At 57.0% G+C, this 57671-nt stretch carries 47 protein-coding genes and 2 pseudogenes (1 of these 49 running past the window's edge); 19 read left to right on the forward strand and 30 right to left on the reverse strand.

The window, feature by feature from the left end; genetic code table 11:
• Nucleotides 1-1973, reverse strand: partial view of an ATP-dependent helicase gene (locus DDIC_RS00725; RefSeq protein WP_136398673.1) — the 5' portion only. 328 nt of this gene lie to the left of the window's left edge; 1973 of the gene's 2301 nt are visible here — the first part of the coding sequence; it begins with the start codon at nt 1971-1973; its stop codon lies beyond the left edge, outside the window.
• A gap of 117 nt (nt 1974-2090) precedes the next feature.
• Between DDIC_RS00725 and DDIC_RS00730 the strand changes: the two genes are divergently transcribed.
• The 5 genes from DDIC_RS00730 to panB all read left to right on the forward strand — a co-directional run bounded on the left by DDIC_RS00730 (nt 2091) and on the right by panB (nt 6779).
• Nucleotides 2091-3356, forward strand: coding sequence for a multidrug effflux MFS transporter (locus DDIC_RS00730; protein WP_168732429.1), 1266 nt, complete (start codon nt 2091-2093; stop codon nt 3354-3356).
• Between the two features lie 121 nt (nt 3357-3477).
• On the forward strand, nt 3478-4245 hold the full coding sequence (locus DDIC_RS00735) for a class I SAM-dependent methyltransferase (RefSeq protein ID WP_136398675.1): 768 nt from the start codon (nt 3478-3480) through the stop codon (nt 4243-4245).
• Nucleotides 4246-4253: 8 nt separating this feature from the next.
• Nucleotides 4254-4790 carry a hypothetical protein gene (locus DDIC_RS00740; RefSeq protein ID WP_136398676.1) on the forward strand — a complete coding sequence of 179 codons (537 nt, stop codon included), beginning with the start codon at nt 4254-4256 and terminating at the stop codon, nt 4788-4790.
• Nucleotides 4791-5061: 271 nt separating this feature from the next.
• Nucleotides 5062-5949: an agmatinase gene (gene speB / locus DDIC_RS00745; protein WP_136398677.1), complete on the forward strand. Its 888-nt coding sequence runs from the start codon at nt 5062-5064 to the stop codon at nt 5947-5949.
• Entirely contained in the window at nt 5946-6779 is an 834-nt protein-coding gene (gene panB / locus DDIC_RS00750) for a 3-methyl-2-oxobutanoate hydroxymethyltransferase (protein WP_136398678.1), read from the forward strand. Before speB ends, panB begins: the two co-directional genes overlap by 4 nt.
• Before the next feature lie 87 nt (nt 6780-6866).
• Here panB and DDIC_RS00755 read toward each other — a convergent pair whose 3' ends face one another.
• Entirely contained in the window at nt 6867-10094 is a 3228-nt protein-coding gene (locus DDIC_RS00755; protein ID WP_136398679.1) for a DEAD/DEAH box helicase, read from the reverse strand.
• A gap of 8 nt (nt 10095-10102) precedes the next feature.
• Entirely contained in the window at nt 10103-10795 is a 693-nt protein-coding gene (locus DDIC_RS00760) for an acyltransferase (RefSeq protein ID WP_136398680.1), read from the reverse strand.
• A 339-nt stretch (nt 10796-11134) separates the two neighbouring features.
• Between DDIC_RS00760 and DDIC_RS00765 the strand changes: the two genes are divergently transcribed.
• Together DDIC_RS00765 and DDIC_RS00770 are read left to right on the forward strand one after the other, a co-directional pair.
• On the forward strand, nt 11135-11374 hold the full coding sequence (locus DDIC_RS00765; RefSeq protein WP_136398681.1) for a FeoA family protein: 240 nt from the start codon (nt 11135-11137) through the stop codon (nt 11372-11374).
• Nucleotides 11375-11581: 207 nt separating this feature from the next.
• The gene (locus DDIC_RS00770) at nt 11582-12385 is read left to right on the forward strand and encodes a hypothetical protein (protein WP_136398682.1); all 804 of its coding nucleotides are present in this window, start codon (nt 11582-11584) and stop codon (nt 12383-12385) included.
• A 477-nt stretch (nt 12386-12862) separates the two neighbouring features.
• On the opposite strand, the gene DDIC_RS00775 is transcribed toward DDIC_RS00770, so the two are convergent.
• Nucleotides 12863-14053: a GGDEF domain-containing protein gene (locus tag DDIC_RS00775; RefSeq protein WP_136398683.1), complete on the reverse strand. Its 1191-nt coding sequence runs from the start codon at nt 14051-14053 to the stop codon at nt 12863-12865.
• Nucleotides 14054-16366 (reverse strand): ferrous iron transport protein B, encoded by a 2313-nt coding sequence (gene feoB / locus DDIC_RS00780; RefSeq protein ID WP_136398684.1) that lies wholly within the window; start codon nt 16364-16366, stop codon nt 14054-14056.
• A 186-nt stretch (nt 16367-16552) separates the two neighbouring features.
• Here feoB and DDIC_RS00785 point away from each other — a divergent pair, with 186 nt between their 5' ends.
• Together DDIC_RS00785 and fabF are read left to right on the forward strand one after the other, a co-directional pair.
• On the forward strand, nt 16553-16981 hold the full coding sequence (locus DDIC_RS00785; protein WP_168732430.1) for a MarR family winged helix-turn-helix transcriptional regulator: 429 nt from the start codon (nt 16553-16555) through the stop codon (nt 16979-16981).
• Nucleotides 16982-17065: 84 nt separating this feature from the next.
• The gene (gene fabF, locus DDIC_RS00790) at nt 17066-18298 is read left to right on the forward strand and encodes a beta-ketoacyl-ACP synthase II (protein WP_136398686.1); all 1233 of its coding nucleotides are present in this window, start codon (nt 17066-17068) and stop codon (nt 18296-18298) included.
• A gap of 61 nt (nt 18299-18359) precedes the next feature.
• Here fabF and DDIC_RS00795 read toward each other — a convergent pair whose 3' ends face one another.
• From DDIC_RS00795 to DDIC_RS00820, 6 genes are all read right to left on the reverse strand, one after another.
• Nucleotides 18360-19268: an ATP-binding protein gene (locus DDIC_RS00795; protein WP_136398687.1), complete on the reverse strand. Its 909-nt coding sequence runs from the start codon at nt 19266-19268 to the stop codon at nt 18360-18362.
• Nucleotides 19269-19349: 81 nt separating this feature from the next.
• Nucleotides 19350-20600 (reverse strand): glycosyltransferase, encoded by a 1251-nt coding sequence (locus DDIC_RS00800; protein ID WP_136398688.1) that lies wholly within the window; start codon nt 20598-20600, stop codon nt 19350-19352.
• Entirely contained in the window at nt 20600-21550 is a 951-nt protein-coding gene (locus DDIC_RS00805) for an aminotransferase class IV (protein ID WP_136398689.1), read from the reverse strand. The genes DDIC_RS00800 and DDIC_RS00805 overlap by 1 nt, the downstream gene beginning before the upstream one ends.
• A 61-nt stretch (nt 21551-21611) precedes the next feature.
• Nucleotides 21612-22658 (reverse strand): aspartate-semialdehyde dehydrogenase, encoded by a 1047-nt coding sequence (locus DDIC_RS00810; RefSeq protein WP_136398690.1) that lies wholly within the window; start codon nt 22656-22658, stop codon nt 21612-21614.
• Nucleotides 22659-23152: 494 nt separating this feature from the next.
• Nucleotides 23153-24517, reverse strand: a complete 1365-nt coding sequence (gene asnS, locus DDIC_RS00815; protein ID WP_136398691.1) for an asparagine--tRNA ligase — start codon at nt 24515-24517, stop codon at nt 23153-23155.
• A 108-nt stretch (nt 24518-24625) separates the two neighbouring features.
• Entirely contained in the window at nt 24626-25069 is a 444-nt protein-coding gene (locus DDIC_RS00820) for a DMT family transporter (protein ID WP_136398692.1), read from the reverse strand.
• A 266-nt stretch (nt 25070-25335) separates the two neighbouring features.
• Here DDIC_RS00820 and DDIC_RS00825 point away from each other — a divergent pair, with 266 nt between their 5' ends.
• A complete protein-coding gene (locus tag DDIC_RS00825; protein ID WP_136398693.1) occupies nt 25336-25812 on the forward strand; it encodes a hypothetical protein in 477 nt (158 codons plus the stop codon).
• A 363-nt stretch (nt 25813-26175) separates the two neighbouring features.
• Here the strand turns inward: DDIC_RS00825 and DDIC_RS00830 are convergent, their stop codons facing one another.
• The 4 genes from DDIC_RS00830 to DDIC_RS00845 form a co-directional block, all read right to left on the reverse strand.
• Nucleotides 26176-29127, reverse strand: coding sequence for a diguanylate cyclase domain-containing protein (locus DDIC_RS00830; protein ID WP_136398694.1), 2952 nt, complete (start codon nt 29125-29127; stop codon nt 26176-26178).
• 32 nt (nt 29128-29159) lie between these two features.
• Nucleotides 29160-30059, reverse strand: coding sequence for a DNA polymerase III subunit delta' (locus DDIC_RS00835; RefSeq protein ID WP_136398695.1), 900 nt, complete (start codon nt 30057-30059; stop codon nt 29160-29162).
• An 18-nt stretch (nt 30060-30077) separates the two neighbouring features.
• Nucleotides 30078-31355 (reverse strand): adenylosuccinate synthase, encoded by a 1278-nt coding sequence (locus DDIC_RS00840; protein ID WP_136398696.1) that lies wholly within the window; start codon nt 31353-31355, stop codon nt 30078-30080.
• Nucleotides 31356-31556: 201 nt separating this feature from the next.
• Entirely contained in the window at nt 31557-31925 is a 369-nt protein-coding gene (locus DDIC_RS00845) for a hypothetical protein (RefSeq protein WP_136398697.1), read from the reverse strand.
• 427 nt (nt 31926-32352) lie between these two features.
• On the opposite strand from DDIC_RS00845, the gene DDIC_RS00850 reads away from it, so the two are divergent.
• The 5 genes and pseudogenes from DDIC_RS00850 to DDIC_RS13900 form a co-directional block, all read left to right on the forward strand.
• Nucleotides 32353-33630, forward strand: a complete 1278-nt coding sequence (locus DDIC_RS00850; RefSeq protein ID WP_136398698.1) for an IMP cyclohydrolase — start codon at nt 32353-32355, stop codon at nt 33628-33630.
• A 130-nt stretch (nt 33631-33760) separates the two neighbouring features.
• On the forward strand, nt 33761-35455 hold the full coding sequence (locus tag DDIC_RS00855) for a cobyrinate a,c-diamide synthase (RefSeq protein WP_136398699.1): 1695 nt from the start codon (nt 33761-33763) through the stop codon (nt 35453-35455).
• Nucleotides 35455-36678, forward strand: coding sequence for a glycosyltransferase family 2 protein (locus DDIC_RS00860; protein WP_136398700.1), 1224 nt, complete (start codon nt 35455-35457; stop codon nt 36676-36678). Before DDIC_RS00855 ends, DDIC_RS00860 begins: the two co-directional genes overlap by 1 nt.
• A gap of 274 nt (nt 36679-36952) precedes the next feature.
• Complete coding sequence (locus DDIC_RS00865) at nt 36953-38143, forward strand: IS256 family transposase (RefSeq protein ID WP_136398701.1); 1191 nt, start codon at nt 36953-36955, stop codon at nt 38141-38143.
• Between the two features lie 113 nt (nt 38144-38256).
• Nucleotides 38257-38352: pseudogene (locus DDIC_RS13900) on the forward strand (IS3 family transposase); the annotation flags it as partial.
• Nucleotides 38353-38535: 183 nt separating this feature from the next.
• On the opposite strand, the gene DDIC_RS00875 reads toward DDIC_RS13900, so the two are convergent.
• The 3 genes from DDIC_RS00875 to DDIC_RS00885 all read right to left on the reverse strand — a co-directional run bounded on the left by DDIC_RS00875 (nt 38536) and on the right by DDIC_RS00885 (nt 40812).
• On the reverse strand, nt 38536-39144 hold the full coding sequence (locus DDIC_RS00875; RefSeq protein WP_136398703.1) for a hypothetical protein: 609 nt from the start codon (nt 39142-39144) through the stop codon (nt 38536-38538).
• 65 nt (nt 39145-39209) lie between these two features.
• Entirely contained in the window at nt 39210-39575 is a 366-nt protein-coding gene (locus tag DDIC_RS00880) for a hypothetical protein (protein ID WP_136398704.1), read from the reverse strand.
• 727 nt (nt 39576-40302) lie between these two features.
• Nucleotides 40303-40812 (reverse strand): hypothetical protein, encoded by a 510-nt coding sequence (locus DDIC_RS00885; protein WP_136398705.1) that lies wholly within the window; start codon nt 40810-40812, stop codon nt 40303-40305.
• Nucleotides 40813-41073: 261 nt separating this feature from the next.
• Here DDIC_RS00885 and DDIC_RS00890 point away from each other — a divergent pair, with 261 nt between their 5' ends.
• Nucleotides 41074-41697 carry a hypothetical protein gene (locus DDIC_RS00890; RefSeq protein WP_136398706.1) on the forward strand — a complete coding sequence of 208 codons (624 nt, stop codon included), beginning with the start codon at nt 41074-41076 and terminating at the stop codon, nt 41695-41697.
• 18 nt (nt 41698-41715) lie between these two features.
• Here the strand turns inward: DDIC_RS00890 and DDIC_RS00895 are convergent.
• Nucleotides 41716-42847 (reverse strand): annotated as a pseudogene (locus tag DDIC_RS00895) (IS3 family transposase).
• A gap of 226 nt (nt 42848-43073) precedes the next feature.
• On the opposite strand from DDIC_RS00895, the gene DDIC_RS00900 reads away from it, so the two are divergent.
• Nucleotides 43074-43460, forward strand: coding sequence for an integrase core domain-containing protein (locus DDIC_RS00900; protein ID WP_168732431.1), 387 nt, complete (start codon nt 43074-43076; stop codon nt 43458-43460).
• 104 nt (nt 43461-43564) lie between these two features.
• Here the strand turns inward: DDIC_RS00900 and DDIC_RS00905 are convergent, their stop codons facing one another.
• The 8 genes from DDIC_RS00905 to DDIC_RS00940 all read right to left on the reverse strand — a co-directional run bounded on the left by DDIC_RS00905 (nt 43565) and on the right by DDIC_RS00940 (nt 52432).
• Complete coding sequence (locus DDIC_RS00905; protein WP_136398708.1) at nt 43565-45079, reverse strand: glycosyltransferase family 39 protein; 1515 nt, start codon at nt 45077-45079, stop codon at nt 43565-43567.
• Between the two features lie 323 nt (nt 45080-45402).
• On the reverse strand, nt 45403-46122 hold the full coding sequence (locus DDIC_RS00910; protein ID WP_136398709.1) for an HAD family hydrolase: 720 nt from the start codon (nt 46120-46122) through the stop codon (nt 45403-45405).
• Nucleotide 46123: 1 nt separating this feature from the next.
• Nucleotides 46124-47830, reverse strand: coding sequence for a phosphoribulokinase/uridine kinase (locus DDIC_RS00915; protein WP_168732432.1), 1707 nt, complete (start codon nt 47828-47830; stop codon nt 46124-46126).
• Between the two features lie 332 nt (nt 47831-48162).
• Nucleotides 48163-48753: a hypothetical protein gene (locus DDIC_RS00920; protein ID WP_136398711.1), complete on the reverse strand. Its 591-nt coding sequence runs from the start codon at nt 48751-48753 to the stop codon at nt 48163-48165.
• Nucleotides 48754-48755: 2 nt separating this feature from the next.
• Entirely contained in the window at nt 48756-49460 is a 705-nt protein-coding gene (locus tag DDIC_RS00925) for a glycosyltransferase family 2 protein (RefSeq protein WP_136398712.1), read from the reverse strand.
• Entirely contained in the window at nt 49457-49849 is a 393-nt protein-coding gene (locus tag DDIC_RS00930; RefSeq protein ID WP_136398713.1) for a GtrA family protein, read from the reverse strand. Before DDIC_RS00930 ends, DDIC_RS00925 begins: the two co-directional genes overlap by 4 nt.
• Complete coding sequence (locus DDIC_RS00935; RefSeq protein WP_136398714.1) at nt 49842-51407, reverse strand: sugar phosphate nucleotidyltransferase; 1566 nt, start codon at nt 51405-51407, stop codon at nt 49842-49844. The genes DDIC_RS00930 and DDIC_RS00935 overlap by 8 nt, the downstream gene beginning before the upstream one ends.
• Complete coding sequence (locus DDIC_RS00940) at nt 51392-52432, reverse strand: class II aldolase/adducin family protein (protein WP_136398715.1); 1041 nt, start codon at nt 52430-52432, stop codon at nt 51392-51394. The genes DDIC_RS00935 and DDIC_RS00940 overlap by 16 nt, the downstream gene beginning before the upstream one ends.
• A gap of 950 nt (nt 52433-53382) precedes the next feature.
• Between DDIC_RS00940 and DDIC_RS14105 the strand changes: the two genes are divergently transcribed.
• Nucleotides 53383-53652: an IS3 family transposase gene (locus DDIC_RS14105; RefSeq protein WP_432612322.1), complete on the forward strand. Its 270-nt coding sequence runs from the start codon at nt 53383-53385 to the stop codon at nt 53650-53652.
• A 102-nt stretch (nt 53653-53754) separates the two neighbouring features.
• The gene (locus DDIC_RS00950) at nt 53755-54945 is read left to right on the forward strand and encodes an IS256 family transposase (protein ID WP_136398717.1); all 1191 of its coding nucleotides are present in this window, start codon (nt 53755-53757) and stop codon (nt 54943-54945) included.
• Between the two features lie 128 nt (nt 54946-55073).
• On the opposite strand, the gene DDIC_RS00955 is transcribed toward DDIC_RS00950, so the two are convergent.
• The 3 genes from DDIC_RS00955 to DDIC_RS00965 are packed head-to-tail and all read right to left on the reverse strand — an operon-like array spanning nt 55074 to nt 57154.
• Nucleotides 55074-55652, reverse strand: a complete 579-nt coding sequence (locus tag DDIC_RS00955; RefSeq protein ID WP_136398718.1) for a nitroreductase family protein — start codon at nt 55650-55652, stop codon at nt 55074-55076.
• A gap of 58 nt (nt 55653-55710) precedes the next feature.
• Complete coding sequence (locus DDIC_RS00960; RefSeq protein WP_247647586.1) at nt 55711-56508, reverse strand: adenosylcobinamide-GDP ribazoletransferase; 798 nt, start codon at nt 56506-56508, stop codon at nt 55711-55713.
• A 4-nt stretch (nt 56509-56512) separates the two neighbouring features.
• Nucleotides 56513-57154 (reverse strand): redox-sensing transcriptional repressor Rex, encoded by a 642-nt coding sequence (locus tag DDIC_RS00965; protein ID WP_136398719.1) that lies wholly within the window; start codon nt 57152-57154, stop codon nt 56513-56515.
• Nucleotides 57155-57671: the final 517 nt, after the last annotated feature.

The raw sequence follows: 57671 nt of genomic DNA on the forward strand, positions 1-57671 counted from the left end.
TCTGCTCCGGGCAGGGAGGTTTTGCGGCCAAAGCCCACGCCGCCCGCGCTGCGGCGCGAGAGCGCGCCGCCAAATCCTTCAACCCACTCCTCAACCATGCCCGGCGCAAGCTCGCGCACAAAGGGGCTCTGGTTCACATGCTGGCTGCCGCGTTCGGCCCTGTTGTACAGCGAGGCCGGGGCGTAGAGGTCCAGGTTCTGGCGCGCGCGGGTGCAGGCCACGTACATGAGGCGGCGTTCTTCTTCAAAATCTTCGGGCCGCGCCAGCGCGTGGCGCGAAGGAAAGCGGTCTTCCACCAGGTCGATGACCAGAACGGCGTTCCACTCCAGCCCCTTGGCCGAGTGAACGGTGGAGAGCGTTATCTTGCCTTCGTTGCTGTCCGCGTCGTCCTCTTCGGGCGCTTCAAGGGCAAGGTCGGCCACAAAAAGATCAAGCTCGCTGTAGCCCGAAGCCATCTGGATGATTTCTTCCAGTCCCTGCTGACGGCGCGGCCAGTCCTCGGGGTAGAGGGCCTCAAGGCGCGGGCGGTAGTGCTCAAGCACGGACGACAGCGTGGCTGCGGGCGGCATGGGCCGGGCGCGCAAATCGTCCACAAAGCGCATGTCTTCCAGAAAACCCGGATGCTTGGCAAAGGCTTTTTCTGTGGACTTGGGGTCGCCGCTGCGGGCCACGGCGTAGAGTTTGTCCACCGTCTTGGGGCCGATGCCGCTGTGCTGGGCCGCCACGCGGGCAAAGGCCGGCAGGTCGAGCGGGTTGAGCAGCAGGCGGGCGTAGGCAATGACGTCCTTGACGTGGGCGGCCTCGGTGTAGCGCAGCCCGCCGTACTTGCGAAAGGCAATGCCCGCCTGGTTGAGCGCCATTTCAAGGTTGTACGAATGGAATCCGGCGCGGAACAGCACCGCGATTTCGTGCGGCAGGTGGGTTGCCAGCAGCTCTTCCACCCGGCGCACTACCAGCTTTGCCTGGCTCATGTCGCTGAGGGGCGTGACCAGACGTACCGGGTCGCCGCCCACCTTGCGGGTAAACAGGTTTTTGCGGAACGACTCCGCCGCGTGGGCCAGCAGGTTGTTGGCCACATCGAGCACGGGTTTGGTGGAGCGGTAATTTTCTTCAAGCCGCACCACGCGCGCACCGGGAAAAAGCGTGGGAAAATCCAGAATGTTGCGCACGTTGGCCCCGCGAAAGGCGTAGATGGACTGCGCCTCGTCGCCCACGGCCATGACGTTGCCGGGCGGGCCGTCCTCCGGCCCTGCCAGCAGGCGCACAATGCGGGCCTGCACCAGGTTTGTATCCTGATACTCGTCCACCAGAATATGGCTGAAGCGCTGCCGCAGCGAGGCGGCGGCCAGCTCGTTGCGCCGCAGCAGGGTTTCGAGCTCAAACAGCAGGTCGTCGTAGTCCAGCAGGCCTTTTTCCTGCCGGTATGTGGCATAGGCGTCGCCCAGGCGCGCCAGCCCCTCGGCGTGGGGCAGCAGATGAAAGGCCTCGCGCCGCAGCACTTCGTCCAGCGGCAGCTCCTTGTTGCGGGCCTTGCTCAGCAGCCCCACAATGCTCTGGGTTTTGGGAAACGACCTGTCGCCCTTGCCCAGCTTGAGCTGCTCCTTGCAGCGCTTGACCGCATCGGTGATGTCGGCCGCGTCCATAACGGTAAAAGGGCGGTCGCCGAGCCAGGCGGGCTTCCAGCGCCTGAGCGCCCCAAAGGCAAAGGCGTGAAACGTGCCGCCCTGCACGCCCGCGAGCCCTTGATTGAGCAGCAGACCCGCGCGGTGCAGCATTTCCTGCGCGGCTTTGCGCGTAAAGGTGAGCAGCAGCATGGCGTCCGGATCCACGCCGTGCTCAGCCAGCCATGCCAGACGGTAGACGATGGTGCGGGTTTTGCCGCTGCCTGCGCCTGCCACCACAAGCACGGGGCCGTCGCCGCAGGTGGCCGCCTCGTACTGGGCTTCATTAAGGGCTTGAGCGTAATCAATCATAGGGGCACGGTAGCATAAGGCGACAGCGCATACCAGAGGCCGCGTGCACCCATCCCGCCCTTGACTTTGTTCTCTGCGGCCATGAATATCACTGTAGCACACGTAAAAAGGAAACTCATGCGCATTACGGAAAACGACTATATTGCGGGGGCGGGAGCACGGTTGCCGCGCCGGCGCCGGCTGTTTCTGGCCCTTTTGCTGGGTCTGATGGCCGCCTTTGGCCCCCTGTGCACCGATACGTACCTGCCGAGCCTGCCCGTGCTGGCGGCAGACCTTTCCATCTCTACCGCAACCACCCAGCTGACCATCACGGCCTGCCTGCTGGGCATGGCCCTTGGGCAGCTTTTTGTGGGGCCGCTTTCAGATTCGACCGGGCGGCGCAAGCCCCTGTTTGTGGCCCTGATGTTTTTTACGCTGGCCTCGGTCTGTTGCGCCGCCGCCCGGTCGGGCAACAGTTTTATTGCCCTGCGCTTTGCCCAGGGGCTTGGCGGGGCGGGCGGCATTGTGCTGGCCCGCGCCATGGCCTGCGACCTGTTTCGCGGGGCGGAGCTGACCAACTTCATGAGCCTGCTCATGGTCGTCAACGGCATTGCGCCCATCACCGGGCCTCTGCTGGGCGGCTGGCTGGCTTCAATGGCAGGGTGGCCCTCCATTTTTTACTTTTTAACCGGCTTTGGCGTGCTGCTGATCGTGCTCAGCGCGCTTGGCCTGCCCGAAACCCTGCCGCAGGGCATGCGCCGCGACGGCGGCCTGCGCGCCTCGTGGACGGCCATGGGCGCACTGCTGCGGCAAAAGCCTTTTATGTGCTATGTGGGCGTGCAGGGTTTTACCATGGGCGGCTTTTTTGGCTACGTGGCGGCCTCGCCCTTTGTGTTGCAGGGCATGTACGGGCTTTCGCCCAAGACCTACAGCATCCTTTTTGGCTGCAATGCCCTGAGCCTCATGTTTTTTGCCTTTGGTACGGCGCGCAACGCCCGCCGCCTTGGCGAGGCCCGCCTGCTGCGCATCGGCAATACCCTGCGCGCAGTGGCCTGCCTCGGTGTACTGGCCGTAACCGTGGTTACGCCCGCCTCGCCCGTGCCCCTGCTCATAGGCCTGTTTTTTATGATTGCCCTGCAGGGCATGACCCTGCCCACCAGCTTTACCCTTGGCATCAGCGCGCAGAACGTGGGCGCGGGCACGGCTTCTGGCATACTGGGGGTCTCGGTGTTTATTTTTGGCGCGCTCACTTCGCCCCTTGTGGGCCTGGCGGGGGGCGGCACGGCGTTGCCCTTGGGTATTGTATGCGCGGTGACTGGCGTTGCCTCGGCGTTGCTTGGGTATGTGGGCGACCGCGAGCTGAAAAAGCTCAGGGAATCCAGCGGGGCGGAGGCGCAGCCGTAAAGGCCGGTTGCCCGGACGGGTGGGCTGCGGCAAAAGGGCCGACTGCATTGACGCGCTGTTGTCTGACGTTTACAACAGTTGCGCTTGCGCTTTTGTCGCTGCGCAAGGGAGATGCCGGATCATGGATTGGGATGCCCAACTGTATGACAAAAGCCACGACTTTGTGGCGGCATACGGCGGAAGCCTGCTCGGCCTGCTGCCGGACAGGCTGGATTTTGTCGTCGACCTCGGTTGCGGCACTGGGGCGCTCACGGGCCCGTTGACGGCCAAAGCCACGCGGGTGGTGGGCATTGACGCCTCGCCGGACATGATAGCTCAGGCCCGGCTGCGCTTGCCGCAGGTGGAATTTCTGGTAATGGATGCCTGCGAGATGCCGTGGAACGGTTGCGTGGACGCCCTGTTTTCCAATGCCGCCCTGCACTGGATTGAAGATCAGGAGCGGCTGACCGCGACCATGGCCCGCGTGCTTCGCCCCGGCGGCATGCTCGTGTGCGAATTTGGCGCGCGCGGCAACATCGGGCGTCTGCGCGCGGCCTTTGCCGAGGCCTTTCAGACGGCGCTGGGCAGCGAGGGCCTGGGCCCGGCGTATCTGAACAGCGAGCGTTTTTACTTTCCTTCGGCGGACGAGTACGCGGCGCGGCTCGCACGGCACGGGTTTTCTGTGCGGTTGGCCGAGGAATACGACAGGCCCACGCCGCTCAAAGGCGGCAAGGAAGGCCTTGCCCGCTGGATGAGCCAGTTTTTTGCCCAGGATCTGGACTGTCTGCCGCCTGCGGCGCAGGAAAATGTTTTTTCCGCCGTGGCCGATGCCTTGCGGGCGTCGCTGTGGGACGGCGGTCAGTGGATTGCTGATTATCGGCGGCTGCGGGTTGTGGCCGTAAAACACTAGGAGTCTCCATGCCCGAAGCTCAAGAACAATTTCAAAACGGCGTTGCCAAGGTTCTGGAAGCGGTAATGTTCGAGAACTGGCTGCGGTTTTACTTTATCTCCGAAAAGCCCGACGCCCCCACGGGCAGGGACGGACAGCCCGCATTGTTTGTCGCCGTGCCGGCCAAGGCCATGGAACGCATCAGCGAGATGTTCCCCCGCCTGCTGCCCATGGCGGAAGAAATCAACGGCCAGGAAGTGAGCTTTGAGACTTCGCGCCGCGCCGTGTGCAACTTTGTGCTGGCCCATGTGGACGGTCAGGTTATCGCGCGCGACTCCGCCGCCATGATTTTTGAAAGCACGACCTTTCAGGTACAGATGCAGATGTTCAACGCCTGGGTGCAGATGCACGAAGAGCAGCTTGACCGCAATTTTGTGGATTTTGGCGGCTGGCAGAAGCTCTTTGACGAATGGCGCAGCTCGGCCGCCGCGCGAGAGCTGGCTGAAAAGCTCGCACTTTCCGCGCAGGGGGGCGCTGCCGCTCCGGGCAACGACTCTGTGCAGTAGGCAGAGCAAGAAAATTTTTTGTACAGTTTTGCGCACTCAAGACAGGGCACAGGCAAGGATGGTTAAACATTTTTAACGGGCGATAGCGGCGGAGATAAAATTTTATCCATAAAAAGCAGTATATTGAAAGAATCTAGAGTTTCTGCTTTTTTGGCACGCCCATTGCAGCATAGAAAGTACCTTCCTTTCTTTTGCTGACAGCCTCCTCCAACCGAAACGGCCTGCCTCCCCAAGCGGGCCGTTTTTTTATGTCAAATCACGGCAGGATCACATGCAAGACAAGTTTCTGGCTTCGGAATATTCACCATCAGCGCCCGATGCGGCTGGCTTTCATATTATCCCTGTTCCGCTGGAGCAGAGCGTTTCGTACGGCGGCGGCACAGCTCAAGGCCCACAGGCCCTGCTTGCCGCCTCGCATCAGCTGGAGGCATGGGAAAGCGGCTTTGCGCCTGGCGAAGCGGGTTTTTTTACCGCCGAGCCGGTGGACTGCTCCGGCCCGGTGACGGACACCCTTGACCGCATCGAGGCCGCCGTGGCCCACGCCATTGCCTGCGAGGCCGTGCCCGTGGTGCTGGGCGGCGAGCATACGGTAACCCTGGGCGCGCTGCGGGCCTTGGCCCGGCAGGCCGAAAAAACAGGCGAACCCTTTGGCGTCGTGCAGTTTGACGCTCACGCCGACCTGCGGCCCCAGTATGAAGGCAGCCCGTACTCGCACGCCAGCGTCATGTACCGCGCCGTGGCCGATCTTGGTCTGCCGCTCACGCAGTTTGCCGTGCGCGACTTTTGCCGGGAGGAGGCCGCAATCCGCAAGCAGTTTAACGTGACGCACTACGACGCCTATTTTATCGCCCGCGTGGGGCTGCCCGACCAGCCCCTGCCCGAGGGCTTTCCCAAAAATATTTACATAACCTTTGATGTGGACGGATTTGATTCGTCCATCATGCCCGCCACCGGCACGCCTTCGCCAGGCGGCATCAACTGGCGCGAGGCCCAGTATATACTTGAGCGCTGCGTGGCCGGTCGCCGCGTGGTGGGGCTGGACGTGGTGGAGCTGGCCCCCATCAAGGGGCTGCACCATGCCGATTTTACGGCGGCCAAGCTGACCCACCTCATTATGGGCCTGGCCCACGATGCCAACCACAAGGAGCAGCAAGCATGAAGAACACCGCAGTTACCTTCCGCGAAGCCAAAGGGCAGGACAAGCTTGTCATGCTGACGGCTTATGATTACAGCACTGCGCGGGTTATGGATATGGCCGGTGTGGACGCCCTGCTGGTGGGCGATTCGCTGGGTATGGTGATGCTGGGCTACCCCGATACGCTTTCCGTAACCATGGACGACATGGTTCGACATTGCGCGGCTGTGGCGCGTGGGGCGCAACAGGCCCTTGTGGTCTGCGACATGCCCTATATGAGCTACCATGTGTCGGTGGAAGAAACAGTGCGCAACGCCGCCCGCCTGATGACCGAAGGCCGGGCGCAGGCGGTCAAGCTTGAAGGCGGGGCGGAATTTGTCGCCGAGGTGCGGGCGCTGACGCGGGCGTCCATCCCCGTGATGGGGCATCTGGGGCTTACGCCGCAATCGATAAACGCCTTTGGCGGCTTTAAGGTGCAGGGCAAAAGCATGGCTGCGGCCCAAAAGCTGCTGGACGACGCCCGCGTCCTGCAGGACGCCGGGGCCTTTGCCCTGGTGCTCGAATGCGTGCCCGCCGCTTTGGCCGAGCGCGTCACGCAGGCCCTTGCCATCCCGGTCATAGGCATTGGCGCGGGCGCTGGCTGCGATGGTCAGGTGCTGGTGTGGCAGGACATGACGGGCATGACCCAAAGCCACCTGCCGCGTTTTGTCAAACGCTTTGGCGATGTGGGGGCCAGCCTGCGCGCTGCTGTTGAAGCTTACTCGCGTGAAGTGCGCGCCGGGGCCTTCCCCGCCGAGGACCACGTCTACCCCCTGCCCGACGGCATGGAAAAGACGCTGAAAAAGCTTAAGTAAGCCTGCCCCGCAGCAGAAGTTGCCTGTAAAAAACGCCCGCATTTGCGGGCGTTTTGCATTCCTCGGGGCTGTCTTGCGGTTTCCGCCTCAGCGCCGTTTAAAGTCCACAGCAACGCGCACGCGTGAGCCCGCCTTGTTGCTGAACAGCAAAAAACCGTGCTCCAGCCCGTGCAGATAGAGACGGCGGGTGATGTCCACATCCTTGCGGCAGTATGTGGCGATGTCGTCAATGCGGCCCTGTTGCCACCACTCGAGTGCCTGCAGGCCGTCGGCGCTTTTGGGTTCGTTAAGGGTAGCCTGTCCGAGGTTGTCCAGCGAAAGCCTGTAGTTAAGGCGTTCGGACACGCGCTGCAAAAGGTCGAGGCTGGGCAGGCGGTGCAGGTCAAAGTTCGCAAAGGCCGAGAGCACGGCATAGTCAAAGCGCAGGCTGTTAAAGCCGACCACAAGGTCTGCCCCGCGCAGGCGCTCGAACAGGGCGGGCAGCTCCTCCTGCTGGTAGGCAAAGTAGTCGTCGGCCTTGCTGTCGTAGACCACGGCAACGCTCACGCCCATGCGGTCGGCCCTGTTCCAGCCGCCCACCTCGGCGGCGGAGCGCCGGGTTTCCACGTCAAAGACCACAAAATTTTTGGGCGGCGGCACGGGGGTATGCGTCAGCAGCCCCGCCGCGTCAAAGGTCTCCCCTGCCTGAGCGCCAGCCTTGCTGCGGGTTGCGCCTTGCGGTTCGGGGACGTTGACGCTCAAAACCGGCTGCGCTGCAAACCCGAACAGGTTGTTCTGGTTGTCTGGCGCGGGTTGCTTTTTGCTCATGGATTGGTCCTCCATTGCAGGGTGCGCGGCGGCATCGGGCAGGCTATCCGTGTTGATAAATTCCAGGGCGGAGAGCGCAGGCCGCGCCACAGCTCCCAATGCCGAGGCCGCGTCGGCCATTTCCATATCGAGCCGGTCAGGGGCCGGGCTGATGCGCAGCTCGCGGTACAGGGCGTCGCCCTCCGTGCCGGGGGCCAGCATCTCGCGCAACAGTTCCAGCGCGCCGATCTTGCTGATGGGCCTGTTGCCGGAGCCGCATTTGGGCGAATGCACGCACGAGGGGCAGCCGTCCTCGCAGGGGCAGGCGGCCACCGCCTTCAGGGTTGCCTCAAGCAGACCCCGCGCGTCGGGAAAGGCCTGGCGCGTCAGACCTGCGCCGCCGGGCAGGCCGTCGTAAATGAATACGCCCGAAAGCCCGGTCTGCGCGTGCAGCGGCGTGGAGATGCCGCCAAAGTCGTTGCGGTCGGCCATGATCAGCAGGGGCAGCAGGCCGATGGCCGCGTGCTCCAGCGCGTGGATGGAGCCCATGTAGTGCAGAAACTTTTCTTCCAGCGAGGCGCGGATGCTGTCGGGGATGACAAACCACAGGCCTTCGGTTTCAAAAACCTGCGGCGGCGCGTCCAGCGGCGTGATGGTGAGCAGGCGGTTGCCCGAGGTGGAGCGTTTTTCGTAGCCGGTCACAATGTCCGTGATGCGCAGCCGTCCCCGGCACGCCAGCACGCGGCCCAGCGATACGCGCTCGACTTCTTCAAGAATATCAGTACTTTTTTGGCCGCGCGTGCGGGTAAACCACGATACCTTGGCCGCCTTGGCCACAATGCGGGCGCGGGCTGGGTCCATCTCGTCAATCACGTAGCTGCGGCCCCTGTGCAGGTAGACCGCGCCGGGGTGCGTCTCCTGCCATGCGCGGAAACCGTCCACCGAGCCGATGATCTGGCCGTCCTGGTCTTCGATGGTAAAGGTCTGGCCCGTGCCGCGCAAATCCACATGGCGCTGGGGCCGCTTGCGGGCGGCCAGCAACTGCGTGCCGTCGGCGGACTGCAGCAGCAGTCCTTTGGCGTGCAGGGCGCGGGCTGCGGCGCGGGCTGCCGGGCTTGCCAGCATGGCGTCACCGGGGGTGAGCGGCATTTCTGCCGCCGCGCACTCCAGATGCCGGGTGAGGATGACCTCGTTGTCCGGGTTGACCACGGCCTTTTCTGGCGGGCGGGTAAAAAAATCCTCGGGATTGCGGGCAAAATACTGATCCAGCGCGTCCTCGCCCGCCACCACAATGACGGCGGATTCCTGCTGGGCGCGCCCCACGCGGCCGCCTCGCTGCAGGGTGGCCATGACCGTGCCGGGGTAGCCCACGAGAATGCACACGTCCAGACCGCCAATGTCTATGCCCAGCTCCAGCGCGCTGGTGCTGACCACAGCCAGCAGATCGCCCGAGGCCATGCGGGCCTCGATGCTGCGGCGCTCCTCGGGCAAAAAGCCCGCGCGGTAGGCGGAGATATGCTCGGCAAAAGTCCCGGACTGCCCGGCCCACAGGCTGATGAGTTCGGTCATGCGGCGTGAGCGGCAATAGACGATGGTGCGCAGGTTGCGGGCAAGCGCGGCCTTGAGCAGATCAATGGCCGCCGTGGCGGCGCTTTGCTCCGGGTTGAGAAAGACAAAATGCCGTGGCCCCTGCGGCGCGCCGGACTGGTCAATGACCACGGGCGCTGCGGGCATGCGGGCGGTGGATTGCAGGATTGCCGCGTCAGCCCCTGCCTGCGCGGTGGACGTGTCAGCTGGGCTGGCCGTGCCGGTCAGCGCCGCCGCCAGCTCGCCGGGGTTGCCCACGGTAGCCGTGCACAGCACATAGACGGGCCGTGCGCCGTAGCGCCCGGCGATGCGGTTGAGCCGCCGGAACACCTGCGCCATGTGCGCCCCGAATACTCCCCTGTAGGTGTGGGCCTCGTCCACAACCACATGGCTCAGGCCCGCCAGAAATTCCGCCCACTGCTCGTGGTACGGCAAAATGCCCAGGTGCAGCATCTCCGGGTTGCTGATGAGCACCGTGGGCGGGTTGCGCCGTATTTTGCGCCTGAAGTGGTCGCTGGTGTCGCCGTCGTACAGGGCGGCGGTGGGGCGGGCCTCGCAGGGCCAGCTCTCCACCAGAGCGTTGAACGCGCCCAGCTGGTCCTGCGCCAGCGCCTTGAGCGGAAAGAGATACAGGGCGCGGGCGTCGCGGTCGCGCAGGTAGCGGTCGAGCACGGGCAGGTTGTAGATGAGGCTTTTGCCGCTGGCCGTGGGCGTGGCCGCAACAACGGAGTGCCCGGCTCGGATATGGTCTGTGGCCAGCGCCTGATGGCTGTACAGCCCGGCGATGCCGCGCTGCTCGAGCACCCTGCTGATGGCGGCTGGCCAGGGCAGGCGGGTAGGGGCGTAGCGCGGCTCTACCGCTGCAAAAATGCGGTGGCAGGTGACCTGCGGCCCCAGTTTTTCCGACGCCAGCAGCGCGGTGATATATTCCCCGACAGACACGTCGCTGCCTATTCCGTACCTGCGGGCTGCTGGGCCTTTTCGCCGGGTTTGAGGCAGCGCAGCACGCGGGCGGGCGAACCGGCGGCAAGGCAGAAGGGCGGCACGTCGCGCGTCACCACGCTGCCCGCGCCGATAATCGCGCCCTCGCCGATGTTCACGCCTTTGAGAACAAGACAGTTCATGCCAATCCAGGCGTAGTCGCCGATGCTCACGGGGCGGTCGCCCTCCATGCCGGGGTTTGTGGCGCGGGCCTCGGGCGGCCAGTGGGCGTGAAAGTCCGAATCAACCACAACGCAGTTGGGGCCAACCATGACCTGACGCCCAAGCCGTATGACCGTGGAGCGGGCAGTGATGGAAGTGCCGCTCAGCTGGCAGCCGGGGCCGATCTCTATGCCCGCCCCCGGGCCAAAGGTGCGCAGCCGCACCGGGGCGTACAGTGCGGCTGCCGTGGCGCGCCGCCATGATGAGACAAGGCTTGCGCCAGCGCCGATGCGCATGCTGCTGCCCGGCCAGCGCAATAGCCCCACCGGACCGTGGGCCGTCACGCCGGTCTCTACACGCACGCCAAGGGCCAGAGCCTTGAGGCGCAGGCGCAGGGTTCCCCAAAACGCGCCGTTGACGCGCATGATCTGCAGACACAGGTAGCTTATGACGTTGGAGGGGGTGAGCCCCCGCTCCAGGGCTTTTTTCAGCATGCTCATGGTGGTTCCATGGTTGTCGTTGCGAATGGCGGCGACCTGTGGGCCGCCTGCGCAGCATTATGCCAGAGTCGGACCGCATGGTCGAGCAGAGCCGCAACGTCCTGCCTCCCGCGCCTGCCTGGGTGAGCTGCGGCCATCCGCCGCCAGCATTGCTGACGGCTGGGTGGCGAGGTGTACGTTGAAGGCAAATCGCTTTCTGCGCCCGCAACATCATGGCAGGGTTCAATATTCGGCGAAGCGCTGTTTAACCAGGTTGGAACAGCCAATATCCTTGACGCCAGCAAGCGGCGGAAGTAAATTGAAATTGAATGTTGTTTTTAAAAGGATGGTGGAGATATTATGGATTCAGTCATTCCGCTTACTTCCCTCAAGGTGGGCGAGCTGGCCCGCATCGTGAGCATCAACGCCAAGGGCGAGCTTGCACGGCGAATCCGCGACATGGGCCTTGGATCGGGCATGCCCGTTTCTGTAGTTGGCTATGCGCCCCTGCGCGACCCGCTGGCCCTGCGCTGCGCAGAGGTCACCATCGCCCTGCGTCGCAGGGAGGCCGGGGCCATCATGGTGCAGACAGTGGTGTAAAAGGGAATTTGCTAGATCTGCCCTTAGAATTTTCAGGTTTCCTTATATACAAAGAACACCACCTTTTGAAGACTGATAAGGGTGGTGTTTTTTGTCTGATGACAAATTTGAAGGCCTAATTAACAGGTAGAAATTATTTCAAGAAGTGGCTTGAAATCATTAGAGGGGCATGTAATTATATAGATGTAAATATTTAAGGGGGAAGTTATGGAAAATAAGTTAATTTTTTCAACATTTGAGCTGTATGTTGATAATGTAGAACTGGCTAAGTCTGCGGTTAATGGAAAGGATGTAGACCTAGGTATTAAGACTACGATAAGCGCTGATAACCAAAAATGCATGAAAACGTACGTTGGTCTCAGAGGCGAGTATATGTTTATGAGTCTCTACGAAGGGCGTTTTTTGCCATTATCGTCGACGGTATTCAATAGAGAATTAAATTCTGAGCAACCAAATTCTCGTACCGAGGCAGAAGCTGAATGGAACTCTCAAACGTACGGGGTATATAATTTTAAAAATAAAATTTTGTACATATCTAATATAAATAAAAAATGTTTTTTTGAATTGATTATTAAAGATAGGATTCTAAAGAATGATGGCGCGAATGTGATGATTTCAAATATATATAAGGATGTTGATACCTTCGTAAAGGAAATTTCCAAGGCGGATAAAATTGTTTTTGCTAGAAAAAATGCTGATCAAGTGAGTCTTTTTTCTGATCCAGATCAATTTGATCCAAAGTGGTCTGTTGGGGCGGAGTCATTTTCTGTCGAGTTGAAATATAGTAAAATAAAAGTATTCAGAGAAAAAGTTTTTGAATTTTGGAATCTTGCAAAGAAGAAAGAAATATCTAATCTGATTTGTATTGGATGCGGAGATGATAATTTGGAGAAGGTTTTTAAGATTGATAAGTTTATTGAAAAAATAAGTGTAGATGTGCAAAAGAACGAGCGCGGACTTTACGAAGATGATTTAGTCTTTTCAACGTTAGTTAGTAGCTTTGAATCATGAAGATTAAATATATCCTTTGGTTAATCATTCTATTTTCTTTCGATGGTACGCTTTCTATTTCGTCAATTCGATCAGATGTCATTGTGTTTATATCAATAGTTTTTGGCTTTTATGTGTCTACTTTTACATATATTATTTTTTCACCATTGGCGAAGAAACTTTATGCAGCATCGAATAAAGGGGCATTGACGACTGAATTTCATAAGGTCATACAAGTATACAAAAAGTCTATATTATTAAACATTTTAACAATTATTATGTTGCTATTCTATTGCCAGATACATAATATTTTTTTGGTTAACTTGTGTAGGATTTTGTCAATCAAAGCTATAACTGTCGCCAGTAACTCTGTTTATATTGGGATTATTGTCTATAACGTAATGTACTTTTTGGACATTCTTAATGTTAATATTAATTTTTCAATTCTTAATATAAAAAATTCCCATCAAACGAAGTAACGTCATTATAAATAAAAAATTAGGATAGCCCAAATACGCAGGTGCGGTTGCGGCCTGCGGCCTTGGCCTGGTACAGGGCTGCGTCTGTCTGGCGTACCAGCAGCTGGCCTTCTTCCTGCTGATCGGAGGTGGGCGCGATGCTGCTCACGCCCAGGCTTACCGTCACAAAGGCGCTTACCAGCGAGGCCGGGTGGGGCAGCTGCTCGCGGGCGACCTCCTTGTGGACGCGGGCCGCCACGGCCTGCGCCGTTGCTGCGTCCGCGCCGGGCAGCAGCAGGGCGAATTCTTCGCCGCCGTAGCGGGCGCAGGTGTCTGTGGCGCGGGCGGCCCGGCTCATGGCCGCAGCAACGCGGCGCAGGCACTGGTCGCCTGCCTGGTGGCCAAGGCTGTCGTTGTAACGCTTGAAGGTATCCACATCCAGCATGATAAGCGCCACGGGCGAATGGTTTTCGCGGGCCTGCGCCCAGAGGACGCGCAGCTTTTCGTCAAAGGCGCGGCGGTTGCCCACGCCGGTCAGGCCGTCCACCAGCGACATCTTTTGAAAATGGTCGTGCTCCGAGGCCAGTTTTTGCGAGCGCACCGTGGCGAGTGAAAGGTATGTGCCGAGATTTTCGAGCGATGCGGCAATGTTGCCAAGCTCGATGATGAAGCTGCGCCTGGGCGGCTGACTGGCAGCCCCTGTGCCCAGCTGGTTGAGAAAGGCCATGATGCCTTGCAGAGGCCGGGCAAGGTGCAGCCGCAAAAGCCCAAACAGCGTTACCAGCCCCGCGCCAAGCAGCAAAAAGCCCAGGAGCAGGCTGTTTTCGAACTGATGCGCTAGGGTTGCGGTGCGTTGCAGCTGCAACAGCATGTCGTCCGTGGCGGGCTGTCGGGCGGCGATCTCGGCTATGCCTGCCTCAAGCTTTGCCAGCGACGCATCGACCAGGGCGGCGTCGACTACGGGCGTCGTGTCCCCATCGCTCTGCCGGGCGGCGGTCAGGGCCGCGCGGGTTTCGTGCAGGCGCTCCTGCAGCGTCGTGTCGGCCTTTTTACGGGTTTCGGCCAGAGCCATAAAGGCCCCGTATGTTTTTGTACCCGCCACGCTCATTTCACGCGTCATGCTCATAAAATAAAAAAAGCTGGCCGTGAACAGCAGGGCCATGACGGTCAGACCCAGTGCAAGGTATGCGCGTATGCCCATGCCGGATACGCGTTCTGTAGTGTCGGACATTTACAAGCCCATCCCCAAAAAACGGTATGTCTGGTACACGCCAACAGCCATGCCAAAGGCCAGCAGCGTATTGAACGCAATGCTGAAGGCCACCCACTTCCAGCTGCCCGATTCCTGCCGGATGACAACCAGGGTGACAAAGCAGGGCGCGTACAGCATGACAAAAATCAGCAGGGCCAGAGCCGTGCCCTGATTCCACGAGGGGTCGCTGCGCAGCAGCTCCGCCAGCGACGCGGGGTCTTCAGGGTCTTGCGCGCCCAGCGCGTAGGCTGTGCCAAGAGTGGAGATGATGGCCTCCTTGGCGGCAATGCCGCCGATAAGGGCCACGTCGGTGCGCCAGCTAAAGCCCGCATAGACGGTTACGCCTTCAAGCCATGTGCCGAGGCTCCCCGCCAGGGTGCGGCGCAGGCGCTCCGCCTCCAGCTCTTCCTGCACTTTTGCCCGCGAGTTTTCATAGAGGTCGCGCGACTGGTCGGAAATATCTTCTCTTTCAATGCGAGCGCTCAGGCGGGCGATTTCGTTTTCGTAGGGGAGCGCCGTCTCAGGATCCAGCGCGGGAAAGGTCATGGCCGCCCAGATGAGCATGGCCAGAGGAACAAGCACTGTGCCCGCTTTTTTCAGGTACATCCAGGTGCGCTCCCAGCAGTGGATGCATATTCCGCGCAGGGTGGGCATGCGGTAGGGGGGCATTTCCATGACCAGCGGCGTGGCCTCGCCGCGCAGCACGGTTTTGCGCAGCAGCAGGGCCACGCAAAAGGCCAGAACCCATGAGAGCATGATGACGGCAAACATCATGTTGGCTGCGTTGCGCGGAAAAAACGTGCCCACAAGCAGCAGGTACACGGGCAGTTTTGCGCCGCAGGCCATGTAGGGCAGGGTGAGCATGGTGGCCAGTTTTTCCTTGGGGCTGCGCATGGTGCGCGTGGCCATGACGCCGGGTATGGCGCACCCCCCGGCGATGCCCCCGGAAATGATGTAGGGCATCACAGAGGCCCCGTGCAGACCGAAAAACTGGAACACGCGGTCGGCAATGTAGGCCATGCGGGCCATGTAGCCGCTGTCCTCCACAATGGCTATGAGCGCAAACATGATGAGCACCAGCGGAACAAAGCTGAGCACCCCGCCCACCCCGGCAATAACGCCGTCCACCAGCAGCGAGGCAAACAGCCCGTCGGGAAGAGCCCCCCGCACCTGGCCCGCCAAGGCGCTGAACGCGCCCTCAAGCCAGCCCTGGGGGTATGAGCCAAGAACAATGGTGATCTGAAACATGGCGTAGAGCACGCCCAGCATGATCAGCGCGCCCCAGACGGCGTGGGCCAGCACCCTGTCCAGCCGGTCTGAAAGGCTCAAACGGTGACGGTCTCCGGTTTTGACAATGCACGCTGCCGCCACCTGACGCACAAAGCAGCTGTGTCCGTCGGCAATAATGCCTTCTGTGTCGCGTCCTATGCTGCGCAGCTCGTCCTGCACAAACCGGCGCACCTGCGCCATGTCGGCTGCAAGGTCGGCATCCGCCTTTTGCAGGGCGGCAATGGCCTCGGCGTCGTCCTGCAACAGGTTGAGGGCCAGCCAGCGCGGGGCGCAGTGCCCGTAGGGCGACGCTGCAAGGCCGGGGCTTGCGGCTATGCGGTGTTCCATGGTTTCCAGGATGGGGTCCAGCAGCGGGCCGTAGCTTATGCGCAGGGCTTGCCCGCCGCCAAAGGGCGGGGCGTCGTCGGCCCCCTGAGTCGTCGCGCCGTTGGCCGGGGCGTCCAGCGCAGCCTGCCGCGCAGCGGAGAGCGCCTCGCGCAGACCGTTGCCCGCCGTGCCCACCGTGGGCAAGGCGCTTGCGCCCATAAGCTCCGAAAGCCGCAAAAAATCAATGCTGATGCCCGCCGCGCGGGCTTCGTCCATCATGTTGCAGGCTATAACCACAGGCAAACCCATCTCGCGCAGCTGGGCCGTGAGCAGCAGCCCGCGCTCAAGAATGCCCGCGTCCACCACATTGATGACCGCCTGCACCGCTCCGCCCAGCAGCACATTGCGGGCGACCACCTCCTCCTGCGAATAGGCCGAGAGCGAATACGCGCCGGGCAGATCAACCAGGATGATCTCCTGCCCCTCATGGCGGATGAAGCCCTCCTTTTTTTCCACCGTCACGCCGCTGTAGTTGCCCACATGCTGGTGCGCACCCGTAAGCGCGTTGAAAACCGTGGTTTTGCCGCAGTTTGGGTTGCCCGCGATGGCCAGCCGCAGCGAATAGGCCAGACCGCCAATGAGCGTACGTGCATTGCCGCCGCGCAGCTCTGCAGTCTCTGAGAAGGATTCCGGCATGCTTTGCGCTCCTGTCTGTGCCGCGCCGGAGCAGGCCGGTGAGGCTGAAATTCGAATGGAATTGAAATTTATTTTCAAAAAGGAATGAAGTCAAGCCTCCGGTGGGCCAGCCAGTTACGGCAGCCCCATGTTGACTTGCGCCGCATAAAGAATAAAGTATGCATATACATGAAACGCGGAGCCCACATGCAACTGCCTTGTCTTTTTCTTGAAGTCCGAAAAGCGGAGCGCCAGTTATCCTGGCTTTATGGAAAATGCCTTGGGCAGAACAATCTGCGCATCACTCAATATGGCCTTTTGCGGGCCATTGCCGGGCTGGCGGAGCCTTCCATCACCGAAATAGGCCGGATACTGGGCATTGATCAGACAACAGTGACCCGCAATGTGGACAAGCTGGAGCAAGCCGGTCTTGTCGTCTGCGGGCACCCGCTGACGGACTCGCGAAAAAAGATCGTGAGGTTGACACCCTTTGGCGCGGACAGCCTTGAAAAGGCGCACCCCCTCTGGGGGGAGGCGCAGCAGCGCGTAGTTGCGGGATTGGGGGACAAGGATGTCCAGGAGCTGCTGAGGTTGCTGGCAAAGGTGAGCAGCATAGCGGAGACGGACTGCGACTAGTCCGTCCGCATGTCTGGAGCCGGGCGGATTGTTGTGCACGTATAATCATGTATATACATATAAATTAACAGGCAAGGAGATGCCATGCGTAAAGTAGTTATTACAGGTTTCGGAGTCGTATCTTCGTCTGGAAATGATGCGGAAACCTTGTGGAAGAATATCAGTTCTGGAAAATCAGGCATCAGGTATATTGACGATCCGTTGTTTGACGACGCTCCTGTACGCATCGCCGGTAAGGTAGACGATTTTTGTGCGGAAGAGTATCTGGGCGCAAAGGATGCCAAAAAATACGATAAATTTATCCAGTTTGCTGTTGCGGCGGCGATGCAGGCCGTGAACATGTCTGGCCTGGAGCTTGCGGGGCTGGATGCGGAACGGGCTGGCGTATATGTGGGATCAGGCGTCGGCGGCATAGAAACGGTCATGAGAAATTACGAAGCCTTTCTTGCCAAGGGGGCCCGCCGGGTTTCGCCGTTCATGATCCCTACCATGATCAGCAACATGGCCTCAGGCGTTGTTGCCATCAAAACAGGCTTCAAGGGGGCAAACTTTGCGCCCGTGTCCGCCTGCGCCACGGCCAACAACGCCATTGGCGAGGCTTTTTTGAGCATTGCCCATGGCCATGCGGACGTTATGCTCGCGGGTGGCAGCGATGCGGGCATACAGCCGTTTTTGCTTGCGGGCTTTGCCAGCATGAAGGCCCTGTCCACGCGCAACGATGCGCCGGAGCAAGCCAGCCGTCCCTTTGACTGCGGGCGGGACGGGTTTGTCATGGCCGAGGGGGCTGCCGTGCTCCTGCTGGAAGAAGAAGCTCACGCCCTGCGCCGTAATGCGGCCATTTTGGGCGAGGTGACCGGCTATGGGGCAACCTGCGATGCGGGGCACATCACCTCGCCTGATTATACGGGTGCTGCGCGGGCCATGCAGGCCGCCATCAGTCAGTCCGGCGTTGCAGCCGACGCCATTGGCTATATCAACGCCCACGCCACCGGTACAAAGGAGGGCGACCGCTCTGAGGTCAAAGCGATCAGAGACGTCTTTGGCGACAGCCTGAAGGCGACAAGGGTCAGCGCCACAAAATCCATGACCGGCCACCTCTTTGGGGCGGCTGGCGGCATAGAGGCGATCATCTCCCTGCAGGCCCTGCGCAACGGCATGCTGCCGCCGACCATAAATCTGGATGCGCCGGATGAAGAGTGCGACATCCCGCATATCCGCAACGAGGCCATAGCGACGGATACTCGCTACGCCCTGTCAAACGCGTTTGGTTTTGGCGGGCATAATGCTTCCATTGTCTTTCGAAAATACGACCAATAGCCTGTAGCGCGACAAGGCCCGGCTTTTGCCGGGCCTTGTCGCGTAAAATGGCGTGCGCTCCTTAGCTTTCTTCCTGCAGGGCGGAGCGGATGCGGCATACGCCGCAGCGGTCGCCAGACGACGTTGGGTAGCCGCACTCTGTGCAGGGGGCCAGTTCCAGCCCCTCTTCGGCTTCGCGGCGGGCGAACACGGGCCGTCCGCGCGACAAAAAGCCCTGATAAAAATCAAGCTTGCGGCCCGGCATGGCCGCCTCGAGGTTCTGCATCAGCCCCTTGAGCGTGGTAAAGCTCGCGCCGGGGCTGTAGGGGCAGGGGGCGTAGTGGTTTTCAATGCCCATAAGAAAGGCGTAGTTGGCCGTTTCAAACTCCGAGAGCCGCCACAGGGGTTTGACCTTGCGCGAAAAGCCGTGCTCGCTTTCAAGGCGCGGCCCCTGGTCTGAAAGATAGGACGTATCCCAGCGCAGGGTGTTGCTGAACAGACGTGCCACCTCGTCGTCGAGGTTGTGGCCTGTGGCCAGCGCGTCAAAGCCCTCGTCCAGCGCAACCTTGTTGAAGTAGTGGCGTTTGATCTTGCCGCAGGCCGAGCAGATGGGGCGGTGCAGCCGTTCTTTTACCAGCGGGATGGGCAGCCCCTCGGCAGCCATCTCCTTGATCATCAGCTTGAGGCCGTGCTTGACGCAAAAGCGCTCGACCACGCCCCTGGCCGCTGCGGACGAAACCGGAATACCCAGATCGATGTGCAGGCCGGTGACGTTGTACCCCTGGCGCGAAAGCTCAAGCATGAGCGCCAGCGAATCCTTGCCGCCAGAAAGGGCCACCAGCACCCGCTCGTCGCGGGTAAACAGCTTTTGGCCCTCGATGCCTCGCTCCACCTGGCGGGCAAAAAAATCCTTGTAGCAGTCGGGGCAAAAGGCGGCGTTGTGGCTGCGCAGAGCCACCACGGCCTCGGCTTTACATATTTTGCATTTCATACGGTTCCTGTATGTGTTTGCAGTGCTGTCCCGCGCGCGGGCCACAGATTGCGGTCTGGCGCAGGGTGTGCAGTGTCGGGGTTAGTGTTGCTCCGCCGTCCGGGGCATTGGGTGGCTGTTTTTTTCAAGCCAGCCGAGCTGTCCGCACCAGTCTTCGTGTCGGGCGCAGACGGCATCGGCAAAAGATTCGTGGCTCAGCCCAGCCAGCAGCGCCTCGCCAGCGCTCACAAGGTCCTGGCGCAGGCGGGCGTCGGTCATGACGTTGATCATGGCCTCGGCCAGCGACTGGGGGTTGTTTTCTTCAAACATGCAGGCTGCTGCCGGCGCGGCCAAAAGCCGCTGCGCGTGCAGGTCGCTTTGCCCGCAGATCACCGGCATGCGGGCGGCAATGCCCGCGCCAAGGGTTTCGGGCAACTCGTCCGGCGCGGAGCCGGGGGCTATCCATGCGTGGCAGGTCCGCAGCAGCGGGGGCAGCTCCTGCTCGTTAAGCAGGCACAGGCGCGTCTGTACGCCCAGTGATTCCGCCTCGTCCAGCACTTCCTGAAAACGCGGGCCACCACCAGCAGCGCGCACCTCCCAGCGGGGCAGGTCGCGGCGTTGCCATATGGCCGCCATGGCCCTGATGACAATGTTTGTGCCCGAGCGCGGGGTAAGGGCGTCGCCCATGCAAAAAATAAACCGCCGGTTTTCGTCAGCCGCGCTTGCCTGCCATGCCGGGGCGGGCTCAAAGCCCTCAAGGCTCATGCCCGGCGCGACCTGCACAAGCGTGTCGCCCGCAAGGGGCAGGCTGCGGTTTTTGGGGCCGCGCCAGGCGGTTTCACCTGCCGTGATGCCCGCAGCTTTGGCAATGCGCTCCTGCACGTGGTTTGAACCGCACAAAATTTTGTGGGCAGCCAGCATGCCCTTGCCCGTGCACACCTCGGCATGCGGCGGGCGCAGCAAAAAGGCGTGGCTCAGCAACGTGGTCTTGGGCGGGCGCATGGCAAGCACGCGGCGGCCTGCGGCCATGCCGCTTTCGCCAAAGGTCTGCACCAGCAGGTACTTGTGCCGCCGTTGCCACAGCCACAGGCGCATAACGTCCAGAGGGCCGCCAGCGGCCAGCGTCGGCAGGTTGAGGGCGGCGGCGCGCCTGTGCAGGCGCGAATTTTTTGCGCACAGCAGCATGGGCGCCAGCCTGCCTCCGTCGCGCATGGCCGAGGCCAGGGCCAGGGCGTGGTCTTCTTCCAGCCGGGCTGCGCGCATGGGCGCGCCCTGTTCTGTCCATCGACGCTGCTCTTCGGGTGAAGGCGGGCCTTCTGTGGTCTGTTGCAGCGCAACAAGCAAAACACGCATCAGATGGGCGCGCCTTTTTTCAGCATATAGTCCAAAAGAACATCCTTGAGCCACAGGGCCACAGGGCCGGGCTTGCCAGCCTGCGCACCCTGCCCCACGGGCTTGCCGTCAAAGTGGGTAATGCCCACGCACAGGGTGGAGCTGGTGAAAAGCAGCATCTCGCGGGCCGTGGAGATGGCGGCCTTGGGAATGGGCATCTGCACCACGGGCATGCGCTGCGCGGCCACGTCCATGGCTGCCAGCAGGGTTGTGCCGGGCAGGATGCGCCTGATCTCGGGGCAGAGCAGGCGGCCCTGAGCGTCCACAAGGCCCACGTTGGCCACGGCGGCCTCGCCCATGATGTCGTTTTCGTCAAAGGTTACGGCAATATCCATGTTTTTTTGACGGGCTTCCATGGACATGAAGACATTGGGCAGATAGTTGGTGTTCTTGATGCGGGCCAGATATTCCTGCTTGGGCGGGATGGCGCTGGTAAATGCCGTAAAGCCCTTGGCGTACAGTGCCTCGGTGGGCAGTGTCTTTTTGAGGGCCACAATGTACAGGCCTGCCTGCGGGCATTCGGCGGGCGAAATGCCAAAACCGCCGGGGCCACGGCTTAAAAAGACACGCAAATCGCCGTTGTCCACGCCTGCGGCCCGGGCCACGTCGACAATGCGCTGGCGCACATCGTCCCACGGGCAGGGCGGCGTGATGGAGAGGGCCGCCGCGCCGTCCACAAGCCGGGCCAGATGCGCCTCGAGGCCAAAAATTGTGCGCTGACGAAAGCAGATGCTTTCAAACAGCCCGTCGCCGCGGTGACAGATGTGGTCGTCAAGGGGCAGCAGCAACAGGTGCGCGTCGGTGCAGATGTGCCCAACGCGGTGGTCATAAAAGGCGAGAACCTGCTCCGAACCCGGACGGGGTGCGGCAAGCAGGGCCTTGAGGTAGGTTTCAGCGTCCACAGCTTTCACTGTAAAAGCCTCCAGGCGTCCAGGCGCGCGGGTTTATGGCAAACCCGCGCGCCCATTGGGCCTATTTCAGAAACACGTTCTTGTCGGTCACACGCAGCAGGTTGCGCTTGATCAGTTCTTCGCCGATCTGCACGGCGTTGAGGGCAGCGCCCTTGCGCACGTTGTCCGCGACGATCCAGAGGTTCAGGCCATTTTCAATGGTTTCGTCCTCGCGGATGCGGCCCACGTAAGTATCGTCTTCACCCACGCAGTAGGCGGGCATGGGGTACATAAGCTCGCGCGGGTTGTCGAACACGCGCACGCCGGGAGCCTGCGACAGCATGACGCGGGCGTCCTTGGCGGTGACTTTTTCTTCGGTTTCAATGTTGACCGACTCGGCGTGGCAGTAAAACACCGGCACGCGCACGCAGGTAGCCGTAACCTTGACCGAAGGATCTTCAAGAATCTTGACGGTTTCGTGAACCATCTTCATTTCTTCCTTGGTGTAGTCGTTTTCAAGGAAGATATCGATATGCGGCAGTGCGTTAAAGGCAATGCGGTAGGGGTAGGTCTTGCACTCGGGGTCGCGCCCGTTGAACAGGTCGCGTACCTCGCGCTCGAGCTCTTCAATGCCTTTTTGCCCGGTACCGGAAACCGCCTGATAGGTTGAAACCACAACGCGCTTGATCTTGGCTGCGTCGTGCAGGGGCTTGAGCACCACCAGCATCTGGATGGTCGAGCAGTTTGGGTTGGCAATAATGCCGCTGTGGGCCTCAAGGGCATGGGCGTTGACCTCGGGCACGACCAGAGGGCAGCGGTCGTCCATGCGCCATGCTGCGGAATTGTCCACAACCACGCAGCCGGCGTGGGCAGCATGCGGAGCGAATTTTTGCGAAGTGCTGCCGCCGGCGGAAAAAATGGCCAAATCAATGCCCTCAAAGACATCTTCTTTAAGCTCTTGCACGGTCAGCTCTTTGTCGCCAAAAGGCACTTTGTTGCCCGCAGACCGGGCAGACGCAAAAGCGCGAATTTCAGTGGCGGGAAAGTCCCTTTCGTGCAGGGTCTTGAGCATTTCACGGCCTACGGCGCCTGTGGCGCCTACAACGGCTACAGTCAGCTTCTTGCTCATGGTATTTCGCTCTCCTTGGGCGATGGGCGGCGGCGCGATGCCTCCAAAAAGGTGAGCGCGTACTATATCTGGCAAAAGAGCAAATGTGAAGGGCGCGAGGTCCTTGCAATGGCGCTGGATGGGGCTTTTTTGCGGGAAATGCGTGCACTTTTGCGGGCGGCGCAAAAAAACAGCCCGCCGCAGGTGCGTTGCACTGCTGGGCTGCAATCTGCCAGAGATGATCCTGCCGGGAGCGGCCGGGAGCTGCCGGGGTTTGCTTGGTGCAGCCAGGCACCTTGGGGATGACTGGTGCTCTTGCCGCTGCGAGTCAGGGGGCTGGCCGAAAGAGTCTGAAAAAAAATAAAAGTGTTATGGGATGGGGTATGGGGGAGGGACCCTTTTGCAGCTACCCGGCGGGCGTACCATCGGGGCGTTTTTCTGGCCGCGTAGCGGGCCGCAAAATGGACAGCAGCGAAAGGGTCCCTTCCCCGCAAAACAAATCGTTGCGGGGTGACCTAGAATTCGAGGTTGCCGGGCGTGCGCGGGAAGGGGATAACGTCGCGTATGTTGGTGATGCCGGTCAGCATCATGAGCAGCCGCTCGAAACCCAGACCAAAACCTGCGTGCGGCGCGGTGCCAAAGCGGCGCAGGTCCATGTACCACCAGTAGTCTTCGGGGTTCTGCCCCAGCTCCTTGATGCGGGCCGTCAGGCGGTCCAGGCGTTCCTCGCGCTGCGAACCGCCGATAAGTTCGCCGATGCGCGGCACCAGCATGTCCATGGCGGCGACGGTTTTGCCGTCTTCGTTCTGGCGCATGTAAAAGGCCTTGATTTCTTTGGGGTAATCGTAGACGGCCACGGGCCTTTTAAAGTGTTCTTCGGCCAGGTAGCGCTCGTGCTCGGTCTGCAGGTCGATGCCAAAGGAAACGGGAAAGGCAAATTCCCTGCCGCATTTCTGCAGAATTTCCACGGCCTCGGTGTACGAAACGCGGGCAAAGGGTTCGGCCACCATGCCCTTGAGGCGGTCAATGAGGCCCTTGTCCACAAAGCTGTCAAACAGCTTGAGGTCGGCCTCGCAATGGCTCAGAGCGTGCTCGATCACGTGCCGGGTGAGGCTTTCTCCCAGCTCCATGAGGTCCTGCAGGTCGGCAAAGGCCATCTCCGGCTCGATCATCCAGAACTCGGCGGCGTGGCGCGGGGTGTTGGAATTTTCGGCGCGAAAGGTGGGGCCAAAGGTGTACACGCGGCCAAGGCCCATGGCCAGGGCCTCTGCCTCAAGCTGGCCGGAGACGGTCAGGTTGCACTGGCGGCCAAAAAAGTCGGCGGCCATGTCCTTGTTGCCTGGCTCAAGGCTGGTGACGCGAAACATCTCGCCCGCGCCCTCGCAGTCCGCCCCGGTGAGCACCGGCGTGTGCACCCACGAAAAGCGGCGGCCCTGAAAAAACTGGTGCACGGCCTGGCCAGCTTCGGAGCGGATGCGGAAGGTCGCGCCGTATTTGTTGGTACGCGAGCGCAGGTGGGCGATGGTGCGCAAAAATTCGTCGGAATGACGTTTTTTTTGCAGCGGAAAGGTCTCGGGATCGGCAAGGCCGAAAACCGTGACTCCCTGCGCCCGTATTTCCCACTGCTGCCCCTTGCCGGGCGAAGCAACAAGCTCGCCGGTAATACTGACGGCCGCTCCTGTGGCGGCCTGGTCAAGCCTCTGGTGGGCTTCGGTTCCGGCGTCCACAATGCACTGCATGTTGCCGAGGCAGGAGCCGTCATTGATCTCTACGAAAGAAAATTCCTTGGAGTCGCGGCGGGTACGTATCCAGCCGCAGATGGTGATTGAAGGCTGCGGTTCGGTTGCTGCAAGAGCGTCTATTATAAGGGTTCTTTGCATGACATATTCCTTGTAATGCGGCAATTTGCAGGCATTGTAGCCCTTACTGCGGCACATCTCAAGATGTGCCGCGGCGGGCAGACTATAGCTGCTGGCCGCGCGCTCTGGCTAAAACGCCCGTACCAGCCACGCCCCGGCAAACAGCAAGCCAATGCCCACGAGCCGCAGGGGCGAAACGGGGTGCTCCGGAAAGCCCACCAGGGCAAAATGGTCAAGCAGCACAGAGGCAGCCAGCTGGCCCGACAGCATCACGGCGGTCATGGTCGCCGCACCCAGCTTGGGGGCCAGAAAGATCGTGCAGCTTACAAAAATCGCCCCCAGCACACCCCCTGTCCACATCCACCACGGCACCGCCGAAAGCTGCGATAATCCGGGCCAGGTATGGCGCGAGGCCAGGCTGTACAGCCACAGGGCAACAGTGCCCACCGCAAAGGAAACAAGCGCTGCCTGCATGGGCTCGCCCAAAAAACGGCGCAAAAGCGTATTGATGCCCGCCTGCACGGGCAGGCAGCAGCCAGCCCCAAAGGCCAGCAGTAAAAGAATGTGCTTCATAAAAAATCCTTAAAATTGGTTCATGTGGTCTGGTTGCCGGTATTGCTGCAACAGCAAAATTTTGCAGCGCGCCAGCTAAAACTCCAGCCTGCTGGATATATGGCATTTTTTCAGTGAATGCATGCATAAATACGCACTTCACCTTTTTCTAAAGATTATATAGAATGGATCAAGGTCAGGAACAAATCAGTTTTCCGCTGGCCTACGCCTGGGCATTTGCCCACCAGCGATCAGCAGCGGGCATATTCTGGAATTGAGGGAATGGCATGAAAAAATTTGTTGGCGTTTTTACCCTGATATGCATTTTTGCGCTTGCTGGCGCGGCCTTTGCCGCAACCCCCCAGGCCGGAAAACCCGTGCAGGACAAGCCCGAAAAGACCGTTGACCGCGTTACCACCGTCAGCGTGTTGCTGGAAGGCACGGACAGCATCGGCGCGCGCCTTGGCACCAAGCTTAAGGAGCGCTTTAATCAGAGCAGCCTGTTTACCCTCAACGATGATGAAGAAAAAGACATTCCCAAGCTTTACGTGATGGTAAACACGCAGCCCGAATTTGCCGGCCGCCCCGCCGTGGGCTCGGTGTATTCTGTATGCTGGGTGTTCAAGCAGGGCCGTGGATACCTTGGTTACCTGCTGGCCCGCGATCTTGGCACGGTGAGCGTGGAAGATGTGGACGGGCTGGTGGACAAGCTGGTGGAACGTACCGACGGCATAGCCGCCAAATACAGCAGCTTGTGGAAGTAGCCCGGCTGAGGCCGGGACGCCAAGCCTCGGGGGGCGCGGCATACTGACAAAATTTTTTCTGACCGGTGGCGGCTTGCCGCTGCCAGGGGCACGCTTTGTACCGTTGCCCGATCTGGTCAAAGAGACAAACTTCCTTCAACCCCGCGCGCCGAAATTTTTGGCGCAAATCAAAGGGCCTCCCACGTGGCGGGGGGCCCTTTTTGCATGTCTGCGGCTTGCTTCGGTGCGCTTCATCGCGTCTTTGCCAAAATTCTGCCCCGGGCTGTCCGGCTTGTTTCGCCCGCCAGGGGCAAGGTCTGCATGCCTGTATCACATGTTCGGGCACGGATCTGCCCGCACGGGCTGGGGCACGGTCTATACGGGTCAGCTCTCGCCGGAATCTTCGCGGATATAGTGGGGGTCGTCCATGTCGCCCAGCCAGGGATCAGGCACTTCCTCATAAAAACAGTAGCGGTTTTTGCCCGCCTGCTTGGCCAGATACTGGGCATTGTCGGCGCGGTGCAGGGCCACGTCGTAAGAGGACTCCGAGCCGTCAAACAGGTAGATGCCGATGCTCGTGGTAATTTCAACGCGTTGGCCCTCGTGCTCCACAAACATATGAAGTTCTGTGAGCAGGGCTTCCGCCCGTTCCTGAAGCGCCTCGCGTGTGATGGCCCTGACGAATACGCAAAATTCGTCGCCGCCAAACCGCCCCACCGCATCGGCATTGCGAAAGATGTGCTTGATGGCCTCGCTGGCTTTCAGCAGCGTGGCGTCGCCCGTGACATGCCCAAAGGTGTCGTTGATCAGTTTGAAATTGTCCAGATCAAGGAACAGCAGGGCGTCTGTTCTGTCCTGCTGCGGTTTGACGGGCATGGCCGCGCATATCTTGTCGCGAAAGGCCGTCTTGTTGAGCAGGTCTGTGAGGCTGTCGCGCTGCGTGCGGCGCTCAAGCTCGGCGCGTCTGCGCACTTCTTCATCAATATCAACAATTTTTCCCACAAGGCGCAGGGGGGCGTCTGGCTTGCTGATGCGCGTGGCCTGCACGCGGCACCAGATATAGCGTCCCTCGGCGGTAGGTATGCGCATGACGGCAAAGGCCGTGGGCTTGCCGCTGCGTATGCGCCGCCTGAGCTCGTTGAGGGCGGGCAGATCGCGGGGGTGCACGATCTGCCGGTTGATCGGGCGTCCCTTTTCGTTGAACAGGGGTGTGGCCTCTCGGCCAAACTTGAGCAGAAAATTGGGCGAGCAGCGGAACTGGCGTTTTTCTGTATCCACATCAAAAAAGATGTCCTGTGACTGCTCAAGCAGAATGCGGTAGCGCTCTTTTTCCTGCTCCAGCTCCTCCTGCATGCGTTTTTGCTCGGTGATGTCCACCACAACGCAGTCAATGGAATCACTGCCTCCCTTGTCCCCCGTAAACGTGCCGCGCAGCAGCAGGGGCAGCCACGTGCCGTCCTTGTGCCGCAACCGCAGTTCCAGCATCCTGGTCAGGGGGCCGTCATGTTTTTCGGCAATCATGTCGAGCAGTTTTTGGGTGTCTTCGGCGTGCAGCAGATCTATGAGGTCGGTGGTTTCGGGGTTGTTGGCATCGTGGCCCAGCAGCTGCCAGAAGCCGTTGTTGGCGTCAAGTATGCGCAGCGGCAGTTGGGACGAAATGCTGATGACGCCGCCGTTGATGTTGTCGGCAATGTGGGCAAGACGCTGGTCGCTGGCCAGCTGGCTGTACATGTTTTTGCGGCGCAGGTGCAGGGCGTAGGCGACCAGCGCGGAGACAAAGAGCACGAGTTCGGCAATGATAATGAGCAGCGAGCGGTATTCGTACATCAGGTCCGAAACGGTAGGGGGCGTTATGGCTGCCGTGATGTTGTTGGAAATGATCTGGGTTCTGCTTTTCTCGTCAATGGTCAGCAGCAGGTTGTTCAGTATCCCCTGAAGAACATCCGGAAGAGCTGGCCTGATGATCAGGCGGATTTCCTCAAGGTCGGTGTAACCTGTGACGGGGTTGAAATCGGCGAAACGGGACGAGTTCATGAGGCTGTTGGCCACCATGGAACTACCCAGCACCGCGTCGGCCTCGCCACGCCCGGCTGCCGTCATGCAGTCTTCTTCACAGGGAAAGATGCGGGCGGCGGCCTGGGGAAAGATGCGGGCGGCGTAGCTTGCGGCGTTGTAGAGCGTTGCCGGTACCGCCACCCTGAAAAAGTCGGTGGAGGATATCTTTGTCTCGGGTTTGGCAAAAAGGTTGAGGTTGGCGCGCGCCAGCGGGGCTGTCAGACGCAGGGCCTTGTCCGATGGCGGGTCCGAAGCGGCAAAGGAGTCCAGCACCAGATCGAGCTTGTTGCCGGCAAAAACATCAGCGGTGCCGGCAGCCGATGCGTGACGGGGTTCAAAGATAAACTGCAGACCGCTGCGGGCGGAAGCGTCCCGCAAAATGTCGGGCAAAATGCCCCGGGCGTTGCCGGTTGCGGGGTCTTGCCACGAAAAAGGCTTGCGGTTGGGGGAATAACCCACGCGCAGGGCGTGGCGCTGGGCGATGTAGGCAAGCTCGGAGCGCGTCAGCGGCGTCTGGTACATGCGCGGCAGGTACTGACGCCCCAGCCGGTATTCCAGGTCGGGCTGCTCCATTTTAAGCTGCACCATGGCCTGCTCCAGCTCCTGCATAAGCGGGGTGTTTTGGGGCAAGGTTATGTAGTAAAAAGGCGTAAGCTTACATTTTAAAAGGATTTTTTCGTCATTTTGCAGTGAGAGCACGCTTTCGAGCAGCGCGTCCACCTGACCCGCTCGCATAGCCGCCCTCGCCTCGTCCCTGCCGGGGTACTCCGCCATGGCAGGCATGGCGACGTCGCGCTGCTGCATAAATGCAGCGAAGTCCTTGCGCCAGATGGCGTTTGGCAGTGCGCCCAAGCGCAAGTGCGAGATTTTGTCCAGATCGTCGTAGATCACCGGCGAATTGGCGGGGGCAATAATGGCGGTGTAGGATGTGCCGGCGGGGTACGCGCAGTAGAGATAATGCTGGGCACGCTCGGCGGAATGCAGGGCGGGCGTCGCGAGGTCAATTTTGCCGGAGTCCAGAGCCTGGAGGCTGGCGCTCCAGTCTTTCAGAACAACAAAGGTGACGTTCCAGCCGGTGTAGCGGGCCAGCTGCTCCAGCTGGTCAGGAATGTAGCCGGAAACTTTGCCGTTTTCGACCCTTGTAAATTGCGCTTGGGGGGTCAGCCCCACGCGCACGGTGCGCTGTTGCGCGGCATGACCCGATTGGACGGAAAAAACGGACAGGCACAGAAATACAGAGCAGAGCAGGACTGTAAGGGGGCGAACGTGCCTGTTGCTCATGTGCTGTACACCTACACTTGCGCCAGTTTAGTTTAGTCCGGCATCCGCAGCCGTGCAAAAAGTCGTGCGGCCAGAGCCTCAAGCACCCTGGCGGGGGTCACTCCGTAATTGAGAGCTTCCTGCGCTTCGGTAAACCACTGGCAGGCCGTTGCGCGGCCCGTGACGTGCAGCCGGGCCAGCACAGCATCCAGCGGGCGTGCCGGGTCATGACTGCCGGAGAGTATCCTGCTCATGGCCTTTTGGCAGCAGAGCAGCAGGCGCGTGGCTCCACTGCCGTCAATGGCTCCCTTGCCGGCAACCTTATCCAGAAAACCCTGCCCCTGAACAAGAAATTGCGCAAGCGCGTCTTCCCACGGCTGCATGTCTGTATCGTCCGCGTGGCTGTCGGGCCAGGGCAGGGTAAGACAAAACGACCGTGAAACGAGCGTGGGCAGCAGTTGCTCGCGTTGCGGCGCAAGCAGAACAAAAACAGAGGTTGCGGAGGGTTCTTCCAGAGCCTTGAGCAGCGCATTGGAAGCTTCGTCGCGGGTGAGGCTGAGCCCCATGAGCAGTACAACCCTGCGTCCCTGTCCGTGCGGAGCGTCGCGCAGGCGAACCTTGAGTTCGCGCACGCGCTCCATGTTAAAAGCACGGACAGGGCCAGGGTTTTCTTCGTCTTCCCGATTACTTATGCGTCCGTCATAAGCCGCCAGGTCAAGGTGCTCGCCAGCGGCTATCTGCAGGCACGAGGGGCAGGCCAGACAAGGCTTGCCCGTGGCGGCGGCCTGCGGGCAGTTGATACGGGCAGCCCAGTAACGCGCCGCATCCATGCGCTGGGCTTCGCTGCCGCCTTCCAGCAGCAAAACCTGCGGCGGGGCCGCGCCCAGATTGTCGAGCACGTCCTTCAGCCGGTCAAATGCTGCATCGGCTATGGCGGGCAGCAGGGTATCCATGACTTGCGGGCACGCCCGCTAGCGTACGATGGTCTGACGGCGGTCGGCACCAACCGAGATCAGCGAGACCTTTACGCCCGTCAGTTCTTCAATGCGGCCAATGTAGGCGCGCACCGTGTCGGGCAGTTCTTCAAAGGCGGCGCACTGGGTAATGTCTTCTTCAAAGCCGGGCAGTTCTTCGTACACCGGGGTTACGCTGCCGAGCGAGCATTCTTCCTGCGGCAGGTAGTTCAGGCGTTTGCCCTTGTATTCGTAGGCGACGCAGATCTTCAGCACCGGCAGGTTCTGCAGCACGTCAAGCTTGGTCAGGGCGATGTCCGTAAGCCCGTTGAGGCGCACGCTCTCGCGCAGCACCGCTGCGTCCAGCCAGCCGCAGCGACGGGGGCGGCCCGTGGTGGCGCCAAATTCATGCCCCTGGGTGCGCAGGTAGCTGCCCGTGTCGTCCAGCAGCTCGGTGGGGAAGGGGCCGGAACCCACGCGGGTGGTGTAGGCCTTTACAATACCCACGATGCGGTGCAGGGCCGAGGGCGCGATGCCGCAGCCTGCGGCCGCGTTGCCCGCCACCGTGTTGGACGAGGTGACAAAGGGGTAGGTTCCGTGGTCGATATCAAGATGGATGCCCTGAGCGCCTTCAAAAAGGATGTCGCCGTTTTCAGCCTGCGCTTCCTGCAGGCGTTCTTCCACCTCGGTGAGGTAGGGCACCAGGCGCGGGGCGAGGGCCAGCAGGTCTTCGCACACGGCGTTTTCATCAAGGGTGTCAAATTTGTAGAGGTCGCGCAGCAGAACGTTTTTTTCCTGCAGGGCGTGCGCAACCTTGGCGCGCACGAGGTCGGGATCGGTCAGATCGCCTGCGCGCAGGCCCACGCGTGCGGCCTTGTCTTCGTAGCAGGGGCCGATGCCGCGTCCTGTGGTGCCTATCTTGTGCCCGGCGCGTTTGGCTTCGCGCGCCTGATCCAGGCTTTTGTGGTAGGGCATGATGAGGTGGGTCTTTTTGCTGATGCCAAGACGGGCAGGCGAAACGTCTATGCCCCTGGCTGCAAGGTGATCCACCTCTTCAAGAAAGACGTGCGGGTCGAGCACAACACCATTGCCGATGAGGCAGATTTTGTTTTCGTGCAGGATGCCGGAAGGGATAAGGTGGAGGATGGTTTCCTCGCCCTGTACCTTGATGGTGTGACCAGCGTTGTTGCCGCCCTGAAAGCGGACGATAACGCGGCTTTGGGCGCTCAGCATATCAACAATCTTGCCCTTGCCCTCGTCGCCCCACTGGGCGCCGATGATGACCGTATTCGCCATGGTGTTACCTGCCTGCAATGCCGCCGCACGACGGCGGGTGATGTGGGCTGCGTTTATGCTCCGGACGCGACAGAACGACCGGAGGGATTTTACCCTACGGCCCCACTGCTTCGAAAGCGGGACGCAAAGCCTTTGATGGTACGTATCCCGTATGCAAGCGCAAGTCAAATGGCACGGCAGGGCCATTCGACGCGCAAGTCGTCAGTTTTTGGGTTCGGGCTCGTCGACGGGGTCCTGCCCGTCCAGTCGGGACGGCTTGAATTCCAGCACCCTGCACTTGCTGACGGCGGGGGCCTCATCCGGTCCTTCAAGCTCAAATTCCGGCATGGGATTGACCACGCGCTCAGGCTCCTTGCCCAGGGGCTGCGACTGCTTGGACCAGTGGTAGTTAAACAGCTGGTTTTTCCAGCGCTTGGCCTGGATAAGCGAAAAAATGAGCGTGGCTTCCTCCCACCTCTTGGTGGGTTCAAAGCGGCTGGCCGTAGTGGCGTATTTGCTCCACAACGACATAAGCGAGGCTTCGTCAATGGCGTCCAGTTGCTGGGCCAGCCTGACAAGCAGCTTTTCCATATTACCTCCCATGTAACAAGACACTGTAGTGTGCGCTTTATATTTCGTCAACGCGGGGGCCATGCGGGTTTGTCGGTATGCGGCGTCATGCTTGCCTGCGGCGCGTGTCGGGTGCCATGAGAATACACCTCCCGTGCCGGGAGCGCCGCCCTTCTTGCCTGGCGACAAATCCGTCCGCCCCGCAATGGGCGTATTTGCTGCAGCGCGGCGGATATACTTCTCAATCCAGCGCGGCTTGTCCGGGTGTACCCCCTGGTGCTCACGCGGCGAGTGCCGGTATTTTACTGTCCGCATACTCCCGCGTGCGTTACCGGCACCGTGCGAAAAGCCGCACCCGCCGCAGGCGGGAGAGAATCGGGGCTGGTTGTTTGGCGGGTTTTATGCTATGCGAAGGCCTCACATGACCGGCGAACATCTGGAGGCAAGCATGTCGGATCTCAAGTCCATGTACAGCACCGTCCACAAGGACGCTTTCCCTGACACCATGACCATCATTCTGGGCGATGAAAAACTCGTGTACCAAAAGCGCACCTGGACGCTGGACAACGAGGTAAAAGGCCTGCGCTACGGTGAAAACCCCGATCAGCCCGCAGCCCTGTACGCTCTTAAGGAAGGCTCCATCACCTGCGGCGGTCTGACCTGGCGCGGCCCCGGCAACGGCATTGTCTCGGCGCTCACCGAAAGCCAGATGATCCAGGCAGGCAAACACCCCGGCAAGACCAACCTCACGGACGTGGACAACGGGGCCAACATTCTGCAGTACCTCACCGAGCGCCCTGCGGCGGTGATTCTCAAGCACAATAATCCCAGCGGCGCGGCCTGGAGCAATGCAGGCGTTGCCGTTGCCCTTGAAAAGGCCTTCTGGTGCGACCGCATTGCCGCCTTTGGCGGCGCGGTGGTGGTCAACCGGCCCTTTACCCGCGAAGCCGCAGAAATTGTCGCCGCCAATTATTTTGAAGTGGTCGCCGCGCCCGCCTTTGAAGAAGGCGTGGTGGAAATTCTCAAGGGCCGTAAAAATCTGCGCATTATGGAACTGCCCGGTCTCGGTCGGCTTGAAGAACTGACCGGCTCGGCCTTTCTTGACATCAAGAGCCTGGCCGACGGCGGCCTCATCGTGCAAAAATCTTTTGTGAACAGCATCCGCGAGGCGGGTGATTTTCTGCCCGCAGCCGCCACCACCAAGGACGGCCTCTCCGTGGCCGCCCGCGCGCCCGGCAAGCAGGAGCTGGACGACCTGCGTTTTGCCTGGGCGGTGGAAGCCGGGGTTACCTCCAACTCCGTCATTTTTGTTCGCGACGGAGCCACCCTCGCCATCGGCACGGGCGAGCAGGATCGCGTGGGCTGCGTTGAGCTGGCCATCCACAAGGCCCATACCAAGTATGCCGACACGCTGGCCTTCCGCGAGCTTGGGCTGTCGCTCTACGAGCTCAAGCAAAAGGCTGCGTCTGATGCCGATATGGCCGCCAAACTGGCCGATATTGAAAGCCGTACCGAAGCCTCGCACGGCGGGCTTGCCGGTTCGGCCCTGGTTTCGGACGGGTTCTTTCCCTTCCGCGATGGCGTGGATGTGGCTGTTGCCCAGGGGGTCGCGGCCATCGCCCAACCCGGCGGCTCCATGCGTGATGCGGAGGTGATCATGGCCTGCAACGAGGCCAAGCCGCAGGTGGCCATGGTGTTTACGGGGCAGCGTTCCTTCAAGCACTAGCGGCGGTTTTTGTCCTCTGATGTTATCAGCGGCCCGGCCTGGCCCACGCAGTTTTGCTGCGTTGCCGCGCCGGGCCGCACGTCTTTGGCGTCAACAGGGCTGATTTTCGCAACATAGAACAGGGCCCAGCATGCAGCATTACGATTCGCCATCCTCGACAGCCGCGTCCAGCCCTTCCGCAAGGGCGGCTATGCCCCGGCTGTGCATCTCCGCGCTTTCGGGCGGCGGAGGTAAAACCCTGCTGTCCCTGGGCCTGACCCAGGCGCTGACCGCGCGGGGGCATGTGGTCAAGCCTTTTAAAAAAGGGCCGGATTACATCGACGCCGCATGGCTGACCATGGCGGCGGGCAGGGCCGCCACCAATCTTGACCCGTACATGCTTGAGCCAGAGCAGCTCAGGGCGCTGTTTGCGCACGCCATGCGCAAAACACGGGCGCAAACAGGCGCAGACGAGGTGCTTGGTGTCATCGAGGGCAACCGGGGGCTGTTTGACGGCATGGACGTGAGCGGGTCGTGCTCCACAGCCGAACTTGCGCGTACCCTTGCGTGCCCGGTTGTCTTCAGCCTCAACTGCACCAAAATGACCCGGACGGCGGCGGCTTTGGTACGGGGCATGACGACCTTTGAGCCGGGTCTGCAGTTTGCGGGCGTGGTGCTCAATCAGGTGGGCACAGCGCGGCAGGCAGACCTGCTGCGCAAGGTTATCGAAGAATACACCGACGTGCCCGTGCTGGGCGTGCTGCCGCGTCTGGAAAAAAATCCGCTGCCTGAGCGTCACATGGGCATTGCCTCGTGCGGCGACGCGCTTTCGCCGCAGGCCCGCGCCGTGCTTGAAACGCTGGGCTCATTTGTGGCCGGGCACATTGATCTTGCACGCGTTATGGACGCAGCGCGTGCCTGCGCTGACCTTGAGGCGGCTGACGGCGTGGATCTGCTCGAACCGGCGTCGGTTACGGTTGGGGGCGGCGCTGCCGGAGCATCCGAACCCGCGTCTCAGAGCCGCGCAGCCGGGACGACGCAGCCTGCATCGCTGCAAGGGTTTTGCGTCGGGGGGGGCGAGACCTGCGCAGAGGCTGCCAGCCGGGTTTGCGCCGTCCGGCGTCCGCGCATCGCCTATGTGCGGGACAGCGCCCTGTGGTTTTATTATGAAGAAAATCTTGAAGCCCTTGAGCGTGCAGGAGCCGAGCTTGTGCGGCTCGAAATCGCGGGGCGGGGTGCAGCACTGTGGCCGGAGCTGCGCGGCGCGTCGCCGCAGGGCGGCTGCGGCGAAATCGACGGTTTGTACCTCGGCGGCGGGTTTCCCGAGGACTGCGCGGAGCAATTGAGTGCGTCGCCGCATATGCGCACGCTGGCGGTCTGGGCCGAAGCCGGGTTGCCCATTTATGCGGAATGCGGCGGCTTTATGCTGCTGTCGCAAGGCATAGAGCGCGAGGGCAGGCTGTGGCCCATGAGCGGCATTTTCCCCGTGGTGGCCCAGTTTTGCGGCAAGCCTCAGGGGCTCGGTTACGTGCGGGGAACCGTAACGGCTGAAAATCCTTTTTTCCCGCTGGGTATGGAAATTCTCGGGCACGAGTTCCATTATTCCCGCTGCCGCTGGCAGGGCGCACCGCCACCGCACGGTTTGCTGCTGCACAAGGGGCAGGGGATGGGCGGTTGTCAGGGGGAGGTCTCCATTCGCGGGCAAAACCTCGACGGGCTTTTGCACCGCAACGTGTGGGCCTCGTACACGCACATTTTTGCTCTGGCCGTTCCGTGCTGGGCGAGCAATTTTGTAGCGGCGGCCAGGCGTTTCGCCCAAGAGGCTGACTGCCAGAGGAAATTGTGATGGTGGAAACTACGCGCGTTTCGGTGATTATTCCTGTCTGGAATCTCTGGGACATGACAGAAACCTGCCTGCGTTCGCTTGCGCAGCATTCCGCCGGTGAACATCTGGAAGTGGTGGTGGTGGACAACCATTCCACCGACGCCACCGCCTCAGAACTTGAACCCCTGGGCAAGGCCCTGTTTGGCGAGTTGTTTGCGGCCGTGCGCATGCCCGAAAACGTGGGCTTTGCCAAAGGCTGCAATGCCGGCGCGCGGGTCGCCAACGGCGACCTGCTGTTTTTTTTGAACAACGACACCACTCTCACCCCCGGCTGGCTGCCGCCCCTGCGCGAGGCCATGGCCGACGCCAGGGTGGGCGCTGCGGGGCCGCTGCTGCTGTACCCTGACGGAACAGTGCAGCACTGCGGCATCTATATCTCCCCATTCAATACTGTTGGGCATCTCTACGAGCACCTGCCCGGCACTTTTGCGGCCGCCCGCAAAAACCACCCTCTGCAGGCCATAACCGGGGCGGCCATTATGCTGCGCAAAGGGGAGTTTGCCGATTGCGGCGGCTTCCACGAGGAGTACCGCAACGGATTTGAAGACATCGACCTGTGCTTTGCCCTGCGCGCCCGAGGGCTGAAGCTGCGCGTTGAGAGCCGCAGCGTCGTGTATCATCATACAAGCAGCACACCTGGCCGCTTTGCGCACGATGTGCAAAACAGCGCAGTGCTCTTGCAGCGCATCGGCACGGCCATACGGCCGGACGAGCACATCCTGGCGGGCCTTGACGGCTATCGCCTGTGCATTGGCCCTTCGCTGGCAACATGGCTGGAGTTGCCGGAGGAGCGCCAGCAACGTTTTAATGAGGAATTTGGCGGAAGCGCCTTTGACAGCGCGGCCTGCCAGGCCCTGTTGCACAGGGAACCGCTGTGGCTCGACGGCTGGTTGCTGCTGGCCGCGCACCTTGCCTCAGAGGGGAATATTGCGGCGGCCATCAGCACGCTGAACCATTGCCTGCGTATCATGCCCGCTCCCAAGGTTTACGGGCAGATGCTGCACCTTGCCCGGGATGCGCATCTTGCGGAGGAAATGCTGGCTGATCTGGAGGCCGAGCGTGCGGGGCGCGATTTGCCAGTGGCGAAAATTCGCGTGCAGCAGGCACGCCGCGCTGCGTACGCCCGCAACGATACCGGTCTGGCGCAGTTGCTGGGCGACTGGCTTGTGCGGTACGCGCGCTGAGCTGGTCGGTTGCGGCAATGCTAGCCGCTTGCGGCTGGCCGTAGGGTGCGAAAAGCAGGAGGCGAAAACAGGGTGCGACGGTCATCAACGCGCCAGCATGCCGACTGGCGGCCTGACGAGGTTTATCGCGGCGGATTGACGGACAAAATAAGAAACGCGGCCAGGCCGATAACGTACGGTATTTTTCGCACATTGAAAAAATAGAAGTAGCCCGCCAAGTCGGTTAGGTTTGGTTATCACCAAACAACCACCAAACCAACGTGGAGGGCTACAGATGGAAGCTATCAGGACGAACGGTAAAAATAAAGTTCCGGTGATTGCTGTCGATGAAGAAGAATTGCGGACACACGTTTCCGAGGTTGTGCGCCAAAGTGTCGAGGAGACCTTGAATGGCCTGCTTGATGCGGAAGCTGACACGCTCTGCCAGGCCCGACGCTATGAGCGTAATGCCGATCGAGCCAGTACCCGCGCTGGTCATTATGAGCGGAATTTGCAGACCAAGGCTGGCACGGTTCAGCTTAAGGTTCCCAAGCTGCGACACATGCCGTTTGAAACCGCGATAATCGAACGGTATCGTCGCCGGGAAAGTTCAGTGGAAGAAGCCTTGGTAGAGATGTACTTGGCAGGCGTGTCAGTGCGTCGGGTCGAGGACATTACCGAGGCTCTTTGGGGCAGTCGAGTCAGTCCAAGCACAATAAGCGACTTGAATCAAAAGATTTTTGAGCGGGTTGAGGAATGGCGCAATCGACCACTTGAGCCGAAATCCCCGTACTTTTTTGTGGATGGAATATGGCTGAAACGCTCTTGGGGCGGTGAAGTTCAAAACGTATCTGTGCTAGTAGCCATTGGCGTGAGTACCAGCGGCTTCCGTGAAATTCTCGGCGTGGCAGAAGGATCACGTGAGGATGCAGAAAGCTGGCGGCAATTTCTTCGGTATCTCCGAGAGCGTGGCCTTGAACAGATAGACCTCGTTGTATCTGATAAAAACCTTGGCTTTCTGGAGGCGCTAGGAGAATTTTACCCTGATGCCAAATGGCAGCGTTGCGTGGTGCATTTTTATCGCAACGTACTGCATGCGGTTCCTCGCGGTAAAGCCAAAGAAGTTGCTTTGATGCTCAAAGCTGTTCATGCCCAAGAGGATAAAGAAGCCGCACTCCGGAAATCGGTGGAAGTGATAAGCAAATTACGGGCGCAACGTCTTGAGAAGGCAGCCAGAATAGTGGAATCCGGTTGTGACGAAACGCTTTCGTACTATGATTTCCCCGTAGCCCATTGGCGGCACATAAGGACGAACAATCCGCTTGAGAGTTTGAACCGTGAAATTCGCCGCCGAACCAGAGTTGTGGGGAGCTTTCCGGATGGTCACGCCGCCCTGATGTTGGTGGCTGCCCGCCTGCGCTATATGGCAGGCCAAAAGTGGGGCACGCAACGGTATATGAACATGAACCAAGAAATATTGGCTTAAAATCTGAGCCTTCGCGGCTCGATACGAAACCATGCTTCACCGACTGGCTGCTGCAAAATATGCGAAAAATTCTGGACACTACCTCACGGGATAAAGGCGAAACCAGCACGGGAATTGAAGAGTACATACGTTTCTACAACACCGAACGATTCCAGAAAAGGCTCGGCCAGCTTTCCCCGGTTGAATACCGGAAAAAACTGGCCGCTTAATCAAGACTTGCGGGGCATTTATAACTGTCTACTTGACGGGGTGCAGACCAATCATTGAAAAATGGTCGGGGGTTTTGCATTGGGGTGTTGATGGAAAACTCGGAGATGATAGTCCTTATTAATGACTACTAAAGAAATAATTTATTAATTGGTAAAAAATTTGTGGTTAAGCCTTCATTCAACTTACTTAACTATAAGTATTTCTCCTCCGTTGACCACATGCTCGCGAAATTTATTCGAAACCTTATCATCAATAAACTGAATAGAAATTTTAAATGGAAAAAATGGGGTGGACCACTCTAGACTTTTACTGCTATGCGAATCTTTTCTTCTATTTGCCGTGCGATAATCATTTGTTGCTATCTTTCGTGCTAGATCATTAGAGAATTGTTCAAGAGCAAGTATTGCATTTTGCCCTGTATTTTCTATTACACCATTTTTTGAATTAACGTCTGGCCCTCCAAGAATACTAACAACATCATGATAATCCATGCCAATATCAATTTTTTTGAAAGAATCCCTCTGGCACCGCACAGAAAGTGCGCCATAGAGAATAGCAACAGAATAAAGTGGAACCATTATGATGGCAATAACAATCCATGCTTCCCGCGCGCTGCACCAAGTTTTAATTAATCCCTCTCTCCCCTTGGAAATAAAACTTTTGTAAATCGCTGTCACGGTCCATACTAATAGTGAAAGTACGGAGGTCATACTAAAAAATTTTGAAAAATAATCATTCTGCCACATGAAAGCCTTAAGCTCTCCCCAGAAATTTAAATACTCTGTATACATATCATCCTGCAATATTTGTGTCAGAATCTTTTAATTATCTTATGTAGAACTAATAATTTCAGTGCTCAGTTCCCTATGATAACATAGTCAGTTTTAGATACACTTGCTAAAGAGATATTTTCTTTAGCTATCAGACAATACCCCGTGTAATTCCCCTTATCGATAATTACTATCGAAAATTTTGCAATTCCCTTAAAAAAATAGCTATCTGGTCGTATGCTTATTCTATTAGCCAAATCTTGCATCCAACTTTCTGCACGTAAGATAAATATTTTTGCACGGTCATTTGAAATAAATCGGCAGTCAGTCATGACCTTAATTTTGTCATCTACGTTTAGTGTGTTAACCTTAACGAGACAATTCTTATCCGCATCAAATCTATACACTGGTGAATCGTTCGCTATCACGTATGCATCATTAGCAGAGTACATTTTACCTCGATAATTATATCCTTTCATTTCCACATAATTATTTTAATATTTTTTGTCAGAGATAATTACACTAGCAAGTTCTTTATCCCTTATTTTATCTAAAAAATTAGATGAACTATTATGTTTATTCTCATCGATTATTTTAAAGCCATGGCTCATAGCCGTATTTTTATCTACTAACTGGACATCTTTCGAAAGATACATAATTGAAATTGAAGATGACAATCCTAACATGAATATAATGAAAAATATTATTTTATTTTTTCCCATTTTATATAAAAAGAAAAAAATTATAAAAAGTAAAATTATTGCCACTGACAGAAATGCAATCGCTGACGTCCAGTTTGCAATAAAAAAGTGTGAAAGAGATGTGATCATCATTTTGTAGTGCACACGCTACTATGCTAAATTGTAAATTTTCCCGACAGCGAAATTTTCAGAACCAATATTTCCATACAATTGCAGCAATTCTATTTCCCTTGATTATGAAAATGCGGTATCAGTAGGTAGACGAAACATCTTTTTTTAATAAAAAATATCTTCTTTTTTCAAAAAAGCAACCTGAAAATTACTTCTCGCTACAGTCAACAACCTAAAATATTAACAAATAATCCTAAATCTGTTCATAATTATTTAAGCTACCCCCGACCATTTTTCAATGGTCGGGGGATTTTTGCGTTTGACTGATTCTTCATTTGGGGACGCCATGCCTCGTCCTTGTGGAGGCCTAGTTGAACGGCAGCCCAAGAACAGCCAGAATCAACCAGCAGAATATAAAGGCATGATACAGAGCGGCGATCATAAACATCAGGCAAAGGGGAACCTTGATTAACAGCCTGGCATTGCCTTGCAGCCTGAATACAAACAGATACAGCAACAATAAACAGATAAATGAGAATATAGCCCCTTGCATGGAAATGAGCAGTGTGCCGGCGGTCCATCGTGGCAGCCATCCAAGACCAGCCATATCGATGAGATACCGATCATCAACAACTGTATCGGCGCAACATAAAAGCAGGGTTACAACATACAGCCACAAGTTCTTTTCCATTTTAAACAGCGTCAGGCAAACAATCATTCCAACAGCGCCCACGGCCATGACAATAGCGGAGGTGCGCTCCTGCACAAAAAGCAACCAGCCCAGACATGCAAAAAGCAGCGTAATAACAACAGGCCAGTGTGCCTGCCAACAGGCTGAAATTTTGGCTTTTATACTTGCAGATGTTGGGCGTGTCATTATTTATCCTGAATTTAGGATGATTGCTGAGCGTGGCAGCAAACAGAAAGGGGGCCGAAATTTTAATTTGGGGGGAAAGCGGTATTTATGTCTTTATGCCGCCCATGTGCGCAACACTTAATAGACTGAAAAGTATACAATTTAAAATGGAAACGAGATCTATTCTTGGTCCACCAGGGCACAAAAGACTACTGAAGCCTTTCAGTCTTACATAATCATCAGCTTCTGCTATATTTCCGCCAAAACATCCAAGGAGGAAATATGCCAGGGAATAATTTCAGTTTCCAGCACAGGGGGCACGATGATTCAAACCAACCGCGCTTGAGCAATGGGCAGTTCACCTTTTCAGATTCCGTGACCGCAACGAGTGTGGCTTCCCAAGGGCAGCAAGCACTTGAGGCAGTCATGCCCGTTCATCGGAATGCACCGCTTGAGCAACGCATGTACCCATCCAGCATTGCTGACATTGTAAAAAAACATGCCCATGGCGATCATTCAACCTTGCAGCCGTATTCTGAAGACCCTGAAGCAAAAGTTCCTTACTATCGTATGGGAGTGAGACCGCTTGAATCTCGCGCTCTATCACGTCGATACGGAGAAAGAGTCCCTGGGACTGACCTTCATGTTGAACACATGCACTTTGTTGGCAGTGACGGCAGCAATTTTTGGCTGACATTTGGTGGTATATTTTCTGAATCGATGCAAGATTTAACAAACTATCAGGTCGAAGCCCCAAAGTATCGTAAGGAATACATAGACAGGGCAAAGATTGAAGTCGACCGAAAATGGGAAGAAAGAAAAATTTTAGAGCGATTCAGCCAGGATTATAACCCCTTTACATACAAGGTGGTCCGGTTTAGTTGGACAGGTTGGCGACGTTGTTAAGCTCTAGCCCCGTTTGTCTTATGCCGCCTTTGAGGTCGGATTCCTTTCACAGTATACTTCCATTGGCCGACGGCCGTCAAAAGCTGTATGCGGGCGCTGCTCGTTATAGAACTGAAACCAGTCTCTAAGTATTTTAAGGGGTTGACTGCCTGTTTCCACTTCCCGCAAATAGAGGCACTCCCATTTGACTGACCGCCAGAGACGTTCGATCACCACGTTATCCATCCAACGGCATTTACCGTCCATGGAGATATCCACACCGGCATCCTTGAGCGCTTGAATAAATTCCAGACTGGTAAACCGCGAACCTTGGTCCGTATTAAAGATTTCCGGCACCCCGTCACGATTCATAGCCTCTTCCAGAACTGGCACGCAAAATTCTGCATACATCGTGTTCGACAGACGCCAAGCAAGCACGGCACGGCTGTGCCAGTCCATAATTGCCACCAGATACAGAACCCTCGCTTCATTGGCACATATGTAATATCGGCGCACCACACCTGATTCGGCCGATTGATTCGTAATCCGCGCAGCAGAAAGGATAAATCTTATGCTCGGGATGCCGCACACTCGTTCTGGGCTTCTGGTAGATCGCCACTAGCCCCATCTTGCGCATCAATCTCCGCACTCGGTCACGTCCAATCTTGATGCCCTGATGCCATAAATACTTTTTCATCTGGCGCAAACCATAAAACGGTGTCTCCAAAACTGCTCGTCGATACGCCTCATCAGTTCTAGATTCATGGCTGATTCGCCTTTCGGGCGATGATACCAAGTCGACCTGGACAACCCGATGAGGCAACACTGACGACAAATACTGAGCCGGGGATGCCCTCGTTCAATCATCCCACGTCTTCGCCCGCGACTCACCGTTTGGCGAAGGCTCGCTCTAAAAAATCTTTTTCCACGGTCAATTGGCCAATTTTGGCGTGGAGTCCCCGTATCTCGGTCTCAACATCCTTCTGCACGGTCGCTGTCTTCCCGGAAAATGCCGCCACCATGCCTTCCTTAGCCTGACGCTTCCAACTGGTGATCTGCGTCGGATGCACGTCATACTTACCGGCCAGCTCTGCCAAAGCCAACTCGCCGGACAGAGCATCTAGCGCTACTTCGCCTTGAACTCCGCTGAAAAATTCCGTCTCTTTGACATCGAAAACAGTCCTCCTTCGTTGAGGACTACAGCTTAACAGGCTGCCCAATTTCCCGCGACCACCTCAGTGTTGGCTGGCCCTGCTGGCCCGGATGAGCAATGGCGATGGATTTTGTAAGCGACTCCCTTATGGGTGGGCGACGCATCCGGATTTTGACAATTGACGATCTGTGGGATCTCAAGCCCGGCGCTTGAAGTGGATATGTTGTTGCCTGGAGTTCGGGGTGTGCGTGTTCTTGAAAGACCACGCCTTCAAGGTCGGCTGCCGCAGCGTATCAAGGTTGATAATGGGCCGGAATTTAGCGGTAATACCCTGGATACATGGGCTTTTGAGCATAGAGAACAGATAGCGTTTATTCGTCCGGGGAAGCCTACGGATAATGGGCACATTGAAAGCTTTAACAGAGAATTCCGGGATGAGTGTTTAAATCAGAACGTGTTTTTGTCCCTGCACGATGCCCGCAGAACGGTTGAAGCATGGCGACAGGATTACAACCAACGGCGACCGCATAGCTCATTGGGCTGGCTGACACCGGAAGAATTTCGCGCAAAGAATATAACCTGTAACCCATTGGAAACCACTAACTTACAAGTGGTATACGCAGTGGGGTAAGGTCAAGAAGCAGAACCACAAAAAGATCTACCACTAACATTTAACCTGGTACAAAGAAATGGACTGATCAAGCTGAACGCCCACCCACATCTGACCAATCATCGTTATTTTGCAGCAGGAACTGCATGCTGCTGCAAAGGGAAATTCTTTTTTACATACACGGGCAGATCATACCTGTCAGACGTTAGCACAACGCTCTGCACGGCAGATTTTTTAAACAACACCTCATCTTTGTTCAAATAATCGAGAATGGAATGCCCAACTCGGTTACTGCAAATAAGAGCATCAACATCCAGACCGTCAAATATATCAAAATTGAGGTATGATTGGTATTTTTTGTTCCCTTTTTGAACTTCCTGACCCAGCCGATATTGCTGGTAGGTATAAATTCCCACCACTTTATCAAAGTTGTTTCCACGGACAAACAAGTACGAACCATCGCAGATTGCGATCCTTTTAATCCCCATCTGCGCAAGCTGTTCTCTAAAATTGCTTTCTATCGCAGTAAGCTCACGAAAATTTGTATAATTTTTTATTATATTCTTACCAGAAGGGATAACAATCAGAAGAGCAGCAGCCAAAACTGCCGCCGATTGTGTATCGATGCCAAGCTTTTTTCTGCAAAAACAAAATATAAACGGAATCAGCATAACGATGCCGACTTGTGTGTTGCCGGTATTTCCACCCCACCGCAACCCACCGAGAACTGAAAAAAACAGGTAAAACATTGTTGGAAACAATATAACCAGTTTTTTTCTGCTTATCACAGTTGACAGATAGTTTTTAAAGGAGCTAAGACTTGAAAATCCAATCACAATACAATATGCTACAAGTATATTAAGCCCATTCCACATTTGAAATGGGTTCCATTTCTGTGCGGCGTGAGCGCTTACAGCGGTTGTAAATGCCCCCTGAATATTCAAAATAATTGCCAGAGACAGCACTATTCCTGCCCCAACAGACAGCACGGTCAGCAGTCTGCTTTTCAAATCCACACGCAACAGCAGCACACCCAGCATCAACCCGCCAAGCGCAAAAACAATCTGCTGTTTGCACATAACAGCCGCACCAGCGCTCACGGCCATGGCTATATATTTTAGAAAATGTTTTTTTGTAATGGCAAGATACGTCAGTAAAAAGAAGACAATAGAAATTGAATCAGGTTTAAATTCCGCTGCATACGCAGCATAGTCACCTAAAAAGAACTGACAGAAGGCCAGCGAGGCGGCACCGTAAACCGGAAATGAAACGGGATGGTCATCCAGATGTTTATAAAACAGATACGTGCCCTGTACGGCACAGACCAAAAAAAATGCTGCAATAAACAACATCACCTGTACATCTGCGTTGCCAAAAAACTGATGTACGACAACAGCAAGCAGGGCTACACCGGGGAAATACGGGGTGCTCAGTGCATACCCATCCGAGGCACCCATTGTATAGCCAAAGTGTGGCCACCGGTCTGCCATGGCCAAGTGCTCAAGCAAATCCCAGTCAACGCCATCCGAAAGGGCTTTTGAAAACTGCGAACAAAAAAAAGTTATCGTAACAGCCAGATATATAAAGAAAGCAATTTTGCTTTTCACATTATCTTTTTGCAACCAATCAACAATGCACATTGCAATACCTCTCCATATGGGGGAATCCCCCAAACGGGCGTGTTACGCACAACAAACAAAGAGCCATTGGGGCAACGCCAGAAGGACCCAGATGACCGATTGCGGTGTAATGATAAAGCAGATCAGGCTGATTGCAGATTGCCCCTTTTGCAAACCGGTACAAACAGCACGCCTGCACAATGGCTTTGGTCATTGCCCCCGCGCAGCCCGTAGCAGCAGTTGTACGCTACGGGTTTGCTGTGGGCAAAATTTCTGCGCAGCGCCGCCGGGCTTGTGTGCCCGCGGGAGCCTGGCAGCCCGATACGCCGCTGCCAGGGCAGAGACTACCCACCTGCCCCCTCAACCAGTTTTACCCCGTACTCAAAACTGGGCAGTACTCTAAAATCTGGATATTTGGGCGCTGCAGGTGCAGCATGTTCCCCTTTAAACACCCCCACCATGCCACAGGCAATCGCCCCCTGCACATCCCGCTCAAAGTCATCGCCAATCATCCATGTTTCGGCTGGCTCTGTACCGAGTTTTTCAAGCGCAAGAGTAAACATTGAGGGGTGCGGCTTGTCATGCCCGGTTTCTTCACTGGTTATGATCTGATCAATCAGGCCATCAATGTCCAGGTGCATCAGTTTGCGGAGCTGAATCTGCGCGGTCATATCCGAAACTATGGCAATGGCGATGTTTCGTGCCCGAAGGGCATAAATAAAATCCTTTACGCCAGCAAAAAGTTCCGCCTGCTGCAAATAAGCTCTCCAGAATGTTTGCTCCAGATCAAGCACCAAAGAGACCTGAGCGTTAAGCCCCATCAGCTCCAACATGCGTTGAAAGTACAAAAGTCTGCTGTGGCTTGCTGCAGTATCCCCAAGCTTCTGCTTTATCTGCTTGCGTGCTTCGCTAAACAAAATTGAAGATTTGCTTTCTTCAAGAGAAAAATTTTTGTATAATTTTAAATATACCGCAGCCATACCAGCCTTATTGCACGGCTGGTATGAGTAAAGGGTATTATCAAGGTCAAAACACACGGCTTTTGGTAGAGTGATGGTATGCATATCAAGAGCGTGTCTTTAGTTTCTGTGACAAGTGGAACAGAATTACCAGCTGCATCAGCCCATAAACGCCATCCCGCCAGACAGGATTGACCGCGATAAGCTCTTCAAACTCCGGCAGAGCTTTTGAAGCAATATAAGACATATCCTCACCATAGATATCGCCATCCACAGTCATTGTTACTTCATCTATGCCATTGGCATACTCAACATCAACGCGCAGGCCGCACAGGCTTATCAACAGGCGGACAAGCTCATCGTGGTAGAGCGACTGCTTTATCTTTATCACAAGAAGCGTTGCGGGCACTTTGGGCGACATCAGATCAACAGATTTTGGATTAAGCGTACGCCGGGTAAAGACGATATCTGCTCTCTGGCGCTGCGGAAGTATATAGCGCTCCCCATCCGGCTTACGCCGTTCAATGGATTGCTTGATATCTTCCACATTCTGCCCGCGCTTTTTGCTGTCACGCCTGCACTTGAAGTACATGCGCAAGTCGTCTTCCATTTCCAGAAAAACCCGTACATCAAAGCGGGCGCAAGCCGCTTCTGATATGAGCATATGCAGGCCCGAAGCAATAAAGAAATGCTTGGGTTCCTCCAGCAGCGGCTGAGAAAACCGCCCGTCAGAATGTTGGTAATGACGCCTCACGACCTTTTTACCGTCAAGGATGGCACTCACATCTGCAAAAAGACGCTTAAGGTTGTTGGCTCTGGGGTTCAGGTGCGTAAATATTTGCCAGGAGGCATTCTTTCTGTCCCAGTGGTGGTAATCGTCACCACTGATGTGCGCGACATTTTCTGGGCCAAGCACGCCCGTTATGCTTTCTACCAGCGTGTCCTTACCCGCGCCGGAATCCCCGGCCACGGCGATGCTGATGGGTCTTTTGCTAAACCGGTATATGGCGTTGGCGCGGATACTGTTGCGCAAAATGCCCAGAATGAGAATGGTACCCATGCCGACAATAGCCGTCAGCGTGACATCGTAGAACCAGCCCCGCGCAAGGGGCAATCCCATATTGATCCTGAAAGGAGACGACCAATAGAGCATCTGGCTGGCTGCCACGCATAACGAAAAAACGTAGGCAAGGATGCGCTGTGCGCGTTCACAATTGATAAGATGCACGAGCAGGAAGGGCCATGTCCACAGTTGCCACCCAGGAGGTGTCGGCGTGGACAGGACTATTGTCAGCATCCCCAGGGTCATGAATGCCGTGAGCAGGTCAAAGCTCAAAAAGGGCGTACGCCACGCCGCATAGACCACGAGCAGGTACAACAAAGGCGTAAGATACAGCCGTGCCGCCCCCATATTCAGGTACAGGTCAAAAAGGCGGTCAAGCTCTGCCGTGCTCAGGGTCATGGTATTATACCCCGGCGAGAGCAGGGGCAAACCCAGCAGCACAACACTCACGGAAGCCAGGGCACCAGCGAAGGGCAAAAAGTAAGGCCACATGCGCTTATTGCGCAAAAAGTATTGCAATATAAATGGGATGGCCAAGATCATGCTGAGCTTGGCAGAGAGGGCCAAACCCAAAAGCAGGCCCGCAGCCCGATACCGCTTCTCCTTGAGGCAGACGATGCTGGCAAGAAGAAGCGCAACAGGGATAACGTCCAGCTGCCCCACCCACACATTGGTCATGAGCACCAGGGGCGAGAGCCACCAAAAGGCCAGAAGCATCATATCCCTATTGGGCAACAGGCGGCGCAGCATGGCCAGAATGGCAATATCCGCCACAAACAGGGTTGAACTGATGCCCAGCCCCACAGACGCTGCAGTTGGATTAATCAGGTATGCCAAGCCAGAAACCGGCAACAGCATGACAAACATGACAATGCCGTAGGGAAAGGCCTTGACCGAGCCACCCTGTAAAAACAGAGTCCAGGGATCAAGCGAGGGAAATTGCAAGGCATGAGCCATGAACGGCGCAAACCAGTCATGTATGGGTGCAGGATTAAATGCAAAGATTCCTGCAAGGCGCAGTGCTAGCCCGCTCCAGAAAAGTACGGAGATGCTTGTCCTGGTGCCTTGCAAAGCCATCTGCATTATCGGTCCCAAAGGTCAGGGCGCTTGGTACACACGGCCTCAGCCACAATGGATTCTTTATGCAAAAGGGCCTGAAGCTCAGGTATAGCCTTTTCTGCAGCGTAGCCTTGCAACTCTGGCGAAACGAGGCACAGTTGCAGACCTGCATTTTGTAAAACTTTGCACTGGGCGCCAGACAAGGGGAATTTTGTAAAGCAGTCTACCCAGACCCACTTGATAAGCGGCGCAATCACCAGAGCCGTTTCAATTGATTCAAATTCAGAAACCCGCACGGCACAACGCGGTTCGCCCTGCCGTGCAGTCTTTACCAAAAAGGGAAAGGACTGGTCGAGAAAGAAAAAATTTTCAATGCCATGCTCACGCATAAGTGCCAGCACAGCATCTTCAAGGCCTTCTTCTTTCACATTCAAGATAAGAGTCCCATGCTTGTAGTGCCTGAGCCAGTCGGAAAAAAGCGGTCCATCTGCAAATGGTTCATGGTTGACCACAAGTCTGGAGCCATAGCTGCGCAAGTCAAGCTCTATGCCGTATTTTGCAGGGGTTGCGTCAAGCTCTTCAATGGTATTTCTGCGGTGACTGATGATATACATGGCTATTTCCACGTTCTTTTGAGCGCAAAAGAAAAATCTATTGTGCGTTTGATGAATTTTAGCTTTGCTTTCCAGTTTATATTCCAGTGCGAGGTGCCGTGCTGGCGCTTGGCAAAAAGAACAGGAAAACGCGCAATACGGGCACCGGCCTTGCGTGCCATGGCGTAGACGTACAGGTCGAGGGCAAAATCCTTTGGCGGATCTTGCCACATATTGTAAAAAGCACGGCTAAACACCGTGGGCTGCGCGTTGATATCCCAAAGGGGCATCCCAAAAAGCGCACTGTCAAAGCAGCTCATCCCCACAGTAAAGAGCACATCAGCCAATGGCCGCCCATAACGGCGCCCCTTCACAAAGGTCAGGGGGGCATTTTGCAGCCGGAGTTTTGCAAAAGCCTCTATGGCATCCCCCGGGTCTGTCTGCATATCTGCGTGCGTCCAGCCAAGGTAATCACCTTTTGCAGCGGCTAGCCCCTGCAAGATACCCCAGCCATACCCCTGGTTTACCGGGACATCCACGATGCGGATAAACGGATGCTCGGCTGCAGCCTGCGAAAGGGCCTCCGCAGAATTGTCCGTGGAGCCGTTGTTTACCAAAACAATTTCATAGCCCTGAGTATTGGCAAAACATGCGCACAAACGATCAATAAGCGCTGGCAAGGTCAGCGCTTCATTATAGCAGGGGATGACAAGAGAAAAAGTGCTCATGCTTTGTACACCCACAATTTAAGGCCGCCAAATGTGATAACTACCGACACTGCCGTTGCGCACAAAAAGGCTCCCTGCAAGGCATAGGCAAACTGGTGTTGGAGGATCTGAAACATCTTCCCGTTAACATAGACATTTGCCAGCAGGCTGGCCGCATAGACAACAACAAACCGCACACACACCCGCAAGGAAATCCTGGCCCTAAAAGTCCACAGGGTATTGCCAATAAAAGCGTAGATAATGCTTGTAAATATGCCAATGCCCTTGGACAGCGTGAGGCTGCATCCCAGATGGAGCAAAAGGGAATACACCGTCGCGTCAACAATAACGCCGCTAACCCCCATCACCCCGTAACGGATAAGTTGTGTTAGCGGTTTCACCTCACTCATGGGCGCGTCTCAAATAGCGGGCCCAATATTCCCATGTCTGCAAATCATCGGGCGTGCCCCAGCACAGGTAGGCGTCAACATCAAACAGGCGCACGGTAAAGCCCAGATCAATGGCGTCATTGATGCATTCATCCACATAAAACTCGCCATTAACAAGGCGGTTGCGTTCGATCATCCGCTGGGCGGCTTGCTCAAAAATCTGCGCAGTGCGAAACGTAAAGGCACCGGTAATAATGGGATCTGTGGCAGGTGCCGCAAGGGGTTTCTTTACGGATACCCGCCGCACATTTCCCTGTGCGTCTGCATCTACCCAGCCATAATATTCGGGATGACGCACAGCCCCGGAATGGCCGCGCATGGTCCACACCACAACGTCTGGCTTCTGCTCTGCCCAGAGCATCTCAAAGGCTTTTGCATTGTAGCGCAGGCCATTATCGCAGGCCCCGACAGTTAGCGGCGCGTCTTTATCGGCCACTGCGGGCAGTGCCAGGAGGCAGGTGCGGGCCTGACCGTCTGTGGGGGCATCCAGCCACACAAGCTTTGTTGCAGGTATTTCGGCTTCGAGCCTTTTGGCAATATCGCTGGCACCGGGCATATCTTTGCGCAGGGCAAAGACATTGGCAGGTGTGCGCGGCAGATCAGCCCAGGCCGCCAGGGCCATGGGCGTGCCGTTTACCTCAATAAGGGGTTTGGGCGTGGCGTAGCCAGCATCGGCAAAGCGGCTCCCCATGCCTGCCATGGGTATAAGCGTTGTGCCCGCGACATCTGGGCGGGCTTGCGGCCTGCCTCCAAGCCTGACGGCGTGCGTCTGCGTGCGCCAGTCGGCCAAATCTTCCGGCGTCCCCCACTGGCAAAAGGCATCCATGGGAAATACCCTGATATTGCAGCCTCTTTCCAAAAGAGGACGATATGCCAGCGAGGAGTAATATTCGCCGTTCAACAGCAAGTCATCACGGGATAGAGTGCTGCTGTACGCCTGCCTCAACAGGGCACCGGAGGCAAAGCAATAGGTGCCACAGGAGGCCCATTCCTGCATGGGAGTATCTGTATAGGGCTGCTTTTCCTGTATAGCCAGAACTCTGTCCGTCCCGTCTGTTTTGCAATAGGCAAAGCGTGTACAGGCCAGCATATGCGGATGAAAGCCCGTATAGCATATTACCGCGCCGTCACAGCGGGTATTTTGCATAAATTTTTTAAAACCGGCCCAATCCCATTGCCCTGTAAAGTCGCAATAATTCACGGCCACAGGGCGCTCAGGGTCAAGGGCATCCATGATTGAAGCCACGGTGTGTACAGGCCCACGCTTGTGCGGCGCAATGGAATGCACGGTCACAGTGGGGCAATAGTGGTGCAAAATACCTTTCATGTCCCAAGAATCATTGGCAAGATGTTCACTATTGCATATGCAGTGAACATCCACCTCACCGGGAAACAGATCGAGCACATGTGCGATAATCGGCTTGCCATCCACCTCAATCAATGGCTTGGGTCTGGTGTAGCCAGCCTTGCGAAACCGCTCACCAAAACCCGACATCGGAATAACTATCTGCCACTGCACGGTGTACCCTCCCCCAGTCCCAAGGATCGCCGAAATTTTTCCGCATCCCAATTGACAAGATCATCCACGTCGCTGGCGCTCAGTGTGGAGAGCGGTGCCGTTGGACGTATGCGTGTACACACCAGAGCAAGGGCATCAAGCATATCTGACTCACTCTCAAACAGATCGCCTGCCACCAAAAGTCCTTTGCCCCGATACAGCAGATAGCGTGGTGGATTGAGCATGTGCCCGGACAGACGCCGCACCGCCACCGATGCGGCTTCATTGTGCTCGGCAACCGGGAGGACTGTGCCCAAAAACACTACATGGTCAGGATAAAATACGCCCTCACCAGCACAGACAAAAGTGGCTGCGTCAGTTGCGAGCGTATGCCACAAGGCATTGTCGGGAATAGTCCACTGGCAATCATTGCGTTGGCGCAAAAAGTCCTCATCTGCCGCCACAGTGGCGCGAGGCTCAACCGCCAGCTTTTCTCTAACATAATCAAGCAGATCAAAGGCTTGTTCAACTGTGTCGCCACCCACCACAACGCCATGATTCTGCATTATGAGCACATTGGGTTCCCCAGCCTGCAAGGCCTGTTGTACGGCGTAGGCCAAGGGAAGCCCCGGACGCCTGTAAGGAATAAACGCACAGGTTGCATCTGGCAGCAAGGCCTGAAATTCGTCCAACGTCTGCCCCATAACCGAGCGCGTTATGGTGTGGATGCAATGGGCGTGAACAACCACAGGTTGCGGCATCAAAGCATGAAGGGGCGTCTCTATGGACGGCCGAAAGCTGCCCGGAACCAGCGACGCAAAGTTCTCTTCTGCCCTGCGCAGCATATCCAGAACACCCGTGCGGGAGACCGTTACAAAGATATTCTGCTTTTCAGCATCGCGCAGGCATGTTCCGGAAGCCTTAACCAGCATCGCGTCCCCTGATTTGATGGACACATTGCCGCCCGCTCCCTGAATGAGCATATGGTCTGAACCTATCACTGCAGACTTTGCCAACAATAGTTGCAGCTCGCGCTGAGATTCCATTCATTCCCTCATGAATCCACACGACATCAAAAGAATTTTAACATGTATTAAACATGTATTCTAGGGTCTGTGTAGTTTAATAGTAATAACAACCCGTCAAAATAATATTTTTATTGTTACTTTTCCACAAGCTACGCATCGATATCGCACACGGCGTTAATGGTAGACATTGAAGTTAATTTGAAAATATCAGAGACTCTGAACCGTAATATCTACACGCATCTGGGCAAGACAAACCGCCCGCAATGCATCCCTTTTCCTTCTATCCCACGAAGTATACTTTTTCAACTTGCCGGTCTCATTGGGCTGACCTGAGAAGTGGGTTCGGGAAACCGAGCTAAGCTCTAAGGGTACGCAAGGGGTCAACGGAGGCTTTTTATATCCAAATAGAGAAGGAAGTTACCCGCCAAGTTCAAGACCTGCGTCAATTTAACAGCCTGAAAAAGTATAATATCCTCCCAATATTGTTTGCGCAAGCTGTCCAATCGCATCACGCCGGGTTTGACTGAGGTGGTCGCGGGAAATTGGGCAGCCTGTTAAGCTATAGTCCTCAACGAAGGAGGACTGTTTTCGATGTCAAAGAGACGGAATTTTTCAGCGGAGTTCAAGGCGAAGTAGCGCTAGATGCTCTGTCCGGCGAGTTAACTTTGGCAGAGCTGGCCGGTAAGTATGACGTGCATCCGACGCAGATCACCAGTTGGAAGCGTCAGGCTAGAAGGCATGATGGCGGCATTTTCCGGGAAGGCGGGCGACCGTGCAGAAGGATGTTGAGACCGAGATACGGGAACTCCACGCCAAAATTGGCCAATTGACCGTGGAAAAAGATTTTTTAGAGCGAGCCTTCGCCAAACGGTGAGTCGCGGGCGAAGGCGTGGGATGATTGAACGAGGGCATCCCCAGCTCAGTATTTGTCGTCAGTGTTGCCTCATCGGGTTGTACAGGTCGACTTGGTGTCATCGCCCGAAAGGCGAATCAGCCATGAATCTAGAACTGATGAGGCGTATCGACGAGCAGTTTTGGAGACACCGTTTTATGGTTCGCGCCAGATGAAAAAGTATTTATGGCATCAGGGCATCAAGATTGGACGTGACCGAGTGCGGAGATTGATGCGCAAGATGGGGCTAGTGGCGATCTACCAGAAGCCCAGAACGAGTGTGCGGCATCCCGAGCATAAGATTTATCCTTATCTGCTGCGCGGATTACGAATCAATCGGCGATAACGTACGGTATTTTTCGCACATTGAAAAAATAGAAGTAGCCCGCCAAGTCGGTTAGGTTTGGTTATCACCAAACAACCATCAAACCAACGTGGAGGGCTACAGATGGAAGCTATCAGGACGAACGGTAAAAATAAAGTTCCGGTGATTGCTGTCGATGAAGAAGAATTGCGGACACACGTTTCCGAGGTTGTGCGCCAAAGTGTCGAGGAGACCTTGAATGGCCTGCTTGATGCGGAAGCTGACACGCTCTGCCAGGCCCGACGCTATGAGCGTAATGCCGATCGAGCCAGTACCCGCGCTGGTCATTATGAGCGGAATTTGCAGACCAAGGCTGGCACGGTTCAGCTTAAGGTTCCCAAGCTGCGACACATGCCGTTTGAAACCGCGATAATCGAACGGTATCGTCGCCGGGAAAGTTCAGTGGAAGAAGCCTTGGTAGAGATGTACTTGGCAGGCGTGTCAGTGCGTCGGGTCGAGGACATTACCGAGGCTCTTTGGGGCAGTCGAGTCAGTCCAAGCACAATAAGCGACTTGAATCAAAAGATTTTTGAGCGGGTTGAGGAATGGCGCAATCGACCACTTGAGCCGAAATCCCCGTACATTTTTGTGGATGGAATATGGCTGAAACGCTCTTGGGGCGGTGAAGTTCAAAACGTATCTGTGCTAGTAGCCATTGGCGTGAGTACCAGCGGCTTCCGTGAAATTCTCGGCGTGGCAGAAGGATCACGTGAGGATGCAGAAAGCTGGCGGCAATTTCTTCGGTATCTCCGAGAGCGTGGCCTTGAACAGATAGACCTCGTTGTATCTGATAAAAGCCTTGGCTTTCTGGAGGCGCTAGGAGAATTTTACCCTGATGCCAAATGGCAGCGTTGCGTGGTGCATTTTTATCGCAACGTACTGCATGCGGTTCCTCGCGGTAAAGCCAAAGAAGTTGCTTTGATGCTCAAAGCTGTTCATGCCCAAGAGGATAAAGAAGCCGCACGCCGGAAATCGGTGGAAGTGATAAGCAAATTACGGGCGCAACGTCTTGAGAAGGCAGCCAGAATAGTGGAATCCGGTTGTGACGAAACGCTTTCGTACTATGATTTCCCCGTAGCCCATTGGCGGCACATAAGGACGAACAATCCGCTTGAGAGTTTGAACCGTGAAATTCGCCGCCGAACCAGAGTTGTGGGGAGCTTTCCGGATGGTCACGCCGCCCTGATGTTGGTGGCTGCCCGCCTGCGCTATATGGCAGGTCAAAAGTGGGGCACTCAACGGTATATGAACATGAACCAAGAAATATTGGCTTAAAATCTGAGCCTTCGCGGCTCGATACGAAACCATGCTTCACCGACTGGCTGCTGCAAAATGTGCGAAAAATTCTGGACACTACCCCAGGCCTCAGCCCGGTCGCGTTTTTACATGTTATGTCAGACCGTTCAGAAGCGGGCTGCGATCAGATCTTCAAGGCTGCGCTTGGGCACATGGTGGACGCCCTCGGCATCACGCCAGTAGGTGGTCGCGCCATTTTCAGGCATGGGGGCAACCACGCGTTTTTCTTTGGCGACGCCAAGGCCAAGCACCAGAGCTACCTTCATGTCCTGAGGCACGTCAAGCAGGGCGGGGACGGCCTGGTGGTCGAACGACTGAATTATGCAGCAGCCCCAGCCACGGCTGGTCGCGGCAAGCTGTATGGTCTGGGCGGCAATGCCCACGTCATAGCAGGTCAGCTCCTTGCCGGTCTGGGGCATGAGGATGGCAATAAAGGCGGTGGGACGTTCGCCGGGGTGCGGGCCGCCCCAGTCTTTCAAAGCGCCAGCCCAACGGGTGAGCGCAAAAAGTTTTTGGCATGTTTCGCCGTTGCCCACGAGCGTAAAACGAAGTTCTTGCCCGTTTTTGCCGCTGGGGGCAAGGCGGGCGCAGTCCACAAGCCATTCCAGATCGCCCATGGCGAGGGGCTGATCTTCAAAAAAACGGCGGCACGTGCGGGCTGCTTCAGCTAGAGCTTTGAATTCCATAGCCAGCTCCTTGGTTTCTCCGGGCTGAACCCGGCTGTTTGCGTCAGGCAGCGCCACTTTACACTGTAAGCAGCAGAAAACACAACTGGCTCCACTGGATGCACGCGCCGAGAAAGTCGCCGGAAACACCGCCCTGCAGCCGGGCCTTGTCTATAAGGCTGTGCACCAGCGCAAACTGCCCAAGGGCAAGCAGCGGCAGCCGCCAGAAGGGGCAGCCGCCAAACAGAACCAGAACAGCCATGGCTGCCGTCAGCAGAACCTGCCAGCGTGCCAGTTGCGGCGTGCAGCCGGCGCAGGCCAGACCGCCCAGCGAGCGCTGCTGATATGGGGTTGTGTATGCGGCAAGCCAGATGCCTGCCGCGCGGCCCCAGGCAGGAGCAAGCACAAGGGCAATCCACTGCCCCTGGACCAGGTGCCCCACAAGGCTCAGCCACAGGCCGCTGAAGGCCACAAGCATATGCAGTGCGCCAAACGCGCCAAGCCTGCTGTCGCGCAGGATGGTCCAAAAACGTTCGCCCTCTGCGCCGCTCCCAACCGCATCGCCCAGATCAGACAGCCCGTCCCAGTGCAGGCCTCTGGTGGACCATATCTCGCAAACCATCCAGGCCCAAGCGGCCAGCGCGGCGGCGACGATGTTGCTCGCAACTCCGGATGTCGGCTTGTCAAAGGCCCACAGCGCTGCAAAGGCCGCTAAGGTGCACAATGCGCCAATTACAAGCCCGACAGGGGCAAAAAACGGCATGGCCGCACTGAGGGAGGCTGCGGTGCAAGATGGGCGCGGCGGCGCCAGACGGGTCAAAAAAGCCAGGGCGTCATGAAAACGTCCTGGCCATGTTGCTAAGGTGGTAATGGTCACAGCGTCAGCGGGTTTGGGGATGGTTGAAGGCCAGCGCGTACAGGTGGTGGAAAAAGTCCACGTATTCAACGTTGATTCTTTCAGGCACCTTGATGCGTGAGGGAGCAAAGTTGAGGATGGAGGTAATGCCCGCATCCATCAGGTGTTGCGCGGCCCTCTGCGCTCTTTCGGGCGGGGTGGTGATGATGCCGATTTCAATGTTGAGGTCGGTCACCATGTCCTTGAGGTCGCGTGTGCAGTGCACCTCGAGCCCGTGGACGATCTCGCCGATCTTGAAGGGGTCGCAGTCAAAAATACCCACGATGTTGAATCCGCGAGAGCGAAATTCGCCATGGTTTAGAATGGCCTTGCCCAGGTTGCCGACGCCGATAAGCGCCATGCGCCATTCGCGGTCGACGCCAAGCGACGAGGTGATTGCGGCAATAAGCGATTTGACATGATAACCGACGCCGCGGATGCCAAATTCACCGAAATACGCAAGGTCCTTGCGAACCTGAGAGCCGTTGACGCCGCATGCGTCCGCAAGGGGGTTCGAGGAGATTACCTCAACATTGTCGCGCGAAAAATTTTCAAGCACCTGCACATAGGTCGCAAGGCGCTGGATGGTCGCTCTGGGGATATGTTTGCTTTTCGGTGGGTTAACCATGGTGTACCTTCTGGATGCGCAGCGGGTCGTATTGTTGCAAGCTTTGTGAAATTGATTTTATAGCAGAAATATTGCTTGGCGCAAGCTTTGTGAATTTGGTGCTCTTTGACCAGATAACCAGGTAAAATTGCAGGAACTAATGCAGTTTTGCCGGGTTTTGCGCGATAGGCAAAACCCTTGGTTTTACCTGTTCCAAACAAATTTATGCCGCCTTTTATTGATAAAATTTATTTCACCACTTTTCAAGTTTTGCGCATCTGCGATGGGTTTGTGCGTGGTCTGTTGTTTCAGCAGGTTATGCAAATGAACTACAGTAGGAGATAATTACTACCACAAAAGTTAACAAAGGTTAAGCGTATAGATTACTTGTCTTGGCTGGTTGGCAATTGCGCAATTTTTTTAGCGGGCAGTGGGTCGCACAATGTTTTGGCTCGCACGTGCTCAGCTCCACCCACGAGCACTCCTTAAGCGCCCTGCGATTGTGCGCCCGGCCCGCGTGCGAGCGGCGGGGGCGCGG

Source organism: Desulfovibrio desulfuricans (assembly GCF_004801255.1).
Classification (GTDB): Bacteria; Desulfobacterota; Desulfovibrionia; order Desulfovibrionales; family Desulfovibrionaceae; genus Desulfovibrio; species Desulfovibrio desulfuricans_C.

Coding starts and splice junctions, on each gene's coding strand:
- DDIC_RS00965 (WP_136398719.1), bottom strand. CDS start 57,154: ATGGTTAACCCACCGAAAAGCAAACATATCCCCAGAGCGACCATCCAG.
- DDIC_RS00920 (WP_136398711.1), bottom strand. CDS start 48,753: ATGTATATCATCAGTCACCGCAGAAATACCATTGAAGAGCTTGACGCA.
- DDIC_RS00835 (WP_136398695.1), bottom strand. CDS start 30,059: ATGGATACCCTGCTGCCCGCCATAGCCGATGCAGCATTTGACCGGCTG.
- DDIC_RS00885 (WP_136398705.1), bottom strand. CDS start 40,812: ATGACACGCCCAACATCTGCAAGTATAAAAGCCAAAATTTCAGCCTGT.
- DDIC_RS00950 (WP_136398717.1), top strand. CDS start 53,755: ATGGAAGCTATCAGGACGAACGGTAAAAATAAAGTTCCGGTGATTGCT.
- DDIC_RS00775 (WP_136398683.1), bottom strand. CDS start 14,053: ATGTCCGACACTACAGAACGCGTATCCGGCATGGGCATACGCGCATAC.
- DDIC_RS00880 (WP_136398704.1), bottom strand. CDS start 39,575: ATGTACTCTGCTAATGATGCATACGTGATAGCGAACGATTCACCAGTG.
- DDIC_RS00820 (WP_136398692.1), bottom strand. CDS start 25,069: ATGAAGCACATTCTTTTACTGCTGGCCTTTGGGGCTGGCTGCTGCCTG.
- DDIC_RS00930 (WP_136398713.1), bottom strand. CDS start 49,849: ATGAGTGAGGTGAAACCGCTAACACAACTTATCCGTTACGGGGTGATG.
- speB (WP_136398677.1), top strand. CDS start 5,062: ATGCAAGACAAGTTTCTGGCTTCGGAATATTCACCATCAGCGCCCGAT.
- DDIC_RS00860 (WP_136398700.1), top strand. CDS start 35,455: ATGGTGGAAACTACGCGCGTTTCGGTGATTATTCCTGTCTGGAATCTC.
- DDIC_RS00825 (WP_136398693.1), top strand. CDS start 25,336: ATGAAAAAATTTGTTGGCGTTTTTACCCTGATATGCATTTTTGCGCTT.
- feoB (WP_136398684.1), bottom strand. CDS start 16,366: ATGCCGGAATCCTTCTCAGAGACTGCAGAGCTGCGCGGCGGCAATGCA.
- DDIC_RS00865 (WP_136398701.1), top strand. CDS start 36,953: ATGGAAGCTATCAGGACGAACGGTAAAAATAAAGTTCCGGTGATTGCT.
- DDIC_RS00730 (WP_168732429.1), top strand. CDS start 2,091: ATGCGCATTACGGAAAACGACTATATTGCGGGGGCGGGAGCACGGTTG.
- DDIC_RS00830 (WP_136398694.1), bottom strand. CDS start 29,127: ATGAGCAACAGGCACGTTCGCCCCCTTACAGTCCTGCTCTGCTCTGTA.
- DDIC_RS00795 (WP_136398687.1), bottom strand. CDS start 19,268: ATGAAATGCAAAATATGTAAAGCCGAGGCCGTGGTGGCTCTGCGCAGC.
- asnS (WP_136398691.1), bottom strand. CDS start 24,517: ATGCAAAGAACCCTTATAATAGACGCTCTTGCAGCAACCGAACCGCAG.
- DDIC_RS00770 (WP_136398682.1), top strand. CDS start 11,582: ATGGAAAATAAGTTAATTTTTTCAACATTTGAGCTGTATGTTGATAAT.
- DDIC_RS00735 (WP_136398675.1), top strand. CDS start 3,478: ATGGATTGGGATGCCCAACTGTATGACAAAAGCCACGACTTTGTGGCG.
- DDIC_RS00925 (WP_136398712.1), bottom strand. CDS start 49,460: ATGAGCACTTTTTCTCTTGTCATCCCCTGCTATAATGAAGCGCTGACC.
- fabF (WP_136398686.1), top strand. CDS start 17,066: ATGCGTAAAGTAGTTATTACAGGTTTCGGAGTCGTATCTTCGTCTGGA.
- DDIC_RS00740 (WP_136398676.1), top strand. CDS start 4,254: ATGCCCGAAGCTCAAGAACAATTTCAAAACGGCGTTGCCAAGGTTCTG.
- DDIC_RS00810 (WP_136398690.1), bottom strand. CDS start 22,658: ATGAGCAAGAAGCTGACTGTAGCCGTTGTAGGCGCCACAGGCGCCGTA.
- DDIC_RS00905 (WP_136398708.1), bottom strand. CDS start 45,079: ATGTGCATTGTTGATTGGTTGCAAAAAGATAATGTGAAAAGCAAAATT.
- DDIC_RS00840 (WP_136398696.1), bottom strand. CDS start 31,355: ATGGCGAATACGGTCATCATCGGCGCCCAGTGGGGCGACGAGGGCAAG.
- DDIC_RS00910 (WP_136398709.1), bottom strand. CDS start 46,122: ATGCATACCATCACTCTACCAAAAGCCGTGTGTTTTGACCTTGATAAT.
- DDIC_RS00785 (WP_168732430.1), top strand. CDS start 16,553: ATGCAACTGCCTTGTCTTTTTCTTGAAGTCCGAAAAGCGGAGCGCCAG.
- DDIC_RS00875 (WP_136398703.1), bottom strand. CDS start 39,144: ATGTATACAGAGTATTTAAATTTCTGGGGAGAGCTTAAGGCTTTCATG.
- DDIC_RS00765 (WP_136398681.1), top strand. CDS start 11,135: ATGGATTCAGTCATTCCGCTTACTTCCCTCAAGGTGGGCGAGCTGGCC.
- DDIC_RS00800 (WP_136398688.1), bottom strand. CDS start 20,600: ATGCGTGTTTTGCTTGTTGCGCTGCAACAGACCACAGAAGGCCCGCCT.
- DDIC_RS00760 (WP_136398680.1), bottom strand. CDS start 10,795: ATGAGCATGCTGAAAAAAGCCCTGGAGCGGGGGCTCACCCCCTCCAAC.
- DDIC_RS00940 (WP_136398715.1), bottom strand. CDS start 52,432: ATGGAATCTCAGCGCGAGCTGCAACTATTGTTGGCAAAGTCTGCAGTG.
- DDIC_RS00955 (WP_136398718.1), bottom strand. CDS start 55,652: ATGGAATTCAAAGCTCTAGCTGAAGCAGCCCGCACGTGCCGCCGTTTT.
- DDIC_RS00845 (WP_136398697.1), bottom strand. CDS start 31,925: ATGGAAAAGCTGCTTGTCAGGCTGGCCCAGCAACTGGACGCCATTGAC.
- DDIC_RS00915 (WP_168732432.1), bottom strand. CDS start 47,830: ATGCTGCGCCGCCTGTTGCCCAATAGGGATATGATGCTTCTGGCCTTT.
- DDIC_RS00855 (WP_136398699.1), top strand. CDS start 33,761: ATGCAGCATTACGATTCGCCATCCTCGACAGCCGCGTCCAGCCCTTCC.
- DDIC_RS00890 (WP_136398706.1), top strand. CDS start 41,074: ATGCCAGGGAATAATTTCAGTTTCCAGCACAGGGGGCACGATGATTCA.
- DDIC_RS00850 (WP_136398698.1), top strand. CDS start 32,353: ATGTCGGATCTCAAGTCCATGTACAGCACCGTCCACAAGGACGCTTTC.
- panB (WP_136398678.1), top strand. CDS start 5,946: ATGAAGAACACCGCAGTTACCTTCCGCGAAGCCAAAGGGCAGGACAAG.